The sequence below is a fragment of the Dysgonomonas sp. 216 genome (genome assembly GCF_010501065.1).
Classification (GTDB): domain Bacteria; phylum Bacteroidota; class Bacteroidia; order Bacteroidales; family Dysgonomonadaceae; genus QVMM01.
This window is the reverse complement of the sequence record NZ_QVMM01000009.1, coordinates 57,672-115,342: the sequence shown is the minus strand read 5'-3', so window position 1 is coordinate 115,342 and position 57,671 is coordinate 57,672. Positions and strand designations below refer to the sequence as shown.

Genomic DNA, 57,671 nt, shown 5'->3' with positions numbered 1-57,671 from the left:
TACGGTCTACAGCATTCACAAAGTCCTCTTTGCTTACAACCTTTTTACCTTTACGCGCTGCAATCAGAGCTGCTTCATTACAAACATTTGCAATATCCGCACCTGAAAATCCCGGAGTCTGACGAGCCAAGAACTCAACATCAACCGAATCGTCTATTTTTACAGGTCTTAAATGCACTTTAAATACTTGCTTTCTGTCGTTAAGATCGGGTAAATCTACATTTATTTGACGATCGAAACGTCCGGCACGTAATAATGCTTTATCCAATATATCAACACGGTTTGTTGCCGCAAGAATAATAACACCGCTGTTTGTTCCAAAACCATCCATCTCGGTTAGAAGCTGATTAAGCGTATTTTCACGCTCATCGTTCGACCCAAAATTAGGATTCTTTCCACGTGCGCGACCTATCGCATCTATTTCGTCAATAAATATTATACATGGAGATTTTTCTTTAGCCTGACGGAAAAGGTCTCTAACACGTGATGCACCAACTCCCACAAACATTTCCACAAAGTCGGAACCCGACAACGAGAAGAAAGGCACATCTGCCTCACCTGCAACAGCTTTTGCCAATAAAGTTTTACCTGTTCCCGGAGGGCCTACAAGTAAAGCTCCCTTAGGAATTTTTCCTCCAATTTCGGTATAACGCGAAGGGTTACGTAAGAACTCTACAATTTCCTCAATTTCTTCTTTCGCTTCCGACAAGCCTGCTACATCTTTAAACGTAACCTTAAGATCCGATCCTTTATCATAAAGCTGAGCCTTCGATTTGCCGACGTTAAACACGCCGCCCGAACCGCCCGAACCGCCTCCCGACATACGACGCATTAGGTATATCCAGATACCTATAAGCAGGATGAAAGGCAGGAACGCCAATATACCATCCCACAAATCGGAACCGGGTTCGTAATTTACAGGTATCGCATTCTTCTGAGCCTCACCCGAAGCCGCCGTCCTCTCACTCTCAAGAGTATTCATGAAGTTGTTGAAACTCTCTATCGAAGGAATAGCCACTAGTACAAACGGAGTTTTTCCTACTTTATCGGCATTCTCTTTATATATAGCCTCCACCGAATCGGGACGGATAAAAGCCTCCGCTGTTCCTTTCTTCTTATAAACTACTACTCTCTCGATATAGTTTTCACGAGTGTATTTTTGAAAATCTGTCCACGACACCTCTTTTATTACTGCATCGCCCAGAAAAACATACAGCCCTAAAATAATCATAAGGGCAGCCATATAAATCCAGTACGTACTAAAAGGCATTTTAGGGTTCTTTCCTCCTAAAGGCTTTTGAGGCTGGGGAGATTTTTTATTGTTATTATCCATGAATTTCTTTTAAAGGGGGATTATTTCATTGTTTTGTCTTATAACAAATATATCCGTTTATTGTTGCGCTAGTCAATATCAGGTATCTGTTCCAACTTAGCATCGGCCCACAAATGTTCTATATCGTAAAACTCACGCAACTCGGGAATAAATACATGAACAATAACTGTGCCATAATCAATACCTACCCAACGGGCCTCACGTAAGCCATCGATACTGATAGGACGTTCTTTCTTTTTCTTCTTCAACGCATCTACTATCTCGTCGGCAATAGCCGAAACCTGTGTAGGCGTATTTCCTTCGCAAATAACGAAATATTGGCAGATGCTACCCGGTAGGTCTGACATGTCGACAGTTACAATGTTCTTAGCTTTCTTATCCTGACATGCAGCGATTATGTTATTAACCAAACTCTTTACTTCTTTCATTTTCCTTTAATCTATATTTAGAACTTGCAAAGATAAATTGTTTTTTTTAAAATTAGCCTTTTATTACCGAGTTGTATATCTTTGCCTTATGAATAATTTCGAATTAATAACTATACTTGGGCCAACTGCATCGGGAAAAACGGGCTTTGCCTGCAAACTGGCATACGATTTAAACTCCGAAATAATTAGCGGAGATTCGAGACAGGTTTACAAAACGATGGATATAGGAACAGGTAAAGACCTTGACGATTACACCGTTAACGGCAAGCAAATTCCATATCATCTTATCGACATTTGCGAGGCCGGCGAAAAATACAATATTTACGAATATCAACACGACTTTCACAAAGCATATACCGACATTAAACAGCGAAACATACTCCCTGTATTGTGTGGTGGTTCGGGGCTATATATCGAATCGGTACTCAGAGGGTATTCTTTAGTTAACGTACCCGAGAACAAAAACCTGCGAAAAGAGCTGGAGGGTAAAAGTCTGGAAGAACTTAGTAAAATACTCGGTTCGTACAAACAACTACATAACTCGACCGATATAGACACGGCGCAAAGAGCAATCCGCGCGATAGAAATAGAAGCATACAAAAAGGATAATCCACTTGAACAGAACGAGTATCCTCCAATAAACAGTCTTATTATAGGAATAGACATCGAACGCGAAGCCCGCCGTGCTAAGATAAGTAAACGGCTTAAAGCCCGCTTAGAAGAAGGTATGATAGACGAAGTACGTTCTATACTCGACAAGGGAGTTGCCCCTGAAGACCTCATTTACTACGGTTTGGAATATAAGTATATAACTTTGCATATTCTCGGTAAATTGTCGTATAACGAAATGTATTCGCAGCTTGAGATAGCTATACATCAATTTGCAAAACGCCAGATGACTTGGTTCAGGGGTATGGAAAAACGAGGGCTTACCATTCATTGGCTTGCCTCTTCCCTACCCGATGACGAAAAAACAGACCGGGTAAAATCTCTACTATAATAAAACTTCGACTAATGCCTAAACGTTGCTAACATAGATTTTTATTTTTTTCAGAAACCTTTTTTATATATCATTATTCATACGATAAAAAAAGAAACACAAACGCATACAAAGCCAAATTCGTTATGTATAAATAACATCGGGCTTTATCTATAATATGGAGTAAGTTATCGGGAATCTAACATCCAACATTTTCAAAAAAACAAGAAAAACTGTCAGGTTTTTATAGAATACCTATAACAGAAATTGATAATCCAAATCCAGTTCTGGACAAATAGAGTTTTGTTATAGCCAAACTAAACACCATCTTCGAGTGCATGGTTTCTAAAAATGAAAAAAGTGTCAGGTGTGTCAGGTTTTTTTTATTTAGTCTTTTCAGAGTGTTTTGGGCTAGGGATAATTCTATATTGATAGAATAAATCTATAGCAAGTGTTCTTTAAAATAATACTAATTTACCGTTGTTACTGCGCGTGATCGAAGATCACTTGCATTCCTTTTGCCCTATGCCGCAAAAGGAATCAAAAAGCTGTTTGAGCATAGCCTGACTTTAAAGTCTGCACAAGCTTTTGTGCGAGTTATTTTTTGTTCAGTGAACAAGCTAAATGGCGGGTCGCACAGCAGGTGCAGTCTTGATTTTTTGGTTCGTTTTGCATCAAGGCAAAATGAACGAAGGCAAGCATCGGTAAGATACGCGGCAGTAAATAAGCATAATTTAAAAAAACGATAAATCTGTCAGATGTGTCAGGTTTTGTAAAAAAACAAATTGTTATTATAAGCTACTTTGCAGTATCTTTGTAAAGATTACATAATTTAGAATAACCAATGAGCGATATTATACATTTATTACCCGATTCGATAGCAAACCAAATTGCTGCCGGCGAAGTTATACAGCGCCCGGCTTCGGTTGTAAAAGAATTAGTAGAAAATGCCATAGATGCAGGAGCCGACGACATTCAAATAATAATAAAGGATGCAGGACGCACTCTGATTCAGGTTATTGATAATGGAAAAGGAATGTCGGTAACCGATGCACGACTAGCATTCGAAAGACATGCCACATCAAAAATAAAGTCGGCCGAAGACTTATTCGGGCTTCGTACAATGGGATTCAGAGGAGAAGCCCTCCCTTCTATTGCAGCAATATCGCATGTAGAATTACGTACACGACAAGAAGACGACGAAGTAGGAACACTCATTAGCATTCTGGGATCGAAAGTCGAAAATCAGGAATGTGTTGCATGTCCTAAAGGTTCTAATTTTTCGATAAAGAACATATTTTTTAATGTTCCGGCGCGTCGTAAATTCTTGAAATCGAACGAAACAGAGAAAAAAAACATCTTAACCGAGCTGGAACGTATTGCATTGGTAAACCCTGAAATAAACTTCACTTTCATCGAAAATGATATTGAAGTTCTGAAATATCCACAAACCAGCCTGAAACAACGCATATTAAACGTTATAGGCAAAGGATTCAACCAACAGTTGATACCGATAGAAATAGAAACAACTCTTGCTAAAATAAGAGGCTTTGTTGGTAAACCCGAATCGGCACGAAAGGCAAGGGCACAACAATACTTTTTTGTGAACGGACGCTATATGAGGCATCCTTATTTTGCAAAAGCGGTTACATCGGCATACGAATCATTGATTTCTGTTGGAGAAAATCCTAATTTCTTTATTTATTTTGAGGTTGCCCCCTCTACCATAGATGTAAATATACACCCTACTAAAACCGAAATTAAGTTCGAAAACGAACAGCCTCTTTGGCAAATATTGGCAGCAACAGTAAAATCGGCTCTGGGAAAATCGAACGAAGTTCCTGCTATCGATTTCGATACACAAGATGCAATAGATATACCTATCCATAATCCCGACTTAAACATCAGTCATCCGCAAATAAATATAGACCCTACTTTTAACCCCTTCAAACAATCGGGAAGTAGCGGAGGAGGAAACTCTTCTTACAAGCGTCCGCAAATGAATTGGGAAACATTATATGAGGGTTTCGAAAAAGAAAAAGGTAGCAACAAAGAACAATTCTTTCCTGATAACGAGAACGAGGGAACATCTTTATTCTCGCCTAATACACAAGACGAAAAGTTACACGAATCGCACTCGATACATTATCAATACAAAAACAAATATATAATTACGTCGGTAAAATCGGGTTTAATGTTTATAGACCAGCGCAGAGCGCATGTAAGAATTCTTTTCGACAGATTTTTATATCAAATACAACAAAAGAAAGGTGTTTCGCAACGCGTTTTGTTTCCCGAAATAATAGAGCTTTCGGCTTCGGAAGCCTCTATGGTTCCATACTTAATAGACGATTTTGATGCTGTAGGATTTGATTTAAGTAACCTCGGAAATAACAGCTACGCTATCAATGGTATCCCATCCGAACTGAACAATGTGAATGCTACCGATTTGGTTCGTAATATGATAAACAAAAGTATAGAAAGTGGCAGCGATGTTAAAGACGAGATACAAGAATCGTTAGCCTTATCTATGGCGTACGCCGGAGCAATATCATGTGGATGCAAATTATCGGACGAAGAGATTAACGAAATTGTTGACACTCTCTTTAGCGCCGAAAATCACAAATACACACCTGACGGAAAGATGATAATAAATGTCTTCTCCGATAGCGATATAGACAAGTTATTTAAATAGACTTTTTACTTCAGGAAGTCGTCGAAATAGCGGGTTATATGTTCGTGTAAATGAACACGGTCTTTACCCGTCATGTTATGCCCATGCCCCGGATAAATGAAAAAATCGGGATGCTTACCTGCTTTTATCGAGGCTTTCAAGAACAGAGAACTATGTTGCATAACAACCGTAGGATCTTCATCGCCATGTATAAGTAAAAGACGCCCTTGCAGGTTTCCTGCTTTATTCAGCATACTGGTTTCTTCATAACCGTCTCTATTTTCTGCCGGACTATCCATATAACGCTCTCCATACATTATCTCGTAATAATGCCAATCGGTTACAGGTCCACCCGCAACACCTACTTTAAACGTCTCGGGATGGCGTAACATAAGGTTCAGTGTCATAAATCCGCCATAACTCCACCCATGTACACCAATGCGATTCTCATCAACATACGAAAGCGATTTCAGAAAGTTCACACCCGACATCTGGTCTTGTGTTTCCACAATACCTAACTGACGATGTGTAGCGTTCTCAAAATCGAATCCCCGCCTCAATGTTCCTCTATTATCGAGTGTAAATACCAAGTATCCTTTATTAGCCATATGTATATCCCAACCACGGACTTGCCCCATCCACGAATTTGTCACCATTTGAGAAAAAGGGCCACCATATACATAAACAATCGCAGGATATTTTTTTGTCGGGTCAAAGTTCGTAGGCTTTACCATACGGTAATACAAATCGGTTTGCCCGTCATTTGCTTTTACACTACCCAATGTAATTTCGGGTAGCAATTTATCTCTGTAAGGGCTGGTAGCTTCGAAATAAACATGTGTACTATTTTTACCTGTTTCGGTTATTGCTACTTTTCCCGGATTATATTGCGAACTGTACGAATCGCAAATATATCTCCCCGACTTGCTCAATAAGGCAGTGTGTATCCCTGCGTCTTTCGACAGTTTAGTTGTCTTACCTTTCTTTAAATCCAGACGGTAAATATGTTGCTCGATTGGAGAATCGTGCGACGATATATAATAAACATTTTCGCCTTTTGCATCAAAACCAATAATAGAAAGCACTTCCCAATTACCCGAAGTCAACTGTTTTAATACAGTTCCGTCAACATTATACAAATACATATGATTATATCCGTCACGTTTGCTCAACCAAATAAACTGCAAAGGATTATCGGGCAAAAACATTACAGGATTCTCAGGAATCACATATTTAGGATGGCTCTCTTCGAATAAAACGGCCTCCTGTTTTCCTGTCCGTATATTATAACGCTTCATCAAACAAGTATCTTGTCCCCTGTTTAGCTCGGCAACATAAATGCTCTTTTCATCGGGAGCCCATGCTATATTTGTCAGATACTTTTCTTTGGGTAAGCCCGTTTTCAGAAACACAGTATCTCCTGTTTGTACATTGTAAACTCCAATAGTCACCTGATGGCTTTTCATACCCGCCATCGGATATTTTATGTTATTTAGCTTAGCCACCCGCGCCGACATATCTATTAAAGGATAATCGGTTACCATTGTTTCGTCCATACGGTAAAAAGCCAGATAATTTCCTTTTGGCGACCAAAATGTACCTTTTGTTATACCAAACTCGTTACGATGTACCGCTTGCCCCGAAACAATTCCTTCATTTTTATCTTTAGACAAAGCGAGCTCTTTTCCGTCTGGTTGAACTATAAAAAGATTATTCTCCTTTGTGTATGCCAACCTTCTGCTTTCGATAGAAAAATCGATATTCGCTGCATCGGAAGGTACAGATAACGAAGCCAACACTTTTTTATCGGCAAAATCGTATAAAAGAATTTCGTCTTTTTTATTAAAGCATATAATTGTCGAATCGGGGTAAGGAAAACTAATTTCGGGAATAGACGACAACTCTTTTTGACCTAAAGTTGTAAGCCCGATATTCAATATCTTTTTTGTTATTAGTAATTGAACCTTGTCTTTTTTTGTCAATGGCGCAATCATTATAGAATCGCCTTTCACATAGACAGGTTTATCGCCCCACCATTGTAATTGCGAAGGCATCTTTACCGTGTATTTACTATATGTGCTTCCACCGGGAATCAGGTCGTCTAACGAAAGTAAAGCGTTATTTTCTTGCGAGAATGATTTCATAGAGAATAAAAAACCGACAGTTAACAAAACTGTATACTTAAAAAACTTCATTATAATCTATTGTAAACTATTATTTTAACATTTATGTCCATTCAGGCATAACTCTGACTGTTAGTTATAGCTTTAAAATGTAACATCAAATATTTTATTTATAACAAAGATAACATGTTTAAGTATAACAGAGCCGGAAGATATAATGAAAATCAATCGAATTTAACTGGTTTTATTTTATCCATGAGCGACAAAATCTTATCCTTGCGTTTTAGAATATACCTCGATGGCTTAGCCGAATTAAAACGTCGGGGGTTGGGTAAGGTAGCAGCAATAACAGCCGACTCTTCTTTTGTCAGGTCTTTAGCCGGTTTATTAAAATGGGCCTGTGCTACTGCTTCTGCACCATACACACCTTCTCCCATTTCGATAGAATTAAGATAGACCTCCATTATACGTTTTTTACCCCAAACAAGCTCTATTAGCACAGTATAATAAGCCTCTAAGCCTTTACGGACAAACGAACGTCCATGCCAAAGGAACACATTTTTCGCCGTTTGTTGCGATATAGTACTTGCACCTCTGGCCCGCTTTCCTTCTTCGGCATCCTTACGGGCTATTTCTATTTGTTTGAAATCGAAGCCCGAATGTTCAAGAAACAAATTGTCCTCGGAAGCTACAACCGCCTGAGGTAAATGAGGCGATATATTATCAATAGAAACCCATTTGTGTTGTAATTTAACAGGCTTATCGGTTCTTAGCTGCTCTATTGTCCTTATTACCATTAGCGGAGTTATATAAACAGGTACATATTTTGCCAACACAACCTGCAAAATACTGAACAGGAATAAAAACAGTATAATATTCCGTACCCACTTAAAAATCCGCTTCATTTATCTATATTTAAAATGCGATCTGCATTTGTAGCTGGACTGTATTTTCGCACGAACGCTGACTCCAGTTTTTAGAATAATCGGAGTAAATGTAATTCAATTGCAAGCGGCATTTTTTCCAGAAATAATAGTCCATGCCCGCAACATAATCAAATACTTCGTTATTATTTTTTTTATCGATATTCAGATAATCAACTTTAGCCAACAGTGACAATTTTTGAGGAATAACATAGTATTGGGCCAAGCCATATAGGCCTTCTTTTTTTATACCTCCATCGTTAGCTTTTATCCACTCCGACCGTGCATAAAAACCACCGTTCCTATAATCGCCACTTAACCCCCAACGGTTACGTCCATGCTCCTCGTCTATCTGGTATGTATAAGGATATTTAAAAGGATATACATCCAACACTCTATGCGACGTTCTATATGACGTTTTACCGGCATATAAATTACCGGCAATACGTAAATCTTTTATTGGTTGCACAATTATGTTTCCCGCAAAATCTTTCGTACTGTTATTCTCCCGAACTCCCATACCTGTTCCCTGAAATACACCAGCACCGTATTGTATCAGGTCGTGTGTGCCTATGTTTAACAACGAACCCGAAGCCATAACCCCGACATCGCGCCCTGTATGATTAACAGCAGAACCATCCATCTTACTCCATTGAATAGGATCTCCAGCCATACCTACCAGATAAGATACTGACCGTGTATTACTTATTGTTTCAAGATCGGTTAATGAAAATGGATTTTCTAACGAGAAAGGTATTTTGAACTGACCTGCTCTTAAATTAAAAGCGGTTGAAGGCGTCCATTCTCCATAAAATTCATACAACTGTGGATTAACAAAATCGGCCAGTATAAAATACCTGAAATACTTGTTTAACTGGCCTCTAACTGATATAAATACCACACGGGCATTCATGTCGTGATGCACATTCTCGTACTGATTATACCGATACCAAAACAATCCGTATCCACCAAACTGCATATAAGGAGTATTAAATGCATTCCTTACTTTCTCTACTGTTTGCTCTAACTTTGTAGTGCTACTCTCCTGTTCCGATTCGGAAAGGATTTCTTCAGCCTCCGATTTTGTTAAGATATTTTTCTCTACCAGTTTCTCCAACAACTTGTTATTCGTTTCTTCTTGCGAGAACACAGACACTGTACTATAAAAGGCAAATAACAATACAACAGTAAAAATTTTCTTCATAACACTCTAAAAACAATATATCTAATTATTATCTATAATTTCTTCCATTTACATGTATAGCTCTCAACAATATCCAAGACCAGAAATATAAAAAAACCGGCAAGAGACAATGTGAAAATGCCAAAATACATTTGTATATAATCGAGGCGCATCCACGAATCGGTTATATAAAAGCCCAGACCTTTATCTGTGCCAAACGTCTCGGTAAAGAACAACGCAGACATAGCAATACCCAACGATACACGTAGCGATGATAATATTTCGGGCAAGATAGCAGGAAATGTTATATGTCGCATTCTGTCTATATTACTCGCTTTTAGCGAAATCAGTACACCATAATCATCTTTTGGTATACCTAACACAGCATCGCGAATAGACAAAATAAGCTGAAACACAATAATCAGCACAATAATTATAATCTTAGATGATTCGCCAACACCAAACAAAATCATAACAATAGGCAAAAGTGCTAATTTGGGTATAGGGTAAGTAAAATACAATAAAGGGCCTAACAATCTGTTTACTTTTTTATTATAGCCCATACTCATTCCCAGCAAAACAGCTATCATAAGCGAAATAATCAGCCCGATGCAAACACGCGAAAGGCTAGCCGACAAATGTCCTGCAATATCATTATCCAAAGCCTTACCAAAACCACTATAAACATCAAGTGGCAAAGGCAAAGCTTTTAGCTGCAACAATTCGGCACAAACAAACCATATAATATTGAACAGTACAAAACCGACCAATATATAAATGATATTATCTAACACCGACCGTTTTTTCATACTGTCTCTTCAAATTTTTTGACTATTGTATTTGCCAATTGCATCTTCTCCATATCACTATCAGCAACGCCAAAAGTAGGATTATCAATATTATCAATAAGATTTCGGGAAACCTTACCCATCAGTAAAACATGCCTGCCTATAGAAACTGCTTCCTGAATATTATGTGTTATGAACAAGGTTGTAACTTTATATTTATTCCATATACGGAGGAATAACTTTTGCGATGCAGATGAAGTAAATGCATCGAGTGCCGAAAAAGGCTCATCCATTAATAACAAATCGGGTTGCGAAATAAAAGCACGAGCAAGAGCCACCCGTTGTTTTTGCCCCCCACTCAACTCACGTGGATAACGCTTCAATAAATCTTCAATCTCAAGCGAGTTAAGAATATCAAGAACTTCTGTCTCCTTAACTTTCTTATTTTTATCGAGCATTAATGGCAGGTATATATTATCCTCTACCTTTTTCCAATCTAACAATCCATAATTTTGAGGCACATAACCAACCGATAGCTTTGCATGCTCAATAGGTTCTCCATTATATAAAACATCTCCTATATAGTCCTTTTTTATTCCACATAAAACCTTCAACAAGGTAGATTTTCCGCAGCCTGAAGGACCTATCATCGAATATATTTCGCCTTTATCCAGATTAAGCGAGAAGTTTTTCAACACCTCAGTTTCGTTATATTTTACAGTCAGACTGTTTATTGAGATCATTTGGAAGTTGGTTGCTTACTGAACAAACTGATTGTCTAACAATGAATTTTTATCGAACGACGACTCTATCAATTTACGGGTAGCCAGCCATTCCACAACTTTTTGAATATCGGCATCGGACGGCATTTGTGCTTTTGTATAGTTGGGCAGCACTGCTTTCGATATAGTTTCGTCCGTAAAGCCTAGGTCTTTTATCAATATATCCTTAATATCTTCAACTGTATGCGATTTTAAGTAATCGACACCCATGTTATAGCCTTCGTACATTTTTACAATCATATCCTTCTTGGTATCGATTGAATATTGCGAAAACATGATTCCTGTAATAGAAAAACCTAAATCGGCATTCGAAGTTAACATTTTGTCTCCTGCTTTTTCGGCCATCAAAGCAAACGGGTTAGGCAAACCTGTAGCATCTATTTTTCCATTTCTCAGCATTTCGAACCGAAGAGGAATTTTATTCATCTCTATCTTTTCGATGTCGGAAGCTGTTAATCCAACCGACTGTAAAGCCATATCCACAATATAATCGATAACTGTATTCTGAGAAACTGCAACTTTCGCTCCTTTTAGCTGAGATAAGCTGTCAATTGTGGTATTCGCTCCTGCCACAATGTAAAAGGGAGCATCGCACTTCGATGTTAGCTTAAGATCGAAGCCTCCCGATTTTTGCAAAATAGCACCTGTATAATCAATAACAACTCCATCAACATTTCCACTCTGAAATGCTGCGTCACGCTCGTTAGCCGAATAAAATTTATGTATCTTTATTCTTAGACCCAACTTATCGAAATAACCTTCTCTGCCTGCAACAGCCAAAGGGAGGTAATCCATTGACGACATTACACCTAAATTCAGCACTTCTGTATTTTTCTTATCCGAATTACACGAATATTGCAACAACACAGAAAAAAAGATGAGTATAATGTAAATTTTTCTCATATAGTTTATCTATTAGTAAACAAGAATATCAAATAATTTTTTCAGCGTTTTCCTTTGAAAAAATTTTGCATAATAGCCGCACATTCTTTTTCCAAAACGCCTCCTATTATCTGAGTTTTGGGATGTAACGACTTTGGCGCAATAAAAGAATAACCTCTTTTTTCGTCCTTCGTTCCATAAACGATCCTTGATATCTGTGACCACCCTAATGCACCTGCGCACATAGGACAGGGTTCTACTGTAACATACAGCGTACAGTCTTTCAAATACTTGCCACCCAACACATTTGCAGCAGCCGTAATAGCCTGCATTTCGGCATGAGCCGTCACATCGTTTAATACCTCAACCAGATTGTGTGCACGAGCTATAATCCGTCCTTGAGAAACAATTACGGCGCCAATAGGCACTTCGTCCCTATCGAAAGCCTGCTGAGCCTCTTTTAGAGCCTGCTTCATATAAAACTCATCGTTAAGGATATCGTTCATCGACGCATTTCATTTTCTCCAAACAAAGTGGGGTAATCCTGATCCAGATTTTTCAGAATATGAGCAATAACCGTTTCACGTAACCACCGCGACTTATTCGAAATCTTGTACTTCTTTATATATGAAGCCACAAGATTGTATTCTTCTTCACTCAACGAAAAAGAAACTTGTTTATCACGAATTATCGTATTCTTTTTTTTCTGGCTCATTACCCGCAAAATTAGAAAGAAAAGTTCTATTTTTACCTCCCTTGATGACATTTTATAATGTAAAGCGGTCAAAATTATGGCAAATCACAACAATCTTGGATATCAGGGAGAAAATGCGGCTGTAATTTACTTACAGAACAAAGGGTTTACCATTTTGAAGAGGAATTGGCGACATCGCAGAATTGAAATAGATATTATAGCAACCGACCAATTGTCACTTATTTTTATAGAGGTTAAAACACGTAAATCCGCCAGATGGGGAAACCCCGAAGATGCAGTAACAGATATAAAAATAAGACGAATGGTAGATGCTGCCGACTTTTATGCCAACGAATATAATATTGATATGCCAATACGATTTGATATAATATCAATTTTACAAGAAGGAACAGATTATCAGATAACACATTTCGAGGATGCATTTTTAGCCCCTTTAAACTAAACTGTTATGAATATTGAAGAGTTAAGGGAGTATTGTTTATCAGTAAAGGGAGCGAACGAAAGTTTTCCGTTCGACGAAACAGTACTCGTTTTTAAAGTTATGAATAAAATGTTTGCCTACACTTCGATAGACCCATCAGAGGATGGTTTTTGGGTTAGTGTAAAATGCGACCCCGAAAAAGCTATCGATCTGCGCGAACGATACACAGCTGTTATTCCGGGAATTCATGCTAACAAAAAGTTGTGGAATTCTATTAATCAGGAAGGCGATATGTCCGACATTGAGATAAAACAATGGATCGATCACTCGGTAGAAGAAGTTATAAACAAACTACCTAAAAAACAGCAGGAAATTTATAAGAATATGGCAAATGAAGAATGATTATATTTATTTGCAGGAAGTTAATTCTACGAGTACTTACCTTAAAGGATTATCGGTCTCAGAAACCGACTTACAAGAAGGAACTGTTGTATATACAGATTTTCAAACATCGGGAAAAGGCCAGCAAGGTAACTCGTGGGAATCGGAAAAGCGGAAAAATATTTTATTCAGCATCCTGCTTTATCCCAAACACGTTAAACCGTCCGAGCCTTTTATCCTATCACAACTTATAGCGGTTGCCATCAGAAGAACTCTGAACAAATATGTCGGCAATATATCGATTAAATGGCCTAACGACATTTACTGGAATGATAAGAAAATATGCGGAACTCTTTTAGAAAATAGCTTTGTCGGCAATTCTGTATCACAATCGGTCATAGGCATAGGCATAAACATTAATCAGGAAAGCTTTGTCGGAAGTGCCCCTAATCCTGTATCGCTAAAACAAGTCACAGGGATTGAGTTCGACATAATGAAAATTTTGCATGAGGTTGTGGATAATATAGCAAAACTATACGAACAATCTAAGAGCAATTCTCAGCCTATCGTCGATGAATACAAGCAACATTTATATAGAGGCAAAGGGACTTTCCCTTTTTGCGACAAAGACGGTTCTTTTATGGCACAAATAGAAGATATAGAACCTTCGGGAATGCTGGTTTTAAAAACAGATAAAAACAACATACACAGATATGCCTTTAAAGAAGTAAAGTATCTTTAGAGTTCTTCAAAGCTTTTTCCCTAGCAATAAATAAGCGGCAATTTTATTTTTATTTATAATGCGAGTAAAATAATAAAACAGCACAACAAACAATAAACTTGGTATGATAAAGATGATACTATATTTAGTTTCAAAAACATTGAAATATAAATATCCTGCCTGAAATAAATTCACGATTAGATGATGGGATAAATAAATGGGCAACGTCTCTTTTCCTACTTCCGATAAAAATGATACGACTTTCGACCTAGAAATGTATCGATAAATATAATAAAAGATAATAAGGAACGAAACAGAAATAACAATTGCCGTTATATCTCTGAATAATACAGTGCTCCAGTTTTCAAAATTAGAAGGAGTTATATAAACATATGCTTTGTCGGTCCACAAAAAGTAACATATCAAAGAAGCTATAAGAAACAAGAGAAAATACTTTTTACAAAATGAAATTAACTTGTTTATATCAACTTTTGCTAATAAATAACCTATTGCAAAAAAAGGAAAGAAACTAATTACAATTGGAAACTGAAAGTTATGGATATCAATAAACATTAATAATATGGAACTAACCAAAAAACCTATAACATTATCTAACCTCAGTTTATGTAATACGGCTGAATATATAGCAGAAAATAGTATAGCCCAAATAAACCAATAACCATACTGAATGTTTTCGGCTAATACCTTCACAAAAGAAATAACATCAAAAGTCTGAGCAAAACATACTTGAACTATTATAGAATATAGCACACACCAAACAACCATTGGGACAAATATGTACTGTACTCTTTTCTTAGTATAGATGTACAATGACTGTTTTTTTATAGAAAAATAAGAGTAATACCCACTAATAGCCAAAAGTAAAGGCATGTGGAAAGTGTATATTAACTTAAATAACCAATCGGACCATAACAAAGAAGTTACCCCATAATCAAAACATTGAATACTATGTCCCAACACAACTAGTATTATGACTACCGCCTTTATATAATCGATATAAATATTTCTTTGTGTACCCATTACAATACTATAAGTCAATTACTCTATCAATTTCGCTATTCGTTGTGCTTCGCTTAACGAACAAGCATTAAAATGCCACCATTCGCCTCTTATAGCTATAAATCCCGATTCTTGCATAACTCTTCTCAATAATCGACGATTATTTACCTGCTCCCTTGTTAACAAACCTTGCGACACAAACAAATCTTCGTCATTTATCCCTGCCGTCTTTCCAAAATAGTCGAAAGGAGTTCCCATATCTAAAGGAACACGGTTCTCGTCACAAATAGTCAGATCTACGGCCATTCCATAATTATGCAATCCCGTTCGTGAAGGGTTAGCAACATAAGCCTGATATTTTGTTCCTTGTACAACTTCAAACATTCGCTTTTGCGCCGATAAGGGACGTGCTGCATCATATATAAGCAAACGTAACTCCGAATTTTCGTTATTCAGTATTTGAGATGCTTTACAAAGCTTCTCCATCGCCAAAGGATGCAGATATGCATTTCCAATCTCGATATAAAGAATAACTCCTGTAAAATTATCGGATGTCGCATACTTAAGATCTATAACTATCGAAGAATCATGTTTTGCAATATCAACCAATCCTAACGACCTCAGGTACTTTTCGGTAGAAGATACCTGAGAATAGTTAAACTTTATCAGTTCAGGATTTATCCCACTAACCAGTTTTTTACCTTCTTGAGAAGTAGAAGAACATGAAAGTGTACAAACACTCATTAATATCAAAACGAAACGCATCATTCCTTTCATCTTCGATTACGTTGTTTCTCCCGTTCTCGAGCTTGACGTTCACGTTCCTTTAATTCGGTTTCTCTTTGCTTTTCTTTTTCTTTGCGCTGTTTCTCCCGTTCTTTCAGCTTCTCTTCACGCTCTTTTTCTTTACGCTTAAGTTCTTCGTTTCGAGCCTTTTCTTTGGTCTTCAGTTTTTCCTGCCTAGCTTTACGAGCATCTTCTTTAGCTTTGGCTGCGTCTTTAATTGCATCTTCCTTAGCTTTTTTCGCCGCTTTTTCAAACTCTATTTGCTCGCGCTCCTCTTGTTTTATTGAGTCCTGAACTGCTTTTTCAATCGCTCGTATCGAATCCTGAACCACTTTTTCTCGCGCTTTACGCTCCTTCTCTAGTTGCTGTAAGCGTTTCTTTTCTTCTTTTGCAGCTTCTTTTTCTTCCTTCGTGAGTTTAGGCTTATTCTTTATTTTTTCTATCAAACCTTTTATTCCATCTACAGGATTATCAGCTATTTCATCAAATGTATCCTGCGCATCATCAAAGCCTCGTCCAACTTGATTTACAGTCTCATCCGAAACTACTGTTTCTACACCTTGGTCAACTTTTTCCTGCAACACAGGTTTTACCTCATCCTGATCGGTAAATTTAATATTATCAGGAATTTCAGTATGTATTATCTCCGGTTCCTTCTCTTCCGATTCTGCATTCCTATCTGGTTGTATCTGAACTTCCGTTTTCGGAATATTTTCTGGTTCTATAACTTCTGCCTCCTCATCTTCCGATTTTGTCATTTGTAGATTCCAATACGAAATGAGTTTTGCCAAAGGTGCAGCATAGTGTTCCTGAACAAAAGAAAAATAATCTGTTAAACTCTTACCTCGTTGCAGGATATCATAATTATCAGCCGATATAGGCACAAATATTACAGAAGAATCTATTTGCTGCACTAGCGAACTATCTTCAAAAGCCTTATTCGTATATTCTGCAATATCTTTAAATGAATCAAAACCCTTTACCTGTAACATCTGTAAAGGTCCTACATCCGAGAAACTCAAGTCGAATGTTTGTAATATAAAATTCGAGAAGTTGTAATCGGCTACATCGTATAATAACTGGTTTCTATCCACTTTTTTAGGGTCGAATATCAACATCATTAAATGTTTACTTTCCGGAACATCGGTAAACACGACTGCCGAATCACCTTCGGTTATACCTCCTCCCCCAAATTGCATATTCCACACCATTCCTGTCAGACCTCCAACAAGCGAACGTCCTTCCAAAACACCTTTCAACATTTCAGAGGCCAACGCTGTAACATCAGCATTCGGATATTTATCGATAAGTTCTCGCAAGCTTTTCTTAAATTCTTCAACATCTCCTGTCTGGGCAAATGTCAACGAATTAAGGAACATAAATTTGGGCATAAGCTCCGAAAGCGTATATTTTTCCTTCGCCGTACTATAATTACTACGCACTGCACTAACGCTTCCTCCCATATAAGCGTCGTAAGTTTGCTGGTACAAACTATTCTCTAGCGTTTTGAGGTTACGGATATTCCATTCGTAGTTAGGGTCGGATAGCATGGTTGCATAATCGCGTCCTGCAAATTCTGCCAATATTTTTGAACGATACAGCTCCGCCATATCTTTATTCCCCAATTGCATATAAATAATAAACAATTGGTAATAAATCTCCTCAAGGTTCCGGGTTTTAGGAAATCGTTTTATAGCCTCGTCAAAAGCATCGACAGACAAACCTAAATCTTCGAGCCTATTCTTATAAATCAAGCCCATCTGATACAAAGCATCTTCAATAATATCGTTTGATTGCCTTAATGTAGCATTTGTTTTTGGAATCTGACGAAGATAATACTCTCGATCAAGGTCTGTTACCTGTTGCGATTTATCTATAACAGGAGCACCTTCCGGTCTTTCTTCTACGCCCGGCTGAGGTATACCTTCTTCCGCAACTTCCTCGCCTTGATTTTCCTGTTTAAAGAAATCGTCAAAAGCGGCACTGGTTTTATTTTTCCGACGCCAATCATCTTCCAATCTGCGGTCTCCCCACTGATTTCTGAACGACTGTTTTCCTTGGGATACAGTTTGAGTGTTATAGAAATAAAATTTAGATGCATCTGTTTGCCCCAACAGTGGGGTTTGTGGTGCCGTTACCTGCTGTGCTCCTAAAACTCCACCGCTTGGTCTGTTAGCATTGTGTTTTTCTAATTCCTGTTGTTTACGCTCTTCTTCCCGTTGTTTCTTTAGGTTCTCAATAATTTTATCCACAACAGCAAGCCTTTCATCTTCGGGCATCTTAGCTAAAACCTGCAAACTATCTTGTAGATGAACAGCCTCAACATAAACAACCAATTCATTAAGGACCTCCGATCTGAGTGTTAATTTATCATATCTTTCGTAGGTTTTACCCAAAATACCTAAAGCCTCGGGATAAAGAGGCTGAGCCCGCACATAATCCTTTTTCTCGAAATACAAATCGCCCAGAGCTACTTGCGCAATAGCTTTGTCATAACCACTACGAGTACTTTTTTCGACCGCCAATCTATAGTTTTTTATAGCATTTGTGGTATCACCATCTTGTAGATGAATATATCCGATATTGTAGTATACCTGATCAAGGTATTCTTTATTTTTTGTTTGCTTCGTCATTCTATTTAATGACGACAAAGTTTTTTTCTTTTGTTGCAAATCCGCAATATTCAAATTACGGGCTTCCTGCATACGTGCGTTAAATACATAATCGAACGAAACTCCTAGCCCCGACACTTTACTGAAAGCTTCGTAAGCCTTTTCTTTGTTGCCCTGTTCTGCATATACTTGTCCCAACAGATATTTTAAACGGGTACTTTGTTCTCCTCCTTCGTATTTTATAGCTTGTTGCAAAAAAGGAATTGCCTCTTCATACTTTTTACTCTGAATCAGATAATTTGTATATACCGATGCATATAGTTTTTTCTGGCTATCGGGAACTCCCCCCGCCATTTCTATTTGTTTAAAAACATTCTCTGCTTCGTAAAACCAACCCATTTGTGTATAGCTCTTGGCCATCCATAAACGAGCTTCAACTACAACATCTATATCCTGTCTGTAAAGACGTGTTATGTATGAAAATGTAGTTAATGCTTTCAGGTAATCAACACTCTGGTATTCGGCTTTTGCCATCAATAACCATGCATTTTTTAAAAACGGATTAAATTCACGCTGTTCGAGCCATTTCTGATAAGCAATATTCCCCCGCTTACCCGGATTTCGTTCGGGTTTTACCTGTATCGAGTGTATTTTTATGGCTTTGGTACATTTATCAATAGTTGTAACAAAACTGCTATTTTTAGGATATTCCCCCTTTTCGTTAGGTGCATAATAAGGATATACAGAGATGATTTTCGATAAATTTTCATCGTACGAATCCATTTTTTTCTGAAGAGCTTCTTCGTATGCAACTTCAGCATTGAAGTAAATATTATAACGGGTATTTATCTCGTGATAAAGACGTGTTGTTTTAGTGTTCTTTTGGTTAGAACACGAAATAAAGAGCAATACAACGCTTAATATGCTAACTAACGCAAATTTATTTTTCAACACCTTGCAAATATCTATCTGTTTTTAAGAAAGGTATCTAATTCTTTTACAGCCAACGCCCTATGGCTTATCTTGTTTTTTATATCGTTACCTAATTCGGCAAATGTTTTATCGTAGCCATCGGGCATAAATACAGGATCGTATCCGAATCCGGCTTCTCCTTTAGGGGTATTAATAATAACTCCCTTTATAATTCCCTCAAAAGAATACTTTTTTCCGTCTATAATTGCTGCTATTACCGTGCGGAAACGAGCCTTGCGGTTTTCAACACCCTCAAGTTCCGACAAAAGCTTCTCTACATTATCTTTTGCACAACATTGCTCTCCTGCATATCTTGCCGAATACACTCCCGGAGCATTATCCAATGCTTCAACCTCAAGTCCTGTATCATCGGCAAAACAATCACACTTTTTCTTCTCATAAATATAAGAGGCCTTGATAAAAGCATTTTCTTCAAGTGTTTTACCTGTTTCGGGTATATCTTCGTTTATTCCTATATCCCTCAATCCTAACACCTCGAAATCATTACCCAGAATTGCACTTACTTCTTCCAGTTTATGCGCATTGTTTGTCGAAAAAACAAGTCTTTTCATATTAATCAATTCTAACTTGCTTTATCTTCTGCGTCCTCTCATACTTCGAACCGGTGCTGATTTTGAAGAAGATGACGATTTCTCTTGTTTAACCTCATTGGTTCGCACTTTTTCGTCCGAATCACTTTTCTCTCCCGATTCGTCTTCTTTTTTCTCGTCGCTCTTTTTCGAGTCTTTCACTTTAGGAGCAGGTTCTTCAACAGCCCAAAGATTTGTTTTAAATTGTTTTAGCTGTCCTTCTATCTTAGCTTGTTCTTTTTTCAAAAGCGAATCTTGTACAATAGGAGCAATTTCGTCCATTCCATTACCTGAATTAACCGTTTGGGCTAAAGTAAGGTTTTTCATGTTCGTTGTCTTGTATATATCGCCTTCGAAAGATCGTTTACGGAAGAAATCGTCGATAGTCTGATTCGATGCATTGTTCAGATTCGACAACATTATAGGCATACGGGCGGCATATGGCCGAATTTCTTCATATGGCAACCAAAACAGGGGATAACGGGTAGTCTCTGCTTCAAAATCGCCTTGCGAAAAAATAACAGGACAAATAGCCAATATTTTAATATCCACAACAGAATTCGATTTATCGAAATACCAAGCTTCTTTCACATAATAACCTGTAACCTCATTACTCGGTACATCCGCATCTTCGATAGAATATACGCCATTTTCTTCGGTATACATTATTCCAAAACGATCGAGCAGATCCTTAAAATTCAACTTATCGGCATCCGAGAATGTTTCTACTCTATCGATAGGAAACTCATACGCTGTAATCTCATTATTCGACAATAATCTGAACATCATCGTAAATAAATTCATCCTATCACCAATTGGCGTTACCGGATAATATAACGATGCGTTTTTCTCCTTATTCAGATCAAGGAAACGATAAATTTCACGAACCCATGGAGCATTCGCTATTTCCTGAGTTTGCGATTGATTCCGATTATTTGCACGAACAGTCAGTTGAGGTATCGATTGTTTATTTTTTTCTACCTGCTGCCTGCGGGCAATTCTGTCGCGAACCGAAGACTCTTGAGCCGACAACTCCCCAACAAAGAGAACTCCGGCTAGAATTATTGTTATTGATAAAAATAATCGTTTCATATCTTAAAATTCCTAATTAGAATTTGCTTTCTTTTAATTTATACGTACTTCCATAGCAGAGGACAAATCTCGCTCCATACCATCGGGACCTTTTACTTTTACATCGGTTATAAAGAATGAACGTCCTTTGGTTAGCCGCCTTATCTGATTTTTTTGCCTGTCAGAAAAATTAGCACCATCCGAATTCTCCCTTATTGAGTTCATACCATCGGTAAACACAACTGTAAAGCGAAGTACCTGAAACTGGATATTAAGAACACCATCATCCATCGCAGCCTTTATTCCCGGTGCATTAACAATAACTGTTTTATTTATTCGTCCGCCTTTAAATCTGTTGGGGGTTCCATTAGCATCGGCATACTCAATGTACGGAGTTGGATCGGGTAACTTACGTACTTGGAAAGGCTTTTTAGCTACTTCTATATAGCGTCCATTTCCAAAATCGGCAGTTACCGAAACTATCATTTCCTGCCCTACCTTCGAAGGACGGGCAATCCAATAATTTCCTCTCGCCTCTAGTTGACCGCTTCCATTCGCTACCGAAGCCCTTATTCTGTTGTTAGGCACTCCCGGAACAGAAATATCTATTTCATTACTATAACCTGCATATAACACATTCATTAAACGGGGAGCTACTGTAGCCATTGGCTCTATAACCATATAATCGGACGAAAAAGGAACTTCAAATTCTTCTTTACCTGGACGAGACAGAAACATTTTTCCTGTAAACTTACGTTCCCCTACCCCCGAAGCAGGAATGGAAAATGAACCATCCTCATTCACTGTTCCGCTCGTTGGTTCTATACGCGGACGTTTAGTTGTATCAATACCCGCAAGAATGATTTGTCCCCTATATGCGCTTCCTCGTGTTACGAATCTTGATTCAGGAACAACATAAGCTTCCAAACTATTCACACGGTAATCATCTGCGCCAATATTACCAACTAATTCGCCAAGAACATCACCTTCAACAGCACGAATATCGCTCTGAAGCTTCGTTAACAGCGTAACCGCTGCCGAAGTTGGCATTTGCTCAAATAATACCTGTTCCCAGTTTTTATTTCCGGCATCTACCCTTTTCGATATATTTGTATTCAGCCTATCCTCTACATGCTCTTTACGTGTACCGCTAACCATAGATACCGCATATCCACGATATGAATCTATTGCTTCTTTCAGTTTGCTCCCTCTTTTTTCGAGAGGGGATAACATAACATACGAAGCCGCATCAAGACTCTCTTTACTCTTTATATTATTCACATCTCCATGCTTACCATCAGCATATTTCACGATCCGCTCTTTCAAGTCCTGAATGTGATTATACAATGAGTCAGAACGATGCTTGAAAGTCATTGCCATTGAATGCCATTCTTCGGTCTTAACAGGATTCTGGGTATATAATTCTTGCATACGGTTAACAAGAATATCATTCTGACCGTCGCTACTTTTTATTGTTTGTTGCAGGCCTTCTTCTACCAAGTCGAAACCATCAAGCACCTCTGACGATACGTTGAGAGCCAGCATTGCGATAAACACCAGATACATGAGGTTTATCATCTTCTGCCTTGGAGAATTTGGATTGTTTGTTGCCATTCTATATTGTTATAAAACGAATATTTTATTTATCTTCTTGTTCCGGAGTCGGATTCATAAAACCACCTCCCATACTCATGTTCATATTAACAGTCATAGCCTGTAACAGACGAGCATACACCCTATTAAGCTCGGCCAACTGTTGTGCCATCTTTTCGGTTTCGTTCTTAAAAATCGCACTATCGGACAATGAACCATCGTACAAACGTTTAATGCGATCAAGACCTGCATTAATTTGCTCTATGGTATTTATCTGCCCACTAACACCCTTTAGCTGTATTTCGTAAATAGTATTCAACCCTGAGATATTGCGGTTAAGACTTTCCATTTGTGAAATATATCCCTTAGTATTATTACCCAATCCTTCCGAATTATCATTAATGCTCTGGAAGGATGAAAGAAGAGCATTCGACATTTCGGCTAACGAATTGGTTATTTCGGCAAATTTTTCCATATTCTCCGAAGCTTTGCCTAATTGTTCGGCATATTTTTCAGATGCATCAACTGCCCCTGACATATCACTTACAATGCCGCCAACAACTCCACCACCCGATACAGAAACTCCACCGGAAACAGCCGCTGATGACGAAGATGCGCCTCCGCCACCTATAATAACAGCGCCTCCACCACCGGCATAACCTCGCTTACCTCCAACAGGTTGCTCATTCTCCTGCTTTTCCTCGTCCGTCAGACTATCACGACTGCTTGCTTCGTTAGCCAACACCGGGTAAACTTCTTCCCATTTGTAATCTTTGGCCGGTCTGTCGAAACCTGACAAAAAGAATATAACAGCCTCTGTAATAAGACCGATTGCTAATATCTCTGTTCCGTAAGCATAATGATTTATCTTAAACAAGGCTCCGATAATAACAATAGCCGCACCAAAACTATATGCCCTGTGAAATAACAGACTGCCTTTTTCGCTCGACAGATATTTTTCTATAGCATTTTTATATCTTCTATATTTTTTACCCATGATTTCTTGAGTCTTTTATTTGTAATTTATAAATCGATCTAACAATAATTATCTTCTTGATTTAGATGTCCCGATCTGGGTTCTTACACAACGGAATCCGATATACGAACGAGGTTGGTTCTGATATTCAAAGTCACGCATGTCGCCACGTATGAACATTCCGACATCTTTCCACGAACCGCCTTTTATAACTTTTTTCTTATCGGCGTATGGATCTTCCTTAGCTGCATTATAGCCGTATTCAGGATTCAAGTCATTAACAACAGCATTACCCGACTCTACGTATGTAGTAGATGTCCATTCCGATACATTACCCGCCATATCATACAAACCGTAGCGGTTCGGGTTATAACTGGCTACACGCGAAGTTATCAGTTCTCCATCCTGAGTATAATCTCCATCACCCGGTTTAAAGTTTGCCATGAAACACCCTTTATCGGTAACAGTACCCTCCGAATCCCATGGATATTTATTTTCGGTCTTTCCATTACGCGCAGCAAATTCCCACTCCCCTTCTGTTGGCAGTCTAAATGGCTCTATATCGCGCGAACGTGGCCCCATTCCCATACGATAGAAAATTGTCCGCCAGTTACAGAATGCCGTAGCTTGTTCCCATGTAACCCCCACAACAGGATAATCGTTATATCCGGGATGTGAAAAATACATCCGCATATACGGTTCGTTATAAGCATTATTAAAATCGTTCACCCATACTGTTGTATCGGGATATATATTCACAATGTGACTGTGATAAAAATCGAACAGTGTACTTAGCGGACGGGTTATAGTTTGATTTATTATACGTCCTTCTTCATCAATGTAAGCGGTGTCTTTCGAAATCATTATTATTTCGTTAGGGTTAACCGTTATATCAGTATTTAGCACCCTCTCCACCGGATTCAAACGATTCCTGCGCTTAGCAGCCTCCGTATGATCGTACCAATCGTATCTGAAATTCATTTGAGCAGCATCTATTCCCCGCTGACCTGTAATCGGATGCACGGCTGTAACGCTAAGAATAGCCCTTTCTTCATCTTCGGTAGGGCGCTTAAACGGAATTACTTTCTTCCAGTTCAAGTACGGCTTTACAGGATCGCCATAACGGTCTTCTGTTATTTTAAAGGTTTCATCTCCACCGTAGGCCGGATCGGCCAAACGTTCACGGATAATAGAATCCCTTACCCAATATACAAACTGGCGATACTCGGAGTTTGTTATTTCAGTATCATCCATCCAAAAAGCATCAACAGATACACCTTTTGCCGAAGCCTGAATACCCCAAAGCGAGTCGCTGTCTGCCGGGCCCATTTCATAAGCACCCCTTGAAACAAGAACCATCCCATATGGATTCGGTTCGGCCCATGACGAACCGCCAAGCCCAACTAATTCACCGCCTACAGATCCCCCCTGAGGTTTACCACAGGAAGTTAACAATACAACGGAAGTTACGAGTGCAAAAAATAATTTCTTCATATTACTTTTCTATCAGTATTTGGGTTCTTCAACCCTTTTTCATTTCAAAATATAATAATAAAAGCCACTTCAAACAAATATCTGTCTATAATAACCTGATACTTTTATGGCTGTTCCTCTGAGTTTTGTTTAGTTTAATCGGCATCGAATAACGAACAAAAAGCTCGTGGCTGCCACTTGTTCCGCTTGACATCCCCGAGTTTGACAGGTCGTATGCATACCCCGCATCAAAACCTTTATATTTTATTCCCAGCAAAAATACGAACCCGTCGTCTTTTCTCCAAGAAATACCGCCATTAAACATTTTATTGTACACAATTCGCCCGGTAAAGTCAAATTGAGTAAACACAACATCGGATTTCACTAAAACCGAAGGCTGTAATTCTATCAACGGATTTCGTAGCTGAATATTGTATCCCGCAGTTAAATAATATGCCCTGTTTATAAAAGATGAATATGTTTCATTTAATTCGTAAGAAGGCTCCATTATATGTGTTACCGATATTCCGGCATAGTAGTTAGGAGCAATCCACGACACACCAATATTAGCATCAAAAACCGAAGCCTGCTCACTCATTGTAGGTTTGGCTTCATCATTTTCGTCTGTCCAGACATCCTTTATACCATCGGCATCAAAACCAATTCGCGTTAATCCTATTTGTGCACCAATATTTAAAGTGTTCTTTTTAAACTTTTTCTTATAGGCATATTGTCCTGCCATTTGAGAATTCGAATATAATCCTATCGATTCATTCATCATAAGCAGACCAACACCATGAACCCTCCCTAAAAATTTAAATGGCATATCCCCTGATATAATAAGAGTTTTAGGCGCATTCTCCACACCCAACCATTGCATACGATACAAACCTGTCATTTGTATATTTTCTGTTTCGCCTGCAAAAGCCGGATTAAAAAACGTCTTCACTCTCCAATATTGGCTTATTTGCGGATCCCACTGCCCATAAGCAGAAGTAGCGCATATTACCAAAAGTATTATTATCAGAAAGTATCTCAAGTTCATTAACAAAATCCAATTCAAGGTTATCACCATTTGTGCTCAGCCTCATTACTTTATTCACTAAGCAAGCTTACCCTCTTTCACAAAATAAACAAAAGGAATAAGTCCTTTTTTAATTGTTGCGAAATTAATTATTATTTACTTATTAAACTGCAAATTACAAAATAAATTGTGCTAACTGTATTATATTTCTCATCGATTAATTTCCATACCATGTTCAATACCTTAAAAAGTTAAATCAACGGCAAATTTAACAATACAAGTTTAAGGGATTTTTTCATACCTTTGTTTCTCATACTAATTTTATACCTAAAAAATTGTGGCAAAAAAGATAGTGGAAACCCCAATGATGAAGCAATTCAACGAGATAAAAGAAAAACATCCCGATGCAATATTGCTTTTCAGGGTAGGAGATTTTTACGAAACATTCTCGCAAGATGCCATTGATGCCTCCGAAATATTGGGGATAACCCTTACCAGACGAGCCAATGGTTCGGCTCAGTACATTGAGTTGGCAGGTTTTCCACATCATGCCCTCGATACATATTTACCTAAACTGGTAAGAGCCGGACGAAGAGTTGCCATCTGCGACCAACTAGAGGACCCTAAACAAACTACCAAACTGGTAAAAAGAGGCGTAACCGAGCTAGTTACACCCGGAGTATCAATTAATGACAACATACTAAACCATAAAGAAAACAACTTTCTTTGTGCTATACACCGGTATAAAAATTCGTACGGTATAGCCTTACTCGACATATCGACAGGAGAGTTTTTGACAACAGAAGGTACCCGCGAATATATAGACAAACTACTGGCTAACTTTTCGCCTAAAGAAGTTCTTATCGAACGAGGTAAAAGAAAAGATTTTGAGGAAAACTTTGGAAGCCGCTTCTTTATTTTCGAGCTTGACGACTGGGTATTCACAAGCGATGCGGCAAACGACCGTTTATTAAAACATTTCGAGACTAAAAACCTAAAGGGTTTTGGTGTAAGCCATTTGACAAACGGAGTTATTGCTGCCGGAACAATCCTTCATTATCTCGACATCACCCAGCATCATCAGATAGGACATATAACAACTCTCTCACGTATAGAAGAAGACAGATATGTAAGGCTCGACAAATTTACCGTGCGCAGCCTGGAGCTTATTTCGACAATGAATGAGGGAGGTAAAAGCTTGCTCGACATAATAGACCGCACTGTATCGCCTATGGGAGCACGTATGCTTCGCCGTTGGCTGGTTTTTCCTTTGAAAGAAGTAAAACCTATAAACGACAGGCTATCGGCTGTCGAATATTTTTTCAAGGATGTAGAACTAAAGCAATTACTGGAAGAACAACTCTCGCTTATCGGCGATCTGGAACGTATCATTTCGAAGGTTGCTGTCAACCGCATAAATCCCAGAGAAGTTGTACAACTCAAAATTGCACTTAATGCCATTGAACCTATACGAAATGCTTTTCTGGCATCGGACGAACCTAGCTTAAAGGAGATTGGAGAAAAGCTGAACCCATGCCCCGTTATTCGCAATAAAATAAATGCAGAAATTAACCACGACCCTCCAACAATGATAAACAGGGGAGGCGTTATTCGCGAAGGGGTGAATGAAGAGCTGGACAAGCTTCGCCAAATAGCCTATTCGGGTAAAGACTATTTGTTACAGATACAACAAAGGGAAATTGAAGCAACGGGAATCACATCGTTAAAGATAAGCTTCAATAATGTATTTGGATATTACATCGAAGTAAGAAATACACATAAAGACAAAGTTCCGGCAGAATGGATACGTAAACAAACACTGGTTAATGCCGAGCGCTATATAACTCAAGAACTTAAGGAATACGAAGAGAAGATTCTGGGAGCAGAAGAAAAGATATTGGCTTTAGAAACAACCATATTTAACGATCTGGTTACAAGCCTTGTCGATTACATCCCAACCATACAACTGAATGCAAACCTGATAGCCCGAACCGATTGTTTGCTATCGTTTGCCAAAACTGCAAAAGAGAACAAGTATATCCGTCCCGAGATTATAGACTCGGATATATTAACGATAAAAGGCGGACGGCATCCTGTTATAGAAAAACAAATGCCTGTAGGCGAATCTTACATAGCAAACGATGTTCATTTAGATAGCAATTCGCAACAAATAATTATTATTACAGGGCCCAATATGGCGGGTAAATCTGCCTTGTTACGTCAAACGGCACTTATTACACTAATGGCTCAAACAGGTTGTTTTGTACCTGCCGAATCGGCTCAAATCGGGCTCGTAGACAAGATATTCACACGAGTAGGAGCTTCTGACAATATATCGCTCGGAGAATCGACCTTCATGGTTGAAATGAACGAAGCTTCCGATATTCTGAATAACTTATCGGCTCGCAGCCTTGTATTATTTGATGAGTTAGGGCGTGGGACAAGCACATATGATGGAATTTCGATAGCATGGGCTATTGTAGAATACATACACGAACACCCCAAATTTAGGGCAAAAACCCTTTTCGCAACACATTACCACGAACTGAACGAAATGGAGAAATCGTTCAAACGAATAAAAAACTACAACGTTTCGGTTAAAGAAGTCGATAACAAAGTAATATTTTTACGTAAACTGGTAAAAGGAGGTAGCGAACACAGCTTTGGTATACATGTTGCAAAAATGGCAGGCATGCCTCAAAGCATTGTGAAAAGAGCAAATTCGATACTGAAACAATTGGAGTCGAACAACAGACAGGGAGATGTAAGCCGCCCAATTGAGGATATAACCGAAAAACGTGAAGGACTTCAACTCAGCTTTTTCCAGCTGGACGACCCAATACTCAGTCAGGTAAGGGACGAAATATTATCGCTTGATGTTAATAATCTGACGCCTGTTGATGCATTGAACAAATTAAACGAAATAAAGAAAATAGTATCAGGCAAATAGCTTTTTACTTTGATATCTAAATAAATCTAAGACTACCCATAATATCGGGTTACAAAATAAACGTTTATGCAAGAAAGGCATCTGAACGGAAAGTTATATTTTGACGAACTGACATATTCGACTAAAAAATATATAATTCCGTATATAAATAAATATTACCCGATAGCTTCGAATATGAGAATTTTGGAGATCGGGTGTGGAGCAGGAGGAAACTTGTTGCCTTTTCTCGAAATGGGTTGCGAAATTACAGGCTTCGATCTGAACAAGCCTCGTATTGAAGAAGCTAGAAAAATTCTGGATGCAGATAATAACCCTAAAGTAAATTTGTTCTGCGAAGATGTATTTAAAGTTAACGGACTAGGAAAATTCGATATCATACTTGTACGGGATGTAATTGAGCATATTCCCGACAAAGAAAACTTTTTTCGCCACATGAAAGGCTTCCTTAAAGAAAACGGAGTTGCCTATTTCGGCTTTCCTGCATGGTATATGCCTTTTGGAGGACATCAGCAGCTTTGCCGAAATAAATTCTTGTCTCACTTGCCATTCTTTCATATTCTGCCCACAAGTTTATATAAAGGGATTCTTTCAGCCTTTAAAGAGAATAAAGGAACTATAGATGAGCTAATCTCGATAAAAGAGTGCGGAATAACAATAGAGCAATTCAGAAAATATAGTAAAACAAACGGATACGATATTGTAAACGAAAGACTCTATTTTATTAATCCTCATTACGAAATTAAGTTTAAGTTGAAACCGCGAAAACTATCTCTAGTAATAGGCAAAATTCCATTCATCAGAAACTTTTTCACAACAGGGTGTTTCTTTTTAATAAAGCAAGACAAATAGCCCCAAGCCATAGAACTCTTATTGTGAGGGTTTTGAAGAAAATTGTTAACTTCATTATTTTAGATAAAATATGGCAATAAAAATAACAGCAATGGTCTTAAGTCTCTTTTTCCTAACTGCAGACATTTGTAGCCAAACACTTGAGATGGAAACTTGCTCAAACGAAGAATATCAAGCATTAGAAAATGTTAGCATCCCTCCCGAGCAAAAGTATTTGATAAAAGAGAATGGGGTCGATATATTTCTAGTTGGCCAACGAATACCTGCTCAAACAGGTGGTTATGTGATAACTAAAAGTGTTGAAACAATAACCGAAGAAGGAGAGGATTTTGAAATACTTGTACATACGGTATCAGAAAACGGACAAGAGATATTGAAGATAGAACGTCTTTTTATGGAAGCAGATAATGATGCAGACAGAATTGATAATATTTTCATACTATCAGATAAAGTTAAAACAGCAGAAGGCATAGGACTGAACTCGACTCTTGACGAATTTATAGCTGCATATCCTGATTTCAAGATTTGGTTTTCTTACATAAGTGGAATATATGTAATTGAAACAACGAAACTAGAAGGAATTCAATTTTTTCTTGATGGAAGCGATTTTATAGATAAATCGGGGCCCGTTTTCGAAAGTGATATGACAATATTAAAACCTTCGGAATTTAGAAAAGGCACAAAAATCAGACGAATAAGAATATGGGGTTAGTATGCCCATATGGATATATAAAAATCCCCAAACATTTCTGTCTGAGGATTTTATTCTTTGTGGAGCATATCGGACTCGAACCGATCACCTCAACACTGCCAGTGTTGCGCTCTAGCCAGATGAGCTAATGCCCCATTATGCTACCTAGGTAAATTTAATTGCCTTTGGTTTATGTGTGACCCCGGAGAGGCTCGAACTCTCGACCCACTGATTAAGAGTCAGTTGCTCTACCAACTGAGCTACGGAGTCTGATTGTGGCACAAAGGTAAAAAATAATATTTAATTAAAAATAAAAGAGCGCAATTTATTATTCGAAGCTTAAATAAGGAGACAGCTTGTTTATTTCTTCAGATGTAAAACCCGGTATTTTTGACAACTCTTTTGTCGAGCTTAGGCGTCCATTGTTTTCAATATGTTTAATAATGGCGGCTATATGCGCTTGCTTCAAATAAGGATGCGAAACAGAGTTTGCTTCTGTAACGTTATTTATGTCGATAGCCTTGTGACCTTTCTTTATAATAACATATTGCGATATGTTATCATACCGTTTCCGGCTGATACCTTTTACTTCCATCAATTGTTCTTTATAAACAAAGCCTCCGAGTTTATTTCTGTATGTTATAATCCGTTTTGCATATTCATTGCCTATTCCCGGTATTTGTTTTATAGAGATTGCATTGCAATTGTTTATATCTATTACTTCTCCTTTTGCGAGTTTTTTTAGCTGCGTGCTATTATTATTGGTAGCTAAAGGGGGTTGTTCCTGTTCTTCCATTGTTTTATCGGAACTGGCAGCTTCGATTCTGTTTTTTTGCAACTTATCGAACTCGGCAAAAGCCGCAGAATTTCCGATAGGCTGATTACCGTTAAACAGATATTCCGAAAACAGGCAAATACCTCCGCATATAATAATGAGAACAGACAATAGTATAATCGCTCTTTTGTCTCCTTCGTTATAAGAGAAGAAATCTTTAAGTTTTAGCTTTTCGAATATCGACATCAGCAGAACTATATAGCTATAGATAAAACAAACAGCCAGGATGTTGGCATCCAAGCTGTCTGTTGTTTATAAGATTTTTAGTTTGCACCTATCGTCATGTTTTCTTCGAGGAAGGTTTCCATAGCTTTGTAAAACTCGAAGCGGTTTTCTTCGTTATGAAATCCATGCCCTTCGTTGTCTTTTACCATATATTGTACAGTTATACCTCGTTCTTCCAAAGCCTTAACCATCTGATCCGACTCGTCTTTGTTCACGCGAGGGTCATTTGCGCCTTGGGCAATGAACAAAGGAACTTGTATTTTGTCGACATGGAACACTGGCGACGAACTAACTAATAATGTGCTATCGGCACGAGGGTCGCCCACCATTTCGTGCATCATATCTAACATTGGTTTCCAATACGGAGGAATGGTATTAAGGAATGTAAAGAGGTTAGATACTCCCACATAGTCTATACCACAAGCATACAAATCGGGTGTAAATGTTAAGCCTGCAAGAGTGGCGTAACCGCCATAACTACCACCATAAATAGCGATTCTGTCAGCATCTGCAATTCCGTTTTCTGTCAACCAGATTACACCGTCGGTAATATCGTCTTGCATGGTTTTCCCCCATTCTTTAAACGATAGTTCCCAAAATTTCCGTCCGAATCCTGTCGAGCCTCGGAAGTTCATTTGCAAAACGGCATAACCTCTGTTTGCAAGAAACTGAGCTTCGGGGTTGAAACCCCATGTGTCGCGTGCCCATGGGCCACCATGCGGATTTATCACAACCGGCAGTTTTTTAGCTGTCTCCATTGTGTAACCAACAGGTAGAGTTAAATATCCTTCTATTTTTAATCCGTCGCGGCTGGTGTATTCTATGCAGTTCATTGCTGCCATATTTTCTTCTTTCAGCCAAGGGTATACATCCGAAATATGCGTAAGTTTATCGTTCGACGAATCGTACAGGTAATACGCTCCGGGCGTTTTGTCATTATATGTGCGTATAATGTATACATCTTCATTTTTGGTTCTGTCTGCTATTCCGAAAGGCATATTCGAAACCTTTTCTGAAATCTTATCGTATACGTTTTTCAAGCTTGAATCAAAGAAATTACGTTGCGTTCCATTATGTGCCATATACGATGCAGCCTGTAGTTTTTTGTCTTTGTTAGAGTATATAATACCGGTTATATCGTAAGTATCGTTTTCGTAAATAAGTTTTTCTTCTGTTGCCGTTTGCGGATCGTATATAACAAGAGCGCTTTTATCGCGTCCTAAGTTTGAGGTTGCATACAATTTTTTATTGTCTTCGGTAAAGGTACGGGGCGAGAGCGACTCTTTAAAGTTGGTTGTAATAACTATGCCGAACGGTTGATCTTCGCTATCGCGATAAAGTAAACTTTGATTCACACCATCTAAAGCTATGGCAATGCGTAATTTACCGTCATGGTCGGTCATCCATCCCTGAATGTTTCCGGGATTTTCGGCTAGTATTGTCATTTCTCCGGTCTCTATATTCAAACGGTAAGGGTCGAATATCTGAGGGTTTCTTTTATTAAGCCCTACTATTACTTCTTTTTCTATTTCGGGAAGATCGTCAATTATCGTAGTCCTTACTCCTTCGAAAGCGGTTAAGGGTAGCAGGTTCGATCCATTGATGTTGACACCATATAGTTGAAAATTTTCGTCACCTCCAGTGTCTTTCAAAAATAGTATACGATTGTTATTTCCCCAAAAATATCCGGCTACACTGCGCGCGGTTTCGGAGGTTAACCTCATAGCCGAGTCTTGCCCTATCTCCTGAACATAAATATTCATCCTGTTTTCGTATGGGGCTAGAAACGAAAAATATTTGCCATCGGGCGAAATCTGATATGATGTTTTTTCAGGGTTCTTAAAAAAGTCTTCGAGTGGTAAAATAGGCGCATGTTTTACGCCCGACTCGCATGAATAGAAGAATCCTGAGATTGTTGCCAGCATAATGGCAAGACTAAAAATGGGGAAAATTTTCTTTCTCATAATTGTAAACACATTTCGGTTAATTAATATTTTACCTAATAAGTGTAATAAAAGTATAAAAAATCACAGAGAACGTATTTGTTTTTTAATCTTTTTTCGATAATGCCGTTAATAATTCTATTTATATAGAATTGCACACCCGTTTTATCCCGTTCCTACATATGTTTTTTACAAAACCTGACACATCTGACGGATTTATCGTTTTTTTAAATTATGCTTATTTACTGCCGCGCATCTTACCGATGCTTGCCTTCGTTCATTTTGCCTTGATGCAAAACGAACCAAAAAATCAAGACTGCGCCTGCAATGCTGTCCCCAAGAAGGTAGAGCCGCAAAATGCCTTTTTGATTCCTTTTGCGGCATAGGGCAAAAGGAATGCAAGTGATCTTCGATCACGCGCAGTAACAACAGTAAATTAGTATTATTTTAAAGAACACTTGCTATAGGCTTATTCTATCAATATAGAATTACCCCTAGCAAAAAACACTCTGAAAAGACTAAAATTAAAAAAACCTGACACACCTGACACTTTTTTCATTTTTAGAAACCATGCACTCGAAGATGGTGTTTAGTTTGGCTATATCGAAACTTTATTTATACAGAACTGGATTTGGATTATCAATTTCTGTTATAGGTATTCTATAAAAACCTGACAGTTTTTATAATCTTCATTCTACTTCTGGAATTATTGTTGTTACAGGTATACCCTACTTTATAGATAAATACTCCCCCCAAATTTCACAACTCGGATTAGTAGTCGCCTCCTTGATCGAATAAATTATCAGGTACGTTTATCCGTTTAATTATTTGATCGTTTCTTATTTTTATTTTTCTAAAGATATCGTCTTTATCTAAAGGTCTGATATAATCAAATAACCTGAATTGCTCTAACTTCATTTCATCCGGTACAAGGTCGGCTAAAGGAGTAATTTTTCCTTTCGGTTTAGGCCATATTTTCAGCTTATCTATTTTTTTATTCTTTAAGCCAATAGACAGAAAACCACTCTCGGTTCGGTTCAGCCCAATCATTGTTTTATCATTCTCTTCCGGATAGAATATCGATTCGGCATTGCCTTCTACAAGTATGTGATGTATTTGTTTATCTTTAAAGAATGCTTTCAAATCACGCCCTTTCAGCTGATTAAAGTGTACCGAGTCTTTATCTTCTATAGCAAAACAGTACTTTTTCATATGAATATGATCGATTGTACTGTCGTTCATAAATATCTCTATTGTATCGCCGGTCAGCTGATACGATTCATTCCATAAAATAGGATCTTTATATAAATACAATATAGAATCGCGCGAGTTGAATTGCATGGAGTCGCAAACTCCTTGAAAATCGGAACGATAGAAGCGCACTCCATAATATGCTTTTACTTGTTTGAATATAGAGTCGGTTATCATTTTCAGAGTATCGGCATGCAAATAAAGGCTGTCTCCCTGCGAATAGTCTACACACCAAGCCGAATCGGTAGCCATTGCATAGCCTGTGAGTTCGTTATAATAACCGTAGTGCCCATGCAGAATCATTTTCTGTAAAGTATCGGTCACTACCATATTTCCAAATACTTCTCCATATCCACTGGCTCGATGATACGAAATTGAATCGCCTGTAAGGGTTTTAGTTCCGTCTTTACTGGTAACAAGCGATTGATCGAGTAGTAACGATTCTTCGGTTTGCGTATTGTACCAACCTTTTCGGGTTTCGATGTAACCACTGTCTGATATTATTACCGAAGGCCCCAGTATGGTTGCTATTTTAGTAGTGGTATTATATTTCAGAGTGTCTGAATAAAGGGTAAATTTATTGTTTACTAACTTAACACTATCGCTAAATGTAGCTATTTTTATACCGGGCTCATATTGTCCCCAATACGAAGTTAGTTCGTTCAGCGAGTCTACAAGCATTCCTCCATCAAAATAATAACCAAAATTGAGTATTCGGTCGTAATTCAGACTGTCGGTAAAAAGCGTTACTCCTTTATTTTCGAGACGTACATTGTTGCGTACCATCAGTAACTTTGTGTTTCCGTCGTAATACAGATAGTCTCCGTAAAGAAACAGGGTGTCACCTTGTTCTACCACAATATTGCTAAAAGCCTCGAAACTATTGCTTTTTTGATCGAGGTATGCACTATCGCAATGCATGTAAGCTCCATCGTGAAAAAAGACAACACTATCGATAAGTATTTGCGGTTCAAACCCTTCGCGTGTTTTCAGTTCTCCTGCTCTTTTCAATTCCACACGCTTTTTCTCAGGCACCGGGTCATTGTTAGGCTGAAGGGCTGTTTGTGCCGACAGGTATAGAACGATGAAGCACAAAATAGCGGTTAACCGTATTCTGTGCCCATCTGAAAAGAATTTCTTTATTTTTTCTAACATACCTTGTTTTATAGGGTATATTCGTTTTATTTATTATCCTTTACCCACCCCGAATATTGAAAGTCGCAGTTAACCCAATCGCTGTCAATACGGATGAAAGTAGTTTTAATTTTATCTTGAACCCATTTTTTTAATATCTCAGTACGTTTGTTAGCTTCTACTATCGATTTCATTACCTGATAGTCGTCCGACATGTTGGCTTTGTGCCCGTCTATTCTTTGCTTAAGTTTCACAATAGCTACCACTTCTTTGCCCTTTTCGTCAATCATAGAGAAGGCTGTCGATACATCTCCTATCTTCATTTTATCTACAATACGGGCTACTTCCTGTGGCAAGTCTTTCATCTCGAAACGGCTTGTACCTGCATTACTGCTATACTCCTTTTTGTTAACCATCAAACCTCCATTGTTACGAGAGTCTTTGTCGGACGAAACGTACATGGCAGCTTCTTCGAACGAGAATTTGCTGTCTCGGATTTCTATTGCTAAAGAGTCCATTCTGGAAATGGTTTTTCGCATTTCTTCTGTCGGAACTTTAGGTTTAAGTAATATATGACGCGTATTAATTCGATCGCCCAGACGTTCGATTAACTGTATGATATGGAAACCATATTCGGTTTCAACCACGTTCGATATCTTATTTGGGTCGGTTAAAGAGAAAGCGGCACTTGCATATTCGGGAGCTAACATGGCCCGACCTATAAATCCTAATTCTCCTCCTTTTTTAGCCGACTCTGTATCTTCCGAATATAATAGAGCCAACGACGAGAAAGAGGTTTCTCCTTTGTTTATTCGATCGGTGTATTCTCTTAAACGGTTTTTAACAGCATCAACCTCTTTCATCGGAATAATAGGGCGCATTGTTATTATTTGCACCTCTACCGACGTAGGTATGAATGGCAAACTGTCTTGAGAAAGACTTGTGTAGTATTTTCTTATCTCGGCAGGAGTAAGACGAATATTTCCCGCTATCTTTTTTTGTACTTCACGAACAATCTCTCCTTCGCGTATCTGCTCTTTCCATTCTTCGCGTAAGTCCCTAACTGATTTACCGAGCCATTCTTCAAGCTTCTCGCGTGAGCCAACCTGTCCGATAGCATTATTTACACGTCGTTCTACTTCACGCGTTACCGATGCCGCCGGAATATCAATACTATCGATCTTTGCCTGATGCAAAAACAGTTTGTTTACCGCTATTTGTTCGGGTATAATACAGTATGGGTCGCCATCGAAACGTTCGCCCTCAATTTGCATTTGTAAACGGGTATTCTCGACATCCGATTTAAGAATAGCCTCATCTCCTACAATCCATACTATCTCGTCTATAACATTATTTTGGGCTTTAGTCTCGGAATAATTCACAGACATCAACAATGCCGACAGAAGGATTACTTTGCAAAATATTTTTTTCATTCTTGTTTAGAATTTTAAAGAGGTCGTAAATATAGCTATATACTACCTATTCTTTTGTCTTAATATTATTAAAAGAAGTTATACAGTACTGTTGTTACTTGTCGAAAAAGGTTATTTTTCCTTGTTTTAGTGCTTCATCGTATAAATCGGCTTCGATTTGCTTTGTGAAATCCTCTCTTCTCTGATTTAAAAGGATTTCCATAATCTGACCTTTTGTAAATTCGAAAGGAGCATTATCGCCGGCAAGTTTATAATCCTTTATGTTAAGCAGGTAAACATATAACGAGTCTTCAACTTCTATTTGTTTATTTTCTTTCAGAAATATTCTTTTGTCGGGGATAACTTGGGGGATATTTAGTAAAACATCGTCGAAACTTACCCAATTGTTATAGAATAAGTCGTAAATAACGGCATTTTCGAGCGAATATTTCTCAATATTCTCAATAGCGCTTTCCGATGTCGATTTGTACCATTTTTTCAAATCTTCTAAACGAGTAGAAGTTAATGGCACTTTCAGAAAAAGACCTTTAATTATATCGGTCTGTAAATCCAGATTCTGCGAATTTTTATCGTAATAATCTTTCAATTCATTTTCCGAAATTTCTTTCGACAAGCGTTGCTTAAGCAATTGTTCCTGATAAGTGAAAATCGTTAGATTTTGTCGGTAATTTTCGACAAGCTCATCAATTTTCTTTTTGTCGGTAATGTTCTCCGAGGCTTTTTCGTACATCAACTCGTCTTTTATCCACATTTTAATGTATGCCTCAGCATTTAAAGTACTGTCGGTTGGCGATAGTCCCTTAGGAATAGATTCAGCAACTTCCTCCAGATAAAGAGCTTTACCGTTTACTTCAACCAATATAGTATTGTCTGTTACCTTATTTGTTCCTTCTTGTTTGATACATGAAGATACAGTTGTGGTAATAAACAAAATTGAAAATAGTAACCGTGAAATAAATCTCATTCCTCTTTATCTATGTTATGCTGATAATAGCGTTCTAAATTACAGTCACAGAAAACGTATTTCCTGTGACTGTTATATATTGCTTAATTTATTTGATTGATTTTAGAATGGCTTCATTAACCTCAACAGGGTATTTCTTACGAAGCGCCTCCATCCATTCTTTTTCTCTTACTTCTTGCAAATCCGAAATTACCTGTCCTTTAACATCGGAATATTCTTCGGGTTTAGGGATTACTTTTCCTATAACAAAAAAGTATGGATATTTATCTAGAGGCTCAGCTTTTTCTCCAGTTTTAAACACCTCCTGATCTACAAATTTGTTTTCTCCTTTTGCAAATAAGCTGCGCTGTACCCTTACATTTTTTACACTATCGTTGTTTAAAGCTTCTAGAATAATTTCGCCTTGGTTTTTAGCTTTTTTATTTTTGTTTGCAAGTTTTTTTGCGGCTTTCAATGTCGCTTCATCAGCGCAATGTATAATCAATCCTTTGTGTTTAGGATTTTCCCATACATATTTTGAGTTGTTATTTTTGAAATATTCGGCCAAACCTTCATCATCTTTTGCCGTTTTATCCCAAACCTCTTCGTTCATTACATTGAACAAAAGTATTCCATCGTTATATTCCCGTAGCAGGTTGCGGTATTCGGGGAAACGTTTTTCCAACGAGTTTTCTTCTATATTAAACAGAACCGATTCCTCGTAACTACTCAACAACTGTTTAAGCATATCGGTAGAAAAACGTGTTCTCGAACTTTTTGCATTATTAGCAACATACTTCGAAAAATCGGATATTCTATAATTTACGCCATCAGCGTTAAACAACACTTCATTGTTGTTCGCCGTTTTTTCGTTAAATACAGAGTCGGCTGGACTATAGTCATTTGCCAAGGCATTTAATTCGTCGTAGGCTGCTTTGTTCGCTTTAAAGTTAAAAAGCTTTTCTAATCTTTGGTTTTTCAAAGCTCTGACATCTTCAACTCTGTCGGAACTGTTTACAATATTAACCAAACGCTCTTTCGATTGTTTCCATGAATCGCGTGGAGCTTTGCCTTCTAATTTCAATATATGATATCCGTAAGCGGTTTCGATAGGCTCGGTTATATCACCTTCTTTTTTTATAGAGTATGCTGCTTGCGTAAAAGAACGAGGCAAACGAGTATATTCATCTATCCACCCCATTTTCCCACCTTTTTCAGCAGATTGTCTGTCGGTTGAGTATTCTTTACTCAGTTCGCTGTAATCGGCTCCCGCAACAAGCTTATTATATACCTCTTGAGCAATCTTTTTAATACTGTCTTTCTGTTCAACAGATGTGTCGGGGTGAGAAAACCCAAACATAATATGAGCAATATTTATTTTACCTTGGCTGGGGCGGCGGTTATGCACTTTTATTAGATGGTAGCCAAACAATGTACGTACAGGCATACTTACCTCGCCCACTGGGGTTGTGTTAGCTACTTTTTCGAATGGTTCGACAAGCATCCCGGCGGTGGTCCATCCTAAATAACCAGGTTTTTCGGTTCTTGCTGCCGATGGATCTTCTGAATATTCGAGTGCTAAATCTTCGAAAGATTTAACTGTCGAATTCTTCTTCGCTTTTTTTCCTTTTGGTTTTTCCAACATTTGACGCACCGATAAAGCTTTTTCGTATACTGCCAGTGTATCTTTCGGTAAAATTACGCCTTCGGGAAATCTAAATAAAATATGGCTTGTTTCTACGCCTTCGCCCATGCTGTCATACAGCTCATGAGCCACAGTTTGTATACTTACCGTGTCTGTTAAATAAGGACGCGATAGTTGCTTTTTATAAGTGGCAAACTCTTTAATAAATGCAGGAATTGTATCGAGTTTTTGACTTTTTGCTTCCTCGATTTTCAGCTTATAATCGATAAACAAAGGTAAATATTCATCTAAGGACTGTTGTACCGAGGCACTGTTTTTCTTGTATAAATATTCGAACTCCGATTTATGAACAGGATGTCCGTTAACTTTCATTAAAACCGGATCGTTGTCCTGCGCACTTACATTTGAGAACACTGCAAATGTGCTTAATAATAAAAGAAGCGTTTTATTCATAATTAATTAAGTGTTATTAGTTTTTATGCGATGCAAATATATTAGAAATTATTTAAAAAATAAGTTTATGTTATACTTATAGGCTTTGTAAAATAAGTGATTTAATAAAATTTAGCGGCATAATATTCGCTTTTTTACAATAAGAAAGGAAAACCTACATACTTTAATTCATATTTTTATATTTTTTGCATTTCGTTTTTCATATATTGATTAGTTTTGCAGTTTGGAATAAAAAGTACGAACTCCCTTATTTTAAATGAGAAACTTTCGGCTATTCATATATGTATTATTTTTAACGTTTGTTACGGTACCGCTTGTCGGTTCCCTATTTGCGTTCAATGTAGCCGACGAGCGTTTGTCTTTGCTTAACGATTCTGTCATAGCCGATAATCGTATACCGGCTGACTCTTCAGCCATCGATAGTACCTTTATTTCAGACACATTATCGGTTGATAGTATTGCAACCGATTCGGTAAAAAAGAAAAAACCAGCCATAGAAGCCCCTGTCGATTATGAATCGAACGATTCTATTGTATTCCTTTTCTCGGAAGGTAATATAGGATATCTTTACGGCGATGGGCATATAAATTACCAAACAATTGCGCTGAAAGCCGAAAATATTGAGATTAGTATGGATAGCAGTATTGTTAGTGCTACATATGGTCTCGATTCGATAGGGCAAGAGTTCGGCTATCCAGTTTTTACAGATGGAGGTTCGGGCGGCGGCACCGATTACGAAGCAAAATCGATGCGATACAACTTTAAATCCAAGAAAGGTATTATTAAACACGTTGTAACTACGCAAGGCGAAGGTTATATTGTTGCCGAAAATGCAAAGAAAAACGAAGATGATTCGTTTTTTATGTGTAACGGAAAATATACAACCTGCGACCATCACGAGCATCCCCACTTCTACTTTATGGTTACCAAAGGAAAAGTAAGGCCAAAGAAAGATGTTATATCAGGACCCGGATACCTTGTGATAGAAGATGTCCCTATTTATTTTCTGGGGCTACCTTTCGCTTTTTTCCCTTTTACCAATAAATATCAGTCGGGAGTTATAATGCCCAGTTTCGACGATGTGATGGATCGTGGATTTGGGCTTCGGGACGGAGGTTATTATTTTGCAATAAACGATTACGTGGATCTTGCCGTAACAGGCGATATATACACCAAGGGGTCGTGGGCATTAAATGCCCGTTCTACTTACCGTAAACGTTACAGACATTCGGGTAATTTTAACATCTCGTATCGCTACACCAGATATGGCGAAAAGGCCGACCCCGATTATAGCGAATATAAAGACTTTGGCATAACATGGAGTCACACACAAGACCCTAAAGCGAACATGTATCGTACGCTCTCGGCTAGTGTTAACTTTAAAACAAGTTCGTATAATCAGAACAATTTAAATAGTATACAGAACCAATATAGTACCGAAAACACTAAAAACTCTACAGTTACATTAACCCAGCGTTTTCCGAACTCGCCATTTACTGTATCGGCAAATATGAGTGCCGCACAAATTTCGAGAGACTCTACAGTTGCGCTTACGCTTCCTAACCTTACGGTTTCGATGAGCCGTATTTATCCGTTTAAACGTAAAGAGGCTGTGGGTACTCAACGGTGGTACGAGAAAATACAAATGAGCTATACGGGCGATTTACGAAACAGTATAACAACAAAGGAAGATAAACTTTTAAAATCGAGTTTACAGAAAGACTGGCGCAATGCCATGCAGCATTCTATTCCCGTAAGTGCAACTTTCAGCGTGTTTAATTATCTGAATATTACCCCTTCGCTAAACTATAAAGAACGTTGGTATACTCAAAAGATAAACAAGCATTGGGATGTAGCGAGAAACACACTTGTTAATTCTGACACAACATATTCGTTTAACAGAGTCTATGACTTTAATTTTGCGTTAGGCTTTCAAACTAAATTATATGGATTCTTCGAGCCCATATTTAAGGTCCCTATTTTTAAGGCCGGTACAATAAACCGAATCAGACATGTGTTTACTCCATCTATTAGCTTAAGCGCCCGTCCCGACTTTAGCGATCCATCGTGGGGCTTTTACGAACGGGTTTATTACGAGGATGCACAAGGGCAACGCCAATACATTGACTATTCGCCTTACGAGGGAGGTATATTCGGAACGGCTCCTTCGGGCAAACAGGGTAGTTTAAACTTCAGTTTCGATAATAATATCGAAATGAAACTTAACACACCTAACGACTCGACCCGCATCATTAGCCTTATCGATAACTTTGGGGTAAGATTCAGCTATAATATGATGAAGGACTCCCTAAAATGGAGTGATATAAATGCATCTCTCAGGTTGAAATTAAGTAAAAACCTGACGGTTAACGTAAATGGAACCTTCGACCCATATATGTACGACCCTGTATATTCGGCTTCTGATCCGGGCAGGGAAACTCCTGTAAGATTGAACAAGGTAGATCGTTTACGTATATCGAACGGAAAAGGCATTGGACGCCTTATACGCACAGGCTACTCTATTTCTCCATCTATCAATCAGGATACTTTCAAAAAATGGTTTGGAAAAGGAGGCGATAAAGCAAAAGGTGAAAACGAAACCTCTTCGTCAACAGAATCAACTTCGGAAGAAAGTTCTTTTTCAACAAGTGAAGAAGAATCTTCGGGCGGAGGAAGCATCTTAAATAAATCCAAGGAGAAAGACGGAGAGTACGACGATGACGGGTACTTAAAAAATGAAGTAAAGTGGAATCTTTCGGCTAATTATTCGTTTACCTATGCTAACTCGAGCGAGATTGATGTAAAGAATATGGAATATAAACGAAAGGTAACTCATAGTTTAGGACTTAGTGGAAGTATACAACCCACCAAAAACTGGAACTTTAATTTTACAACAAGTTATAATTTCGACACAGGTGGATTTTCCTACTTAAACTGTTCATTAACACGTAACCTGCATTGCTGGAGCATCTCTGCCACATTTGTTCCGGTGGGGGTATATCAAAGCTATTTTGTGTCGCTCAGAGCAAGTTCTCAACTGCTGCAAGATTTGAAATATGAACAACGTGGACGTCAGACTGCTTACGACCCCACTTGGTATTAATTTCTCAAAAAAAATATAATGACAAAATGTCACTAATTAGTTAGTGGCATTTTTTTTGTAATTATGGATCATAGAATTTTAACGAAAAACTAAATATTTACAAATTATGCAACAAAAAGGACACATTGGGGTAACAACCGATAATATTTTCCCCATTATTAAGAAATTTTTGTACAGCGATCACGAGATTTTTTTGCGTGAAATCGTTTCAAACGCGGTAGATGCTACACAAAAGCTTAAAACATTATCGTCTATAGGCGAGTTTAATGGCGAATTGGGCAGCCTTACTGTAAAAGTAAGTATTGATAAAGAAAAAGGCACATTAACTATTTCGGACAGAGGTATAGGTATGACAGCCGAAGAAATAGAGAAGTATATCAATCAGATAGCTCTTTCGTCGGCAAACGAATTTCTTGATAAGTATAAAAACGATGCGAATTCTATAATCGGTCATTTCGGTTTAGGGTTTTATTCATCGTTCATGGTTTCTAAAAAAGTCGAAATTGTAACCTTGTCTTATAAAGAGGGTGCACAACCGGTAAAATGGAGCTGCGACGGAACACCCGAATATACAATAGAAAGTGTAGAAAAGACCGACAGAGGAACAGATATCATTCTGTATATCGACGATGAGAATCAAAACTTTCTGGAGAACAACGAAGTTGACAAACTGCTGAAAAAGTATTGTCGGTTCTTAGCCATTCCTATTGCATTTGGCAAAAAAACCGAGTGGAAAGATGAAAAGTCAGTCGAAACAGATGAAGACAATATAATAAACGAAACAAATCCGGCGTGGACTCGTAAACCAACCGAGTTAACCGATGAAGATTACAAGAAGTTTTATCAGGATCTTTATCCTTTTAGCGACGAACCTTTATTCTGGATACATCTGAATGTCGATTACCCGTTTAAACTTACAGGTATTCTTTATTTTCCTAAAATAAAGAGCAATGTGGATATGAACAGGAATAAAATACAACTGTATTCGAATCAGGTATATGTAACAGATTCGGTCGAAGGTATTGTTCCCGAGTTTTTGACTTTAATGCACGGGGTAATAGATTCGCCCGATATTCCTTTGAATGTTTCAAGGTCTTACTTGCAAAGCGACCAAAATGTAAAAAAGATTTCGAATCACATTACGAAAAAAGTTGCGGACAGGCTTGAAGAAATATTTAAAAATGACCGCCCCCAATTCGAAGAAAAATGGGATAGCCTTAAAGTGTTTATCGAATACGGCATGCTTACCGATGAAAAGTTTTACGACAGGGCTCAAAAATTCTGTTTACTGAAGAATGTTGACGGAAAGGCGTTTACGTTTGAAGAATATAAAACGCTTATAGGTTCTAATCAGACTGATAAAGATGGAAATTTAGTATATCTGTACACAAGCAATAAAGACGAACAGTTCTCTTACATCAATAATGCTCTGGACAAGGGGTATGACGTGATATTATTTGATGGACAATTGGATGTACATATGGCCGGTTTGCTAGAGCAAAAATTCGAAAAAAGCCATTTCGTACGCGTCGATAGTGATGTTGTTGATAATCTGATAAAAAAAGGAGACGAGGCTGAAGTTACGCTTACCGACAAACAAAAGGAGGAGCTTAGCGAAACTTTTAAATCGCAATTACCTAAAATTGACAAGGTTGACTTTACAATAGAGTATAAAGCTTTGGGCACCAATGCTAAGCCTATACAAATAACTCAGAACGAGTTTATGAGGCGTATGAAGGAAATGTCGGCTATGCAAACAGGATTTGGCTTGTATGGCGAGATGCCCGATAATATGAATATGGTGTTAAATGTAGAGCATCCATTGATTAAGCAGGTTCTGTCAGAGGTTGAGGGTAAAGATACGGAGGCGATAAATGCTTATGCGTCGGACAACGCAGTTGTTCGTCAATTAATAGATCTAGCATTACTTTCGAATGGAATGCTTAAAGGCGAAGCTTTAAGTAACTTTATAAACAGAAGTATTAAACTTATTTAATTGCTTTACTGTCTCGCCCCCGAAATAAGGTAACAGTGTTTGTTCTAAAATATTATAAGAACCGATGGATTTATATTCATCGGTTTTTTGTTTATGGAGTTACGAGTTTTCATCTTAAAAATCAACATCAACTACTATGTTTAGGCATTGTCTTTAATTATTGTATCGCTGTCAGCTAATATAAAAGGATTACCATTTTTTATATCTTGCTTTTAGCTACCTTTGCCTTTGTAAAAAAAAGGAAGAATTGGACAAACGGATATTACGGTTAGCAATCCCCAATATTATATCGAATATTACTGTACCCTTGCTGGGAATGGTAGATATGTTTATTGTAGGACATCTCAGCTCCGAACTTTTTATAGGAGCTATCGCTGTGGGCACAATGATATTCAACTTTATTTACTGGAACTTCGGTTTTCTGCGTATGGGTACCAGTGGTTTTACGGCACAAGCGTTTGGAGCGCAAGATAAGCAAGAAACAGTAAATATCTTGCTACGTTCATTATTGGTAGCTATAGTAATAGGGTTGCTCATTGTAATTTTGCAATATTTTATTCTGCAATTGGCTTTTATTCTTATTGGAGCAAGCAGTGGCATAAAAGAATATGCATCCTCCTATTTTTATATATACGTTTGGGCAGCCCCTGCGGTTCTGAGCATGTATGCTTTTTCGGGTTGGTTTGTAGGTATGCAGGATTCGAAAACACCTATGTACATATCTATAGCCGTAAACGTTATTAATATATGCGTGAGTATATTATTGGTATTCGTTCTACATCTTGAGCTGAAAGGGGTTGCGTTAGGCTCGCTCATTGCTCAATATTCGGGTTTTATTTTATCATTAATAATATGGAGCAGAAAATACAGGAAACTTAAACCGTTTCTGAATATAAGTTTTATAAAAAGCATCAGGGATTTTGTTCCATTCTTTAAAGTTAATAGCGATATTTTTCTTCGTACTTTAGCCCTAGTTGCAGTCACAACCTTCTTTACTTCAACATCGGCAAAAATGGGCGATACATTATTAGCGGTTAACAGTTTGCTGATGCAATTATTTATACTTTTCTCTTATATGATGGATGGATTTGCATACGCCGCCGAAGCCTTAACCGGACGGTATGTAGGAGCAAAACAACCTTTGCAGCTAAAAATACTTATAAGCCGCCTGTTTCGTTGGGGAATAGGTTTAATGATATTCTTTACAATCGGATATTGGTTATTTGCCGACAATATATTAGGTATACTTACCGATAAACAAAACATCATAAATATTGCGCACGAATACAGGTTTTGGGTATTACTTATCCCATTCGCCGGATTCTCGGCATTTTTATGGGATGGGGTATTTGTAGGTATGACAGCATCGGCACAAATGCGAAACTCCATGTTTGTTGCCACGGCTTCGTTCTTTTTAATATATTACCTGTTCCAAAACAGCCTTGGTAATAATGCGCTATGGTTGGCATTTATCATCTATCTGGCTATGCGCGGAATAATGCAATCTATTATATTCCGATTCATAAAAAAGCGAATAGGTTTGTAACTTTTTCGATAAAAAAAGCGACCCCATAAAACAGAGTCGCTACTTCACTTTGGCAAGTGTATATCTTACTTAGATAATTCACATTCGGCTTCGGCAAGCTCCACTAAATATCTTTCCGACTCCAATGCAGCCTGACATCCTGTACCGGCAGCAGTTATAGCCTGACGATAAACAGAATCGGCAACATCGCCGGCAGCAAACACCCCTCTTATATTTGTTTTGGGCGTTCCGGGCATTGTTTTTATGTAACCTGAATCATCCAAGTCGATCTGACCTTTAAATATGTCTGTATTTGGTTTATGTCCTATTGCCAGAAAAAAGCCATCAATTGCAATATCAAATTTTTCTTCATCCTTTTCACCCATTCTTTTTACAAGATGAGCCCCTTCTACTCCATTATCGCCAAACAGGCCGAGTGTATTTGTCTCGAAAAGCATTTCTATTTTAGGATTGTTCAATACTCTTTTCTGCATAACTTTCGACGCTCTAAGCTGAGGTTTACGAACAATCATATAAACTTTATCGGCCAAACCCGACAGATAAGTAGCCTCCTCGCAAGCAGTATCGCCTCCGCCCACAACAGCCACAACCTTTTTTCGATAGAAAAAACCATCGCACGTAGCACAAGCCGAAACGCCCATACCTGCATATTTTGTCTCGTCGGGCATTCCCAAATATTTAGCTGTAGCGCCGGTTGCAATAATCACAGCATCGGCTTCTATTGTCTTCTCTCCGTCGATCACTATTTTTTTAGGCGTAGCAGTCAAGTCGGCAGATGTAGCTATTCCGGCACGGATATCAGCACCAAAACGCGTAGCTTGTTTTTTCAAGTCTTCCATCATTTCGGTTCCACTTATTCCTTCGGGATATCCGGGAAAATTTTCAATATCCGTAGTGGTTGTCAGCTGTCCACCGGGCTGAATTCCTTCGTATAAAACCGGTGCCAGATTTGCTCTGGATGCGTAAATAGCTGCCGTAAATCCTGCCGGACCCGAACCAATTATTAAGCAACGTACTTTTTCATTCATATTAAATATTATTTTTCTATTAATTTCAATAAAACAAAAATAGGGCATCAAACCCTATTTTCAAAATAAATACATTCTATTTTATCTATATAGATATAATATTTATCTATATATTGGCAGAAAACTGATTTTACCTAAGATCTATAACCTCAACATCAGGGTAATCATTTTGGTTAAAGGTAAATACTTTGTCGTCTATCGACGATTGCTCTTTTGTCGATTTTATAATCAACTGATTATTTACCTTATCTTTTTGATAGATAGATATTGAAGTAAATAAATTAGAAGCCTTATCTATTTTAAGATCGAATTTCTCTACATCAGATCCTTTTTTTTCAGGAATCATTTCTATTAAATATACTTTTTTTCCGTTTTCGGTTTTCTCCCCTTTATTCTTCAACTTAAAGCCCGATTTATATAAATTGAGCAACGCTACAGGGCTTATAGCCGCTAACTCCTCTCCCGTTGGGTTGCTAACATTCACTTCGTCGCCTCCTGTCATATACACCCACTGAGTTTTTCCATCGAACCAAGTTATTCCATCCGGAACTTGTATTTTAAATTTATTCCCTTTTATATGTGCTGTGCCATCGTGACTGTATGTTGTTTTATTTGCAATATCATTTGTATTTATCGTAAACGAAAGGATAAATCCCGGCGATTGCTTGTATGTTGTAGCAACTTTATCTAGTATGTCCTTTGCATTTTGTGCCACAGCTATTTGAGCCGAAATAAATATAAATAAGAATAATAACCTTGCTTTCATTTTTACTTTTATTGTTTAAATAAATAGACTTTTTTTTTACCCGAAAGTTTAATTCTGCTTATCTTAATGCTGTTAATTTTTGTTCCAGGCTGTATTCGTCTGCAATAAGCACATCGCGAGCCTTACTTCCTTGGGTTGGCCCTACAATTCCTGCAGCTTCCAACTGATCCATAAGACGACCTGCACGGTTATACCCTATCGAAAATTTACGTTGAATGAGCGAAGTTGAACCTTGTTGGTGAATAATCAGCAAACGTGCCGCTTCTTCAAACAAAGGATCTTTATCGTTTAAATCCACAGCTCCGGGTTTATCATCTCCACCGCCTTCGCTAACATATTCGGGCAATTCAAAAGCATGGGCGTACCCTTGCTGATTTCCGATAAATTGAGCAAGTCCCTCAACTTCGGGCGTATCGACAAACGCACACTGTATACGAATAAGATCGCTACCTTGCGAAAACAATAAGTCGCCTCGTCCAATCAGCTGATTTGCCCCCGACATATCAAGTATGGTTCGGGAGTCTATCTGCGAAGTTACCCTAAATGCCATACGGGCAGGGAAGTTAGCTTTTATAGTACCTGTAATAATATTTGTTGTAGGACGTTGCGTTGCAATAATCATATGTATGCCTACTGCTCTGGCCTTTTGCGCAATACGGGCAATAGGCATTTCTATTTCCTTTCCTGCGGTCATTATCAAATCACCAAACTCATCTATTATCACAACAATATACGGAAGAAAACGATGCCCTTTCAACGGATTCAGACGACGCTTCTTAAACTTTTCGTTATATTCTTTTATTGTCCTTACACTGGCCGCCATCAACAATTCGTAACGGTCGTCCATCTCTTTTGTCAGGGAGTTTAAGGTTTGAGTAACTTTCGTTACATCTGTAATAATAGCTTTTTCTGCGTCAGGCAACTTTGCCAGATAGTGTTTCTCAATACGCGAATAAATATTGAATTCGACCATCTTAGGGTCTACCAATACCATCTTCATTTCGGCAGGATGTTTCTTATATAACAACGAAGTTATTATAGCATTCAATCCGACAGATTTCCCCTGCCCTGTTGCTCCGGCAACTAAAAGGTGGGGCATTTTGCACAGGTCGAACATAAACACCTCATTGGTAATAGTTTTACCTAACGCAACAGGTAAATCGTAAGCACACTCCTGAAAATTACGGGAAGCTATTATCGACTGCATCGACACTATTTGCGGATCTTTATTAGGCACTTCTATCCCTATGGTACCTTTACCCGGCATTGGTGCAATAATACGTATACCTAATGCCGATAAGCTGAGGGCGATATCATCTTCCAAGTTTCGTATCTTGGAAATACGCACGCCTGCTTGCGGCACAATTTCATATAAAGTTATGGTAGGACCTACAGTTGCTTTTATCGATGTAATTTCTATTCCATAATTACGCAAAGTAGTTATAATCTTTTCCTTATTGGCGCGCTGTTCGTTCATATCGACGCCTTTGCCCGAATAGTCATATATTTTCAGAAGCTCTACAGAAGGAAATGCAAAGCGGGACAAATCAGCCGTGGGGTCATAATCTTCAAGTTCTTCTTCCTCAAAATCCTCTCCCTCTGTATCCTTATCCAAGTCGTCATCATCTTCTTCCGAATTTGGCTGGGCTGTATTATTTTCGTTTTCTTTCCGATAAGGTTGTTCGTCAGTAGGCACAACAATCTCAAAATCGTCATCCATTGTTATATGCTGCTCCTCTTCTTTATCGGCTGTTTCGATATTACCAACAAAAGCAAATTCATTTCCTGATTCCGTATTGTTATTCAAGTCCTTTTGCTTTCTACGGAAAATATCAAAAATAGATTTCTTCGGTTTTTCTTCTTCAACCGCAAGTAAATCATCATCAAAATTATCGATAACCAAAGCACCTTCTTCCTCCTCTTGTAAAACCCTGTTTCTTTTCAGGTTGAAAGGTTTTGCAAACATATCTCTGAAAAAAGTAACAGAAGTGCTTCGTACTACAACTATAAACAAAATAAGTAATAACAGCACTATCATCACAACACCGGGAATCCCTACTGCCGACTCTAAGAATTGTTCGATAACCAAGCCATGACTTCCGCCCCATATTATATAGCTGTCGCTAAACAGGTTAGACAAGATCAGAGAACTTGTTACCGACCCCCATATAAGAACAAATGCCAGAACAAAAAACGATCTGATTAACGATATATACAGTATATTCATTAATCTCATTCCAATAAGCCCAACATAAATCGGAATCAGTAGAGAAAAAATACCAAAATACCCATTTACAAATTGTTCGGAAATATAGGCTCCGCCAACACCGCCCCAGTTACTTATCTCTTTCTTTAGAGGAATCAGTTCAAAAAAAGTTTTATTCACAACTTTACTTTGGTCGGCAGCCCCTGTGAAAAAGAAAGACACCATACCCAACAACATAAAAGCTGCAATAAACAATATTGATACTCCAAGTATAAAATTGCCTCTTTCACTTTTCATGAAATCGAGGAGTATAGAGAATTTTCCTTTTCCGCCTTTTTTCTTCGTTTTTTTCTTTTTTGCCATTCGTATAATAAAGTACAAACAAATATGTTATGTAGAATATAAATCTCACAAAGGTAACTTTTTTTATCGAGTTTCGGGCCAAGACATCAGCCACTAATTTTATTAAAAACACAAAGAACAATTACCTAATAAAAAAGTAGTGCTTTCGTGTCATTTTTTTAATAGAAAATAACAGATTTTCCATGATAAAAGTAATTTTTATCGTTCTCGAAAGAAATGATTGCCTTATATTTGTCTCGTTGAAAATCAATTATACGAATAGTATCTCTGTATTAAAATCAAAAACTTGCAATTTAACTATGAATATATTCAGAACACGAGCAAAACTGACAAAAGTATTTTACTATGCTTTTGCCGGACAATTTCTTTTCTCCGCCGGAATGTTTGCGCAAACAAAGACTGTTGTACTGGAAAACAAGGCTGAAAAAAAGATTGTAGATTATACGGTTGAGATACCTGCAAATCAATTGAAATTGCCAATAAACAATTATGTTGCTGTAAATGAAAGCGAAATCGTTCCCGTAGAAGTTGTATCCGATATAAAAGGTAATGCTTCGGTTATTTTCCCTATTTCTACAATTATGCCCAATTCATCAATTTCTTTAAATATACAAGGTGGGTGCGCACACAAATATCCGAAACGCACATATGCCGAGATTGTGCACAAGATTGGAGGCAAGTTTGAAAGAACAATTACCGAACGCCATAACTGGAATCAATACAAAGGCGATTTTGCATGGGTAAAGCCTAATTATTTGCGTGTCCCCGACGACTTTACCGACCATGCTTATTACATTAAATACGAAGGTCCGGGCTGGGAAAGCGACAAGGCGGCATTCCGTTTTTATCTTGACTGGCGTAACGGAATAGATGTATTCGGAAAAAAAACACCCGAAATAGTACTACCATTCGTTGGTGTTGACGGATACGACAATTATCACAATATGGGCATTTGGGGTATGGATAATATGAAAGTGGGCGATGGTTTGGGCATCGGCTCGATTGCCGTTTGGGATGGAGAAAAAGCTGTGCGTGTAAACAATGCCGATAGCATTGTATCGTACATTAAAGCCGATGGCAAAATCCGTTCGCAGGTAATGACAACATATTACGGATGGAACGCAAACGGAACAAAATGCACACTGGAGTCTCTTATATCAATTGATGCAGGAAGCCGCGCTTCACATATGGAGTTACTGACAGATAAAAACCTTGAAAATCTGGCTACAGGCATAATAAAAAGCAAAGAGACTGAGATATTGAAATCGGATAATAGCAACGAATGGTCTTACATAGCAACATTCGGAAAACAAAGTTTGAATAAAGATATGCAAGGGCTTGTCATCTTCTTCAGAACAAAGCAATTGAAAGAGATTACCGAAGATAAGCTAAATCATGTGGTGGTGCTAAAACCCGATAACGGATATGTAGATTATTACTTTATGCCTACATGGGAACTCGATTGGGAGCCTGTCAGGACAAAAGAAGACCTTCAAAAATGTATTGATGAGGTAATGAATCGCCTAAACAAAAAAATAACAGTCAAAATAAAAGAATAACCATAAAATAAAGTAACCATGAAGAAATTCTTAGACGAAAATTTCGTTCTCGAAACCGAAACAGCCCAAATGCTGTATCATGAATATGCAAAATCGTTGCCTATTATCGATTATCATTGCCATTTAATACCCGAATATATAGCCAACGATCATAAGTTCGACAACCTTGGACAAATATGGCTCGAAGGCGATCATTACAAATGGCGTGCGATGCGTACTAATGGTGTTGACGAGCGTTATTGCACAGGAAAAGATACTACCGATTGGGAAAAATTCGAAAAATGGGCTGAAACCGTACCTTATACAATGCGAAATCCGTTATATCACTGGACTCACCTCGAACTTAAAACGGCATTTGGAGTTGAAACTTTACTAAATCCTGATACTGCCAAAGAAATATTCGATATATGTACAGCAAAGCTTCGCACCCCCGAGTATTCGGCTCGCGGACTTATGAAGAAGTACAACGTTGAAGCCGTTTGTACAACTGACGATCCTGTTGATACCCTTGAGCATCATATTTCGTTGAAAAACGAAGGCTTCTCTGTTAAAGTACTCCCAACATGGCGCCCCGACAAGGCAATGGCTGTTGAAGTTCCTACCGATTACCGTGCTTATGTGGAGAAACTTTCTGAGGTTTCGGGCATTACAATCAATAAATTCAGTGATCTTATAGCAGCATTACGTAACCGTCACGATTTTTTTGCAAGCGTAGGCTGTAAACTTTCCGATCATGGAATAGAAGAGTTTTATGCCGAAGATTTTACTCAAGCCGAAATAGAGAACATCTTCAATAAAGTATATGGCGGAACACAGCTTACAAAAGAAGAAATAATCAAGTTTAAATCTGCAATGTTGTTCGAAGGAGCAATCATGGATTGGGAAAAAGGCTGGACACAGCAATTCCATTATGGTGCTATCCGCAACAACAATACCCGTTTGTTTAATCAATTAGGCCCCGACACAGGCTTCGACTCTATCGGCGATTTTTCGGTAGCTAAAGCTATGTCGAAATTCTTTAACCGATTAGATACAGATAATAAATTGGCGAAAACAATCATTTACAATCTTAACCCAAGAGATAACGATTTGATTGCGACCATGATTGGTAATTTTCAAGATGGTTCGGTTGCCGGAAAAATCCAATTCGGATCGGGCTGGTGGTTCCTTGACCAAAAAACAGGAATGGAAGCGCAAATGAACTCGTTATCCAATCTCGGACTTTTGAGCCGGTTTGTAGGAATGTTAACCGATTCACGCAGTTTCTTGTCCTATCCCCGTCACGAGTATTTCCGCCGTATTCTATGTAACCTGATAGGTAACGATGTAGAAAAAGGTTTATTACCATCATCCGAGTTACCATTCTTAGGCAAAATGGTTGGAGATATATCTTATTACAACGCAAAAAACTTCTTTAAATTTTGAATTAACCCCTATATCTAACTAATAAAAAGCGTATTAAATGAAAGAATTAAATAAAAGCACAGTAGAAAAGAAGGATATTCCTGTAAAAATCCTCCAATTCGGAGAGGGTAACTTCCTTCGCGCGTTTGTTGACTGGATGATCGACAAAGCAAACAATGCAGGTGTTATGAATCACGGTGTTGTTGCCGTTCAGCCTATCGCGCAAGGGATGGCGGATATGCTTCGCAAACAGGATTGCATGTACCATGTATATCTGGAAGGTATAAAAGACAAACAACCCGTTAAAGAAATAGCGTTGGTAAAAAGCATCATGGATGCGTTGAATCCTTACGACGAATATGCAAAATACGAAGAACTGTTCCTGAGCGATGCGTTGGAAATGATTATTTCTAACACAACGGAAGCGGGTATCCGCTACGAAGAAGGCGACGATTTGAATGCACAGCCTCCTAAATCGTTCCCTGCTAAAATGACAGCCTTGTTGCACAAACGTTTCAAAAAATTCAACGGCGACCCGAATAAAGGTTTGTTGGTTATTTGCTGCGAATTGATCGAGGATAACGGTTCTACATTGCGTGAATATGTGCTGAAACATGCCGAAGCAAACAACTTGGGTGCCGACTTCATCAACTGGGTAAAAAATTCGGTACATTTCTACGATACATTGGTTGACCGTATCGTGCCGGGATTCCCACGCGAAAACATCGATGAAATCAAACAAGAAATCGGTTTCGACGACAATTTGGTAGTGAAAGGCGAGTACTTCCATGTATGGGCAATCGGTGGCGATCCCATCATCAAACAAAAATTCCCGTTGGATAAAGCAGGCTTGAACGTATTGTTTATGGACGATATCAAGGATTTCCGTGCCAAAAAAGTACGTATCCTTAACGGTGCACACACAGCTATGGTTCCTGTAGCGTTGCAATTGGGCTGCCAAACAGTAATGGACGCTTTCAATACGCCTGAAGTTGAGAGGTATATCAACGAAATGGTGTACAAGGAAGTATTGGCGGTTATCGACGAAGATCCTGCCGAACTGAAAGTGTTTGCAGATAAAATTCTGGAGCGTTTCTACAATCCTTATCTGAAACACTATCTGAAAGATATTTCGTTGAATTCGATCTCTAAATGGGAAACTCGCGATTATCCTACTGTTTTCGATAACTATAAGAAATTGAACAAAGATGCTAAACTGACAATCTTCTCGTTTGCTGCTTTACTGGTATTATATACCGGAAAATCGGCTGCTCCTGATTTCACGCCGAACGATACGCCTGAATTCCTCGAATTCATTCAGTCTACATTCAAGGCTGACGACATCAAAGGTTGGGTTGCCGGTGTTGTAAACAACAAGCAAATGTGGAAAGAAAACTTTGCGGAAGTTCCTTTCTTCGTCGACGAAGTGGCAAAAGGCGTGGAAGCTATCCTTGCGAAAGGAATGCCGGCTGCTTTGAAGGAAATCATCTAAAATAATCAACAAAAAACAAATATGGCAACAGGTTGTTTATACTGCGACAGGAACGAGACACAAAAAGATTTGATGATAGAGATATGCGATTTGAGCGTATCCACGGTTTTCCTGTTCAAGGAGCAAACATACTACGGCAGATGCATTGTCGCTTACAAAGACCACAATGTGGAACTGTATGAGCTGAACGACGAAGATCTGCTGGCGTATATGAAAGATACGAACAAGGTTGCGGCAGCAATGAAAAAGCTGTTCAATCCCGAAAAGATCAATTATGGAGCTTATTCGGATAAGCTGAAACACCTGCATATGCACCTCGTGCCGAAATACGTCGATGGCACGGATTTTGGAGGTGTATTTGTGATGAATCCGCAGCAGAAATATCTGTCGGACACCGAATACAGCGAAATGGTTGACAAAATTAAAAAGGAGTTAGGAAAATGAGTAAGTTTTTGATAATTAGCCCTTCCGACAACGTAGCGGTAGCAATCGACAGCCTGAGCGAAGGTGATATTGTTAACGTGAACGGAACGGAGGTGACGATAAAAAACCCGATCGAAACGGGGCATAAATTTGCCATCCGTCCGATTAAGAAGGATGAAAACGTAATAAAATACGGCTACCCGATAGGGCATGCGTTGTTGGACATCGGGGTGGGGGAGCACGTGCATACGCATAATGTAAAAACCAACCTGCACGACAATCTGGAATATAAATACGTGCCTGTTTATCCGAAACTGGATATACCGAAAAGCGATTTGAAAATCAACGGTTATCTGCGTTATGACGGACAAATGGGGATCCGCAACGAACTGTGGATTGTTCCGACCGTAGGTTGTGTTAACGGGCAGGCGCAAATGGTTATCGACCGTGTGAAAAAAGAACTCGATACGAGCCATATCGACGATATCCGTGTGTATACGCACAATTATGGTTGTTCGCAATTAGGCGATGACCACGAAACCACTAAAAAAGCATTAGCTGCATTGGCAAAACATCCGAATGCGGGAGGTGTGCTTGTATTCAGTCTGGGTTGCGAAAACAACCAGCAATCTGAGTTTAAGAAGGCGATGGGTACGTGGGACGAAAACCGTGTTCGCTTTGTCATTGCTCAGGAGGTGGAAGACGAAATCGAAACAGGATTCCAACTGATGAAGGAACTTGTTGAGAATATGAAGAAAGACAAGCGCGAAGAACTTCCGTTGTCGTTGTTGAAAGTAGGTTTGAAATGCGGTGGCAGTGATGGTTTCTCCGGAATTACAGCTAATCCGCTTGTCGGACAATTCTCCGACTGGTTGATAGCTCAGGGCGGTACGACTATACTGACCGAAGTGCCTGAAATGTTCGGAGCGGAAACTATCCTGATGAACCGTGCGAAAAACGGATCGGTATTCAACGACACTGTT

General features: G+C 38.3%; 44 protein-coding genes and 2 tRNA genes (2 of these 46 cut by a window edge). 16 read left to right on the top strand and 30 right to left on the bottom strand.

Going from position 1 to position 57,671, the window contains the following annotated elements; translation table 11 throughout:
* Nucleotides 1-1,333, bottom strand: the 5' portion of a protein-coding gene (gene ftsH, locus D0T53_RS07240) for an ATP-dependent zinc metalloprotease FtsH (RefSeq protein ID WP_163265830.1). The gene continues 755 nt to the left of window position 1, outside the view; only the first 1,333 of its 2,088 coding nucleotides appear in the window; the start codon lies at nt 1,331-1,333; its stop codon lies off the left edge, out of view.
* A gap of 68 nt (nt 1,334-1,401) precedes the next feature.
* Entirely contained in the window at nt 1,402-1,761 is a 360-nt protein-coding gene (gene rsfS / locus D0T53_RS07235) for a ribosome silencing factor (RefSeq protein ID WP_163265828.1), read from the bottom strand.
* Between the two features lie 88 nt (nt 1,762-1,849).
* Between rsfS and miaA the strand changes: the two genes are divergently transcribed.
* Together miaA and mutL are read left to right on the top strand one after the other, a co-directional pair.
* Nucleotides 1,850-2,761: a tRNA (adenosine(37)-N6)-dimethylallyltransferase MiaA gene (miaA, locus tag D0T53_RS07230; protein WP_163265826.1), complete on the top strand. Its 912-nt coding sequence runs from the start codon at nt 1,850-1,852 to the stop codon at nt 2,759-2,761.
* 823 nt (nt 2,762-3,584) lie between these two features.
* Nucleotides 3,585-5,435 (top strand): DNA mismatch repair endonuclease MutL, encoded by a 1,851-nt coding sequence (mutL, locus tag D0T53_RS07225; protein ID WP_163265824.1) that lies wholly within the window; start codon nt 3,585-3,587, stop codon nt 5,433-5,435.
* 5 nt (nt 5,436-5,440) lie between these two features.
* Here mutL and D0T53_RS07220 read toward each other — a convergent pair whose 3' ends face one another.
* From D0T53_RS07220 to D0T53_RS07185, 8 genes are all read right to left on the bottom strand, one after another.
* On the bottom strand, nt 5,441-7,558 hold the full coding sequence (locus tag D0T53_RS07220; RefSeq protein ID WP_255489395.1) for a S9 family peptidase: 2,118 nt from the start codon (nt 7,556-7,558) through the stop codon (nt 5,441-5,443).
* Between the two features lie 203 nt (nt 7,559-7,761).
* Nucleotides 7,762-8,442 (bottom strand): monofunctional biosynthetic peptidoglycan transglycosylase, encoded by a 681-nt coding sequence (gene mtgA / locus D0T53_RS07215; RefSeq protein ID WP_163265820.1) that lies wholly within the window; start codon nt 8,440-8,442, stop codon nt 7,762-7,764.
* Nucleotides 8,443-8,452: 10 nt separating this feature from the next.
* Nucleotides 8,453-9,664 carry a porin gene (locus tag D0T53_RS07210; RefSeq protein WP_163265818.1) on the bottom strand — a complete coding sequence of 404 codons (1,212 nt, stop codon included), beginning with the start codon at nt 9,662-9,664 and terminating at the stop codon, nt 8,453-8,455.
* A 32-nt stretch (nt 9,665-9,696) separates the two neighbouring features.
* On the bottom strand, nt 9,697-10,452 hold the full coding sequence (locus tag D0T53_RS07205; RefSeq protein ID WP_163265816.1) for an ABC transporter permease: 756 nt from the start codon (nt 10,450-10,452) through the stop codon (nt 9,697-9,699).
* Nucleotides 10,449-11,174: an ABC transporter ATP-binding protein gene (locus D0T53_RS07200; RefSeq protein WP_163265814.1), complete on the bottom strand. Its 726-nt coding sequence runs from the start codon at nt 11,172-11,174 to the stop codon at nt 10,449-10,451. The genes D0T53_RS07205 and D0T53_RS07200 overlap by 4 nt, the downstream gene beginning before the upstream one ends.
* A gap of 15 nt (nt 11,175-11,189) precedes the next feature.
* Nucleotides 11,190-12,116, bottom strand: a complete 927-nt coding sequence (locus tag D0T53_RS07195) for an ABC transporter substrate-binding protein (RefSeq protein ID WP_163265812.1) — start codon at nt 12,114-12,116, stop codon at nt 11,190-11,192.
* Nucleotides 12,117-12,157: 41 nt separating this feature from the next.
* Nucleotides 12,158-12,601, bottom strand: a complete 444-nt coding sequence (locus D0T53_RS07190; RefSeq protein WP_163265810.1) for a nucleoside deaminase — start codon at nt 12,599-12,601, stop codon at nt 12,158-12,160.
* Nucleotides 12,598-12,810: a hypothetical protein gene (locus D0T53_RS07185; RefSeq protein WP_163265808.1), complete on the bottom strand. Its 213-nt coding sequence runs from the start codon at nt 12,808-12,810 to the stop codon at nt 12,598-12,600. Before D0T53_RS07185 ends, D0T53_RS07190 begins: the two co-directional genes overlap by 4 nt.
* 76 nt (nt 12,811-12,886) lie before the next feature.
* Between D0T53_RS07185 and D0T53_RS07180 the strand changes: the two genes are divergently transcribed.
* The 3 genes from D0T53_RS07180 to D0T53_RS07170 are packed head-to-tail and all read left to right on the top strand — an operon-like array spanning nt 12,887 to nt 14,354.
* The gene (locus D0T53_RS07180) at nt 12,887-13,252 is read left to right on the top strand and encodes a YraN family protein (protein ID WP_163265806.1); all 366 of its coding nucleotides are present in this window, start codon (nt 12,887-12,889) and stop codon (nt 13,250-13,252) included.
* Nucleotides 13,253-13,258: 6 nt separating this feature from the next.
* Nucleotides 13,259-13,633 carry an MmcQ/YjbR family DNA-binding protein gene (locus D0T53_RS07175; protein WP_163265804.1) on the top strand — a complete coding sequence of 125 codons (375 nt, stop codon included), beginning with the start codon at nt 13,259-13,261 and terminating at the stop codon, nt 13,631-13,633.
* Complete coding sequence (locus D0T53_RS07170; RefSeq protein WP_163265802.1) at nt 13,623-14,354, top strand: biotin--[acetyl-CoA-carboxylase] ligase; 732 nt, start codon at nt 13,623-13,625, stop codon at nt 14,352-14,354. Before D0T53_RS07175 ends, D0T53_RS07170 begins: the two co-directional genes overlap by 11 nt.
* Before the next feature lie 6 nt (nt 14,355-14,360).
* Here the strand turns inward: D0T53_RS07170 and D0T53_RS13735 are convergent, their stop codons facing one another.
* The 9 genes from D0T53_RS13735 to D0T53_RS07125 form a co-directional block, all read right to left on the bottom strand.
* The gene (locus D0T53_RS13735; RefSeq protein ID WP_163265800.1) at nt 14,361-15,374 is read right to left on the bottom strand and encodes an acyltransferase family protein; all 1,014 of its coding nucleotides are present in this window, start codon (nt 15,372-15,374) and stop codon (nt 14,361-14,363) included.
* A gap of 18 nt (nt 15,375-15,392) precedes the next feature.
* On the bottom strand, nt 15,393-16,130 hold the full coding sequence (locus D0T53_RS07160) for a M15 family metallopeptidase (protein WP_255489394.1): 738 nt from the start codon (nt 16,128-16,130) through the stop codon (nt 15,393-15,395).
* Nucleotides 16,127-19,705 (bottom strand): tetratricopeptide repeat protein, encoded by a 3,579-nt coding sequence (locus tag D0T53_RS07155; RefSeq protein ID WP_163265798.1) that lies wholly within the window; start codon nt 19,703-19,705, stop codon nt 16,127-16,129. Before D0T53_RS07155 ends, D0T53_RS07160 begins: the two co-directional genes overlap by 4 nt.
* Nucleotides 19,706-19,716: 11 nt before the next feature.
* Complete coding sequence (locus D0T53_RS07150; protein ID WP_163265796.1) at nt 19,717-20,295, bottom strand: non-canonical purine NTP diphosphatase; 579 nt, start codon at nt 20,293-20,295, stop codon at nt 19,717-19,719.
* A gap of 21 nt (nt 20,296-20,316) precedes the next feature.
* A complete protein-coding gene (gldN, locus tag D0T53_RS07145) occupies nt 20,317-21,405 on the bottom strand; it encodes a gliding motility protein GldN (protein ID WP_163265794.1) in 1,089 nt (362 codons plus the stop codon).
* A 33-nt stretch (nt 21,406-21,438) separates the two neighbouring features.
* Nucleotides 21,439-22,998, bottom strand: coding sequence for a gliding motility protein GldM (gldM, locus tag D0T53_RS07140; protein WP_163265792.1), 1,560 nt, complete (start codon nt 22,996-22,998; stop codon nt 21,439-21,441).
* 25 nt (nt 22,999-23,023) lie between these two features.
* The gene (gldL, locus tag D0T53_RS07135) at nt 23,024-23,974 is read right to left on the bottom strand and encodes a gliding motility protein GldL (protein ID WP_163265790.1); all 951 of its coding nucleotides are present in this window, start codon (nt 23,972-23,974) and stop codon (nt 23,024-23,026) included.
* Between the two features lie 48 nt (nt 23,975-24,022).
* Nucleotides 24,023-25,447 (bottom strand): SUMF1/EgtB/PvdO family nonheme iron enzyme, encoded by a 1,425-nt coding sequence (locus tag D0T53_RS07130; RefSeq protein WP_163265788.1) that lies wholly within the window; start codon nt 25,445-25,447, stop codon nt 24,023-24,025.
* Between the two features lie 85 nt (nt 25,448-25,532).
* Nucleotides 25,533-26,471 carry a PorP/SprF family type IX secretion system membrane protein gene (locus D0T53_RS07125; protein ID WP_163265786.1) on the bottom strand — a complete coding sequence of 313 codons (939 nt, stop codon included), beginning with the start codon at nt 26,469-26,471 and terminating at the stop codon, nt 25,533-25,535.
* Nucleotides 26,472-26,814: 343 nt separating this feature from the next.
* Here D0T53_RS07125 and mutS point away from each other — a divergent pair, with 343 nt between their 5' ends.
* The 3 genes from mutS (at nt 26,815) to D0T53_RS07110 (ending at nt 30,961) form a co-directional block, all read left to right on the top strand.
* A complete protein-coding gene (mutS, locus tag D0T53_RS07120; protein WP_221411501.1) occupies nt 26,815-29,400 on the top strand; it encodes a DNA mismatch repair protein MutS in 2,586 nt (861 codons plus the stop codon).
* 66 nt (nt 29,401-29,466) lie between these two features.
* A complete protein-coding gene (locus tag D0T53_RS07115; RefSeq protein ID WP_163265782.1) occupies nt 29,467-30,249 on the top strand; it encodes a bifunctional 2-polyprenyl-6-hydroxyphenol methylase/3-demethylubiquinol 3-O-methyltransferase UbiG in 783 nt (260 codons plus the stop codon).
* Nucleotides 30,250-30,319: 70 nt separating this feature from the next.
* Nucleotides 30,320-30,961 carry a hypothetical protein gene (locus D0T53_RS07110; RefSeq protein WP_221411499.1) on the top strand — a complete coding sequence of 214 codons (642 nt, stop codon included), beginning with the start codon at nt 30,320-30,322 and terminating at the stop codon, nt 30,959-30,961.
* A 60-nt stretch (nt 30,962-31,021) separates the two neighbouring features.
* Here the strand turns inward: D0T53_RS07110 and D0T53_RS07105 are convergent.
* The 8 genes from D0T53_RS07105 to D0T53_RS07070 all read right to left on the bottom strand — a co-directional run bounded on the left by D0T53_RS07105 (nt 31,022) and on the right by D0T53_RS07070 (nt 40,802).
* A tRNA-Ala gene (locus tag D0T53_RS07105) sits at nt 31,022-31,095 on the bottom strand.
* A 42-nt stretch (nt 31,096-31,137) separates the two neighbouring features.
* Nucleotides 31,138-31,210: transfer RNA gene (locus tag D0T53_RS07100), tRNA-Lys, on the bottom strand.
* Nucleotides 31,211-31,268: 58 nt separating this feature from the next.
* Nucleotides 31,269-31,961: a helix-hairpin-helix domain-containing protein gene (locus D0T53_RS07095; protein ID WP_163265778.1), complete on the bottom strand. Its 693-nt coding sequence runs from the start codon at nt 31,959-31,961 to the stop codon at nt 31,269-31,271.
* Between the two features lie 77 nt (nt 31,962-32,038).
* Nucleotides 32,039-33,925 carry a S9 family peptidase gene (locus tag D0T53_RS07090; RefSeq protein ID WP_221411500.1) on the bottom strand — a complete coding sequence of 629 codons (1,887 nt, stop codon included), beginning with the start codon at nt 33,923-33,925 and terminating at the stop codon, nt 32,039-32,041.
* Nucleotides 33,926-34,714: 789 nt separating this feature from the next.
* Nucleotides 34,715-36,349, bottom strand: coding sequence for an OstA-like protein (locus D0T53_RS07085; protein WP_163265774.1), 1,635 nt, complete (start codon nt 36,347-36,349; stop codon nt 34,715-34,717).
* A gap of 26 nt (nt 36,350-36,375) precedes the next feature.
* Nucleotides 36,376-37,761 carry a peptidylprolyl isomerase gene (locus tag D0T53_RS07080; RefSeq protein ID WP_163265772.1) on the bottom strand — a complete coding sequence of 462 codons (1,386 nt, stop codon included), beginning with the start codon at nt 37,759-37,761 and terminating at the stop codon, nt 36,376-36,378.
* 94 nt (nt 37,762-37,855) lie between these two features.
* Entirely contained in the window at nt 37,856-38,725 is an 870-nt protein-coding gene (locus tag D0T53_RS07075; protein ID WP_163265770.1) for a peptidyl-prolyl cis-trans isomerase, read from the bottom strand.
* Between the two features lie 88 nt (nt 38,726-38,813).
* Complete coding sequence (locus tag D0T53_RS07070) at nt 38,814-40,802, bottom strand: peptidylprolyl isomerase (protein WP_163265768.1); 1,989 nt, start codon at nt 40,800-40,802, stop codon at nt 38,814-38,816.
* A 256-nt stretch (nt 40,803-41,058) separates the two neighbouring features.
* On the opposite strand from D0T53_RS07070, the gene D0T53_RS07065 reads away from it, so the two are divergent.
* From D0T53_RS07065 to D0T53_RS07055, 3 genes are all read left to right on the top strand, one after another.
* Entirely contained in the window at nt 41,059-43,905 is a 2,847-nt protein-coding gene (locus D0T53_RS07065) for a putative LPS assembly protein LptD (RefSeq protein ID WP_163265766.1), read from the top strand.
* Between the two features lie 106 nt (nt 43,906-44,011).
* Nucleotides 44,012-45,901, top strand: a complete 1,890-nt coding sequence (gene htpG, locus D0T53_RS07060; RefSeq protein WP_163265764.1) for a molecular chaperone HtpG — start codon at nt 44,012-44,014, stop codon at nt 45,899-45,901.
* Between the two features lie 247 nt (nt 45,902-46,148).
* Nucleotides 46,149-47,447, top strand: a complete 1,299-nt coding sequence (locus D0T53_RS07055; RefSeq protein ID WP_163265762.1) for an MATE family efflux transporter — start codon at nt 46,149-46,151, stop codon at nt 47,445-47,447.
* A 65-nt stretch (nt 47,448-47,512) separates the two neighbouring features.
* Here D0T53_RS07055 and trxB read toward each other — a convergent pair whose 3' ends face one another.
* From trxB to D0T53_RS07040, 3 genes are all read right to left on the bottom strand, one after another.
* Nucleotides 47,513-48,475, bottom strand: a complete 963-nt coding sequence (trxB, locus tag D0T53_RS07050; RefSeq protein WP_163265760.1) for a thioredoxin-disulfide reductase — start codon at nt 48,473-48,475, stop codon at nt 47,513-47,515.
* A gap of 130 nt (nt 48,476-48,605) precedes the next feature.
* A complete protein-coding gene (locus D0T53_RS07045; RefSeq protein ID WP_163265758.1) occupies nt 48,606-49,241 on the bottom strand; it encodes a LolA-like putative outer membrane lipoprotein chaperone in 636 nt (211 codons plus the stop codon).
* A 58-nt stretch (nt 49,242-49,299) separates the two neighbouring features.
* Nucleotides 49,300-51,810 carry a DNA translocase FtsK gene (locus tag D0T53_RS07040; protein WP_163265757.1) on the bottom strand — a complete coding sequence of 837 codons (2,511 nt, stop codon included), beginning with the start codon at nt 51,808-51,810 and terminating at the stop codon, nt 49,300-49,302.
* A gap of 299 nt (nt 51,811-52,109) precedes the next feature.
* Here D0T53_RS07040 and D0T53_RS07035 point away from each other — a divergent pair, with 299 nt between their 5' ends.
* The 5 genes in view from D0T53_RS07035 to D0T53_RS07015 are tightly spaced (at most 37 nt apart) and all read left to right on the top strand, a layout consistent with a single transcriptional unit that may run on beyond the window.
* Complete coding sequence (locus D0T53_RS07035; protein ID WP_163265755.1) at nt 52,110-53,369, top strand: DUF4861 family protein; 1,260 nt, start codon at nt 52,110-52,112, stop codon at nt 53,367-53,369.
* A gap of 18 nt (nt 53,370-53,387) precedes the next feature.
* Nucleotides 53,388-54,794 (top strand): glucuronate isomerase, encoded by a 1,407-nt coding sequence (uxaC, locus tag D0T53_RS07030; RefSeq protein ID WP_163265753.1) that lies wholly within the window; start codon nt 53,388-53,390, stop codon nt 54,792-54,794.
* Nucleotides 54,795-54,831: 37 nt separating this feature from the next.
* Entirely contained in the window at nt 54,832-56,265 is a 1,434-nt protein-coding gene (locus D0T53_RS07025) for a tagaturonate reductase (protein WP_163265751.1), read from the top strand.
* Nucleotides 56,266-56,286: 21 nt separating this feature from the next.
* The gene (locus tag D0T53_RS07020) at nt 56,287-56,709 is read left to right on the top strand and encodes an HIT family protein (RefSeq protein WP_163265749.1); all 423 of its coding nucleotides are present in this window, start codon (nt 56,287-56,289) and stop codon (nt 56,707-56,709) included.
* Nucleotides 56,706-57,671 carry the 5' portion of a UxaA family hydrolase gene (locus D0T53_RS07015; RefSeq protein ID WP_163265747.1) on the top strand. It continues 522 nt past the right edge of the window, so 966 of the gene's 1,488 nt are visible here — the first part of the coding sequence; it begins with the start codon at nt 56,706-56,708; its stop codon lies beyond the right edge, outside the window. The genes D0T53_RS07020 and D0T53_RS07015 overlap by 4 nt, the downstream gene beginning before the upstream one ends.

Bases quoted from the DNA above. Each gene is read 5' to 3' on its own strand.
- rsfS (WP_163265828.1), bottom strand. From the start codon at position 1,761: ATGAAAGAAGTAAAGAGTTTGGTTAATAACATAATCGCTGCATGTCAG.
- miaA (WP_163265826.1), top strand. From the start codon at position 1,850: ATGAATAATTTCGAATTAATAACTATACTTGGGCCAACTGCATCGGGA.
- mutL (WP_163265824.1), top strand. From the start codon at position 3,585: ATGAGCGATATTATACATTTATTACCCGATTCGATAGCAAACCAAATT.
- D0T53_RS07220 (WP_255489395.1), bottom strand. From the start codon at position 7,558: ATGAAATCATTCTCGCAAGAAAATAACGCTTTACTTTCGTTAGACGAC.
- mtgA (WP_163265820.1), bottom strand. From the start codon at position 8,442: ATGAAGCGGATTTTTAAGTGGGTACGGAATATTATACTGTTTTTATTC.
- D0T53_RS07210 (WP_163265818.1), bottom strand. From the start codon at position 9,664: ATGAAGAAAATTTTTACTGTTGTATTGTTATTTGCCTTTTATAGTACA.
- D0T53_RS07205 (WP_163265816.1), bottom strand. From the start codon at position 10,452: ATGAAAAAACGGTCGGTGTTAGATAATATCATTTATATATTGGTCGGT.
- D0T53_RS07200 (WP_163265814.1), bottom strand. From the start codon at position 11,174: ATGATCTCAATAAACAGTCTGACTGTAAAATATAACGAAACTGAGGTG.
- D0T53_RS07195 (WP_163265812.1), bottom strand. From the start codon at position 12,116: ATGAGAAAAATTTACATTATACTCATCTTTTTTTCTGTGTTGTTGCAA.
- D0T53_RS07190 (WP_163265810.1), bottom strand. From the start codon at position 12,601: ATGAACGATATCCTTAACGATGAGTTTTATATGAAGCAGGCTCTAAAA.
- D0T53_RS07185 (WP_163265808.1), bottom strand. From the start codon at position 12,810: ATGAGCCAGAAAAAAAAGAATACGATAATTCGTGATAAACAAGTTTCT.
- D0T53_RS07180 (WP_163265806.1), top strand. From the start codon at position 12,887: ATGGCAAATCACAACAATCTTGGATATCAGGGAGAAAATGCGGCTGTA.
- D0T53_RS07175 (WP_163265804.1), top strand. From the start codon at position 13,259: ATGAATATTGAAGAGTTAAGGGAGTATTGTTTATCAGTAAAGGGAGCG.
- D0T53_RS07170 (WP_163265802.1), top strand. From the start codon at position 13,623: ATGAAGAATGATTATATTTATTTGCAGGAAGTTAATTCTACGAGTACT.
- D0T53_RS13735 (WP_163265800.1), bottom strand. From the start codon at position 15,374: ATGGGTACACAAAGAAATATTTATATCGATTATATAAAGGCGGTAGTC.
- D0T53_RS07160 (WP_255489394.1), bottom strand. From the start codon at position 16,130: ATGAAAGGAATGATGCGTTTCGTTTTGATATTAATGAGTGTTTGTACA.
- D0T53_RS07150 (WP_163265796.1), bottom strand. From the start codon at position 20,295: ATGAAAAGACTTGTTTTTTCGACAAACAATGCGCATAAACTGGAAGAA.
- gldN (WP_163265794.1), bottom strand. From the start codon at position 21,405: ATGAAACGATTATTTTTATCAATAACAATAATTCTAGCCGGAGTTCTC.
- gldM (WP_163265792.1), bottom strand. From the start codon at position 22,998: ATGGCAACAAACAATCCAAATTCTCCAAGGCAGAAGATGATAAACCTC.
- gldL (WP_163265790.1), bottom strand. From the start codon at position 23,974: ATGGGTAAAAAATATAGAAGATATAAAAATGCTATAGAAAAATATCTG.
- D0T53_RS07130 (WP_163265788.1), bottom strand. From the start codon at position 25,447: ATGAAGAAATTATTTTTTGCACTCGTAACTTCCGTTGTATTGTTAACT.
- D0T53_RS07125 (WP_163265786.1), bottom strand. From the start codon at position 26,471: ATGAACTTGAGATACTTTCTGATAATAATACTTTTGGTAATATGCGCT.
- mutS (WP_221411501.1), top strand. From the start codon at position 26,815: ATGATGAAGCAATTCAACGAGATAAAAGAAAAACATCCCGATGCAATA.
- D0T53_RS07115 (WP_163265782.1), top strand. From the start codon at position 29,467: ATGCAAGAAAGGCATCTGAACGGAAAGTTATATTTTGACGAACTGACA.
- D0T53_RS07110 (WP_221411499.1), top strand. From the start codon at position 30,320: ATGGCAATAAAAATAACAGCAATGGTCTTAAGTCTCTTTTTCCTAACT.
- D0T53_RS07095 (WP_163265778.1), bottom strand. From the start codon at position 31,961: ATGTCGATATTCGAAAAGCTAAAACTTAAAGATTTCTTCTCTTATAAC.
- D0T53_RS07090 (WP_221411500.1), bottom strand. From the start codon at position 33,925: ATGCTGGCAACAATCTCAGGATTCTTCTATTCATGCGAGTCGGGCGTA.
- D0T53_RS07085 (WP_163265774.1), bottom strand. From the start codon at position 36,349: ATGTTAGAAAAAATAAAGAAATTCTTTTCAGATGGGCACAGAATACGG.
- D0T53_RS07080 (WP_163265772.1), bottom strand. From the start codon at position 37,761: ATGAAAAAAATATTTTGCAAAGTAATCCTTCTGTCGGCATTGTTGATG.
- D0T53_RS07075 (WP_163265770.1), bottom strand. From the start codon at position 38,725: ATGAGATTTATTTCACGGTTACTATTTTCAATTTTGTTTATTACCACA.
- D0T53_RS07070 (WP_163265768.1), bottom strand. From the start codon at position 40,802: ATGAATAAAACGCTTCTTTTATTATTAAGCACATTTGCAGTGTTCTCA.
- D0T53_RS07065 (WP_163265766.1), top strand. From the start codon at position 41,059: ATGAGAAACTTTCGGCTATTCATATATGTATTATTTTTAACGTTTGTT.
- htpG (WP_163265764.1), top strand. From the start codon at position 44,012: ATGCAACAAAAAGGACACATTGGGGTAACAACCGATAATATTTTCCCC.
- trxB (WP_163265760.1), bottom strand. From the start codon at position 48,475: ATGAATGAAAAAGTACGTTGCTTAATAATTGGTTCGGGTCCGGCAGGA.
- D0T53_RS07045 (WP_163265758.1), bottom strand. From the start codon at position 49,241: ATGAAAGCAAGGTTATTATTCTTATTTATATTTATTTCGGCTCAAATA.
- D0T53_RS07040 (WP_163265757.1), bottom strand. From the start codon at position 51,810: ATGGCAAAAAAGAAAAAAACGAAGAAAAAAGGCGGAAAAGGAAAATTC.
- D0T53_RS07035 (WP_163265755.1), top strand. From the start codon at position 52,110: ATGAATATATTCAGAACACGAGCAAAACTGACAAAAGTATTTTACTAT.
- uxaC (WP_163265753.1), top strand. From the start codon at position 53,388: ATGAAGAAATTCTTAGACGAAAATTTCGTTCTCGAAACCGAAACAGCC.
- D0T53_RS07025 (WP_163265751.1), top strand. From the start codon at position 54,832: ATGAAAGAATTAAATAAAAGCACAGTAGAAAAGAAGGATATTCCTGTA.
- D0T53_RS07020 (WP_163265749.1), top strand. From the start codon at position 56,287: ATGGCAACAGGTTGTTTATACTGCGACAGGAACGAGACACAAAAAGAT.